The following is a 56082-nucleotide window of genomic DNA, read 5'->3' on the forward strand; positions in this document are numbered from 1 at the left end:
ATCGGTGCGGAGTTCATGCACATCTCCGAGGTCGAGCAGCGCCAGTGGATCTACAAGAAGCTGGAAGCGGCCGGTGGCAACTACCAGCTGGACGCTGACACCCAGCGCCGCACCCTGGAGCGCCTGACTGCGGCCGAGGGCCTGGAGCGCTACCTGCACACCAAGTACGTCGGCCAGAAGCGGTTCTCGCTGGAAGGCGGCGATTCGCTGATCCCGATGATGGACACCATCATCCGCAACGCCGGCAAGGATGGCGTCAAGGACGTGGTGATCGGCATGGCCCACCGTGGCCGCCTGAACGTGCTGGTCAACACCCTGGGCAAGAACCCGCGCAAGCTGTTCGACGAGTTCGAAGGCAAGTTCGAGCACGACGAGCACGCCTCGGCCGGCGACGTGAAGTACCACATGGGCTTCTCCGCCGACGTCGCCACCGATGGCGGCCCGGTGCACCTGGCGCTGGCGTTCAACCCGTCGCACCTGGAAATCGCCGACCCGGTCGTGGCCGGTTCCGTGCGCTCGCGCCAGGAGCGCCGCAAGGACACCGCGCGCAAGCAGGTCATGCCGATCCTGATCCACGGCGACGCGGCCTTCTCCGGCCAGGGCGTGGTCATGGAACTGTTCCAGATGTCGCAGGCCCGCGGCTTCGCCGTCGGCGGCACCGTGCACATCGTGGTCAACAACCAGGTCGGCTTCACCACCTCCAACCCGCTGGATACGCGTTCCACGCGCTATGCCACCGACGTGGCGAAGATGATCGCCGCGCCGGTGCTGCACGTGAACGGCGATGACCCGGAAGCAGTGGTGTTCGCCGCACAGCTGGCCTTCGAGTTCCGCCAGACGTTTGCCAAGGACGTGGTCATCGACCTGATGTGCTACCGCCGCTGGGGCCACAACGAGGCCGACGAACCGGCGATCACCCAGCCGCTGATGTACCAGGTGATCCGCAAGCACCCGACCACCCGCGAGATGTACGCCGAGCAGCTGGAAAAGGCGGGCGTGATCGCCGCCGGCGCCGGCAAGGCGATGGTCGATGCCTACCGCGAGAAGCTGGACGCCGGTGAAGTGACCACCGAGCTGGCCAAGGTCGAGAAGACCCCGCCGAGCAGCCCCCTGTTCGTCGATTGGCCGAAGCTGCTGGAAGGCAAGCTGTCCGACCCGGTCTCGACCAAGGTCGAGAAGAACAAGCTGGTCGAGCTGGCCAAGCTGATCAACACCATTCCCGATGAAGTGCAGCTGCACTCGCGCGTGGCCAAGGTCTATGACGACCGCCGCAAGATGGCCGCCGGCGAGATCCCGGGCGACTGGGGCTTTGCCGAGAACCTGGCCTACGCCACCCTGCTCGATGAAGGCCATGCACTGCGCCTGGTCGGCCAGGACGTGGGCCGCGGTACGTTCACGCATCGCCACGCGATCCTGCACGACCAGAAGACCGACAACTACTACATGCCGCTGCGGCAGCTGGTGGATTCGCCGGAGAAGGCCACCGTCATCGATTCGCTGCTGAGCGAAGAAGCGGTGATGGCCTACGAGTACGGCTTCTCCACCACCGATCCGAACACGCTGTGCATCTGGGAAGGCCAGTTCGGCGACTTCGCCAACGGTGCCCAGGTGGTGATCGACCAGTTCATCGCCGCCGGTGAAGCCAAGTGGGGCCGCATTTCCGGCCTGACCCTGCTGCTGCCGCATGGCTATGAAGGGCAAGGCCCGGAACACAGCTCGGCGCGCCTGGAGCGCTTCCTGCAGCTGTGCGCGCTGGAGAACATGCTGGTGGTCGTGCCGTCGACCCCGGCCCAGGCCTTCCACATGCTGCGTCGCCAGCTGCACATGACCACCCGCAAGCCGCTGGTGGTGATGTCGCCGAAGTCGCTGCTGCGCCACAAGCTGGCCGTGTCGACCCTGGACGAGCTGGCCAACGGCGAGTTCCAGCACCTGATCGGCGACGCCAACGCAGACGCCAAGAAGGTCAAGCGCGTGGTGCTGTGCTCGGGCAAGGTCTATTACGACCTGCTGGAGGACCAGATCAAGCGTGGCCAGGACGACGTGGCGATCATCCGCGTGGAGCAGCTGTATCCGTTCCCGCGTGCGCTGCTGGCGGCCGAACTGAAGAAGTACGGCAAGGCCACCGACGTGGTGTGGACGCAGGAAGAACCGCAGAACCAGGGCGCGTGGTACCAGATCCGCCACCATCTGCAGTTCTGCCTGGCCGATGGCCAGAACCTGCACTACGCCGGTCGCGCACGTTCGGCCTCGCCGGCTGCCGGTCACATGGCTGACCACGTCCGCGAGCAGCAGCAGCTGATCGCCGACGCACTGGTCAACCCGTTCAACGACACGTTCGCTGAATAATCCTCCCCCTATTTAGAAGACAAACCAGGAAGCTCCCGCAATGGCCACCGAAGTCAAAGCCCCGGTACTGCCCGAATCCGTCGCCGACGGCACCATCGCCACCTGGCACAAGAAGGTGGGCGACGCCGTCAAGCGCGACGAAAACCTGCTTGACCTGGAAACCGACAAGGTCGTCCTGGAAGTGCCGTCGCCGGTCGACGGCGTGCTGAAGGAAATCAAGTTCGCCGAAGGCTCGACCGTGACCTCCAGCCAGGTCGTGGCGATCATCGAGGAAGGCGCCGTTGCAGCTGCTCCGGCACCGACCGCCGAGGCCGCTCCGGCCGCTGCTCCGGCCGCCGCCGCTCCGGCTCCGGCTCCGGCCGCTGCCGCTGCCGCTGCGCCGGCCCCGGCCGCCAAGTCGGCCGCCGATGCGCTGCCGCCGGGCGCCCGCTTCACCGCCATCACTGAAGGCGTGAACCCGGCCGATGTCGACGGCACCGGCCGTCGCGGCGCGGTCACCAAGGAAGACATCGTCAACTTCGCCCGCAACGGCGGCGCCGGCAAGGCCGGTGGCGCACGCCCGGAAGAGCGCGTGCCGATGACCCGCATCCGCAAGCGCATCGCCGAGCGCCTGATGGAGTCGAAGAACTCCACCGCGATGCTGACCACCTTCAACGAAGTCGACCTGTCCAAGGTGTCGGCGGCGCGCAAGGAACTGCAGGACGAGTTCGTCAAGGCACACGGCATCAAGCTGGGCTTCATGAGCTTCTTCGTGAAGGCCGCCGCCAACGCGCTGCAGCGCTTCCCGCTGGTCAACGCCTCGATCGACGGCGACGACATCATCTATCACGGCTACTCGGACATCTCGATCGCCGTCTCGACCGAGAAGGGCCTGGTCACGCCGGTGCTGCGCAACGTCGAGCGCATGTCGTTCGCCGACATCGAGAAGACCATCGCCGACTACGCCAAGAAGGCCCGTGACGGCAAGCTGGGCCTGGAAGAACTGCAGGGCGGCACCTTCACCGTGACCAACGGCGGCACCTTCGGTTCGCTGCTGTCGACCCCGATCATCAACCCGCCGCAGAGCGCCATTCTGGGCATGCACGCCATCAAGGAGCGTCCGATCGCCCAGAACGGCCAGGTCGTGATCGCGCCGATGATGTACCTGGCGCTGTCCTACGACCACCGCATCATCGACGGCAAGGACTCGGTGCAGTTCCTGGTGGACATCAAGAACCAGCTGGAAAACCCGGGCCGCATGCTGTTCGGCCTGTAAGACACCTCCCGCCCCTCCGCGCCTGCGCGGAGGGGTTCTGGTAATGCATCAAGGAATAATTCAATGGCTGAACAATTCGACGTCGTCGTCATCGGTGCCGGCCCGGCCGGTTACCACGCTGCCATCCGCGCGGCCCAGCTGGGCCTGAAGACCGCCTGCATCGATGCAGCGCTGGGCAAGGACGGCAAGCCGGCCCTCGGCGGCACCTGCCTGCGCGTGGGCTGCATCCCGTCCAAGGCGCTGCTGGATTCCTCGCGCCAGTTCTGGAACATGGGCCACATCTTTGGCGACCACGGCATCAGCTTCAAGGATGCCAAGATCGACGTCGAGGCGATGGTTGGCCGCAAGGACAAGATCGTCAAGCAGTTCACCGGCGGCATCGGCATGCTGTTCAAGGCCAACAAGGTCGCCGCCTACTACGGCTTCGGTGAACTGCAGCCGGGCAACGTGGTCAAGGTCACCCAGCATGACGGTTCCATCGTCGAGCTGAAGGGCACCAACGTCATCATCGCGGCCGGTTCGGATTCGATCGAACTGCCGTTCGCCAAGTTCGACGGCGAGACCATCGTCGACAACGTTGGCGGCCTGGACTTCACCGAAGTGCCGAACCGCCTGGCCGTGATCGGCGCCGGCGTGATCGGCCTGGAACTGGGCAGCGTGTGGAAGCGCCTGGGCGCTGAAGTCACCATCCTGGAAGCCATGCCGGAGTTCCTGGCGGCTGCCGATGCCGAAGTGGCCAAGGCGGCTGCCAAGGAATTCAAGAAGCAGGGCCTGGACATCAAGCTCAATGCCAAGGTCTCCAAGACCGAGATCACCGGCAAGGGCAAGAAGAAGGAAGTCATCGTCACCTACACCGACGCGGAAGGCGAAAAGACCCTGACCGTGGACAAGCTGCTGGTGGCCGTTGGCCGTCGCGCCGCCACCAAGGGCCTGCTGGCCGAAGGCACCGGCGTCAAGATCAACGAGCGCGGCCAGATCGAAGTCGATGCGCACTGCCACACCGGCGTCAACGGTGTGTGGGCAGTCGGGGACTGCGTGCGCGGCCCGATGCTGGCGCACAAGGGCTTCGAGGAAGGCATCGCGGTGGCTGAGCTGATCGCCGGCCTGCCGGGCCACGTCAACTTCGACACCATCCCGTGGGTCATCTACACCGAACCGGAACTGGCCTGGGTCGGCAAGACCGAAGCGCAGCTGAAGGCCGAAGGCATTCCGTACAAGGCCGGCAGCTTCCCGTTCGCCGCCAACGGCCGTGCCGTGGCGATGATCGAGCCGGCAGGCTTCGTGAAGATCCTGGCCCATGCCGAAACCGATCGCATCCTCGGCATGCACCTGGTCGGCGCCAACGTCTCCGAGCTGGTGCACGAAGGCGTGCTGACCATGGAGTTCAGCGGTTCGGCCGATGACCTGGCCCGCATCTGCCACGCCCACCCGTCGCTGTCGGAAGTGGTCCACGACGCGGCGATGGCGGTCAGCAAGCGCGCCATCCACAAGGCGAACTGATCGGCATCATGGTAGGTGCCGACCGTTGGTCGGCACTCACCTGCAGACGAAAAACCCCGCCCCGGCGGGGTTTTTTGTTGCCCGTTCCCTGTAGCGCCGAGCCCACGCTCGGCTGCCCTGCAAAGGCCGCCGAGCATGGGCCCGGCGCTACACCTTTCCAGCCGGCTTCTTCGGTGGATCCTCACAGACCCTGTGCTGTACCACCGTATCGCCGGCCTTCCATTGCTTGACCACCCGGCAGCGCGCCTCGGCTTTCGGCGCAGGGACCGCCGCTGCATTGGCTTCGTCAGCCGCAGCGCTCTGCTCGCGCTCCAGCCACGCCGACGGGGGTACCGGGGGTGCGGCCAGCACCGGGCCTGGCAACAGGACCAGACCGGCCAGCAGCACCCTCCTCATGCGGGAACCGCCCGGCCGCCAAGCAACCGCGCCGGCAGCATGAACAGCGCGCGCAGGAAGGCGAACAACGCCGAGAAGGTGATGCCGACCAGGCGGAACGGCAGGCTCAGCAGCCACACGAGCGGCCAGGCGATCAGGGCGAGGATCGCCAGCGGCCAGCACAGCACGAACAGCAGGCACCACACACCGAGCGCGAACAGGGTCTTCATCACGGTCTCCTTGGGGCGGCACCCTGCCGCCTGCGGACACCTTGGCGCCCTGCCCTCGCCGCCGGCAAACGGTTTGCGACGAAACCCGGGCTGGGGGCGATGAAATCCGGTGCAGGGCCGTCGTTGTAGAGCCGAGCCCGCGCTCGGCTGCTCTTCGTTGCGATCACAGAAAACCCGCGCTGCGCGCGACAGCCGAGCGTGGGCTCGGCTCTACAGGAGCTGCACCGCGCCCGGGCGGCCATGGGTCACCTGGAATCGCGCCGCGGTACGCACTGCGGCATCCGGGCGCAGCACGCTGTCGGCGAAGCGGAGCTCGGCGTCCACGGTCTGCCGGTTCAGCTGCAGCTCCCACCAGCCGCGGCGGTCGCCGTCGAAATAGCGGATATGCGGGTTCTGCGGAATCGATGGCCCGTAGTACGGCCCGTACGGCGTGTCGTCGCCGCCACTGCTGATCGCCGGGGCGATGAATTCGGTGGCCACGACCGGCGCGCTGGCCGCGTCGAAATCCAGCTTCAGGTCATTGACGAAGGTGGAATGCCAGTCGCCGCCCAGCACGATGGCATTGCCCTGCCCGCCCGCCTGCATCGCCTGCAGCAGACGCCTGCGTGCAGCGGGATAGCCATCCCACGCGTCGTTCCAGAAGCGCTCGCGTGGCGTGCCGCCGTCCAGCCGCAGCTGCGCCATCAGCAGCTGCTGCACCACCACGTTCCAGCGCGTGCCCTGCGCGGCGGCCATCGACTGCGTGAACCACGCTTCCTGCCCCGTGCCGAGCATGCTCATGCGCGGATCCAGCGCCGCTTCGCAGCGCGGTGACTCGCCCACACCGCAGGGATTGGCCGGGCGGAACTGGCGGCAGTCGAGCAGGGTCAGCTGTGCCAGATCGCCGTAACGCAGGCGCCGGTGCACGCGCAGGCCGCCATTGCCCGCAGGCGTGCTGCGCATCGGCAGGTGTTCGTAGAACGCGCGGTAGGCCGCCGCGCGGCGAACGATGAAGTCCTCGATCGACACGCCGGGCTTCTCCGGATGGATGCCCGAGTAGTCGTTCTGCACCTCGTGATCGTCCCAGATCACCGCGAAGCCGTGTGCGGCATGGGCCGCCTGTAGATCCGGGTCGAGCTTGTACAGCGCGTACTGGTCACGGTAGCGCTCCAGGCTCACCGTCTCGCCAGTGAAACGCGCCGCGTCCAGCGTGCTGCCACGCGCGTTCTGCAGCGGGCTGTACTCGTACAGGTAGTCGCCGGCATGCAGCACGAGGTCGACATCGCTCCGTGCGATATCACGCAGCACCGGATAGTAGCCACTGTTCCAGGCCTGGCAGGTGCACAGGGCCAGCCGCAGCTGCTGCAGCTGCGTGTCCGGTAGCGACGCGGTGCGGAAGTGGCCGACCGCGCTTTCCTCATCGCCATCGCAGGCGAAGCGGTAGTAGTAGTCGCGGCCCGGGCGCAGGCCATTGACCTCCACGTGCACCGAATGGGCCAGCTCAGGCACCGCGGCTGCAGTACCCCGCTGCACCAGCCGGCGCATGCCGGCGTCTTCGGCCACGAACCAGCGCACCGGCACCGCCCGCGACGGCATGCCGCCGCCGTTGAGCGGGTCCGGCGCCAGCCGCGTCCACAACACGGCCCCCTGTGGATCCGGATCACCGGCGGCGACACCAAGGGTGAACGGATCACGCCCCAGCCGCGGCCGTGGGCCGGCCGTGGCCAGCCCCGGCATCGCCGCCAGCGCGATCGCCGCCCCCGTGCCCTGCCACGCCATGCGCAGCAGGCGACGACGGCGTTCCGGATCCACAGGCCCGCGCATCAGAAGCGCACGGTGGCGGTGGCCATCACCTGGCGCGGCGCGCCGACCTGCATGGTCGCCAGGCTGCGGGTCGGGTCGGCGGCGTAGGTGCCGTTGGTGTTGATCGAGGACAGGTAGCGCTTGTCGGTCAGGTTGGTCAGGTTCAGCGCCATGGTCAGGTTCTGCGCCGGGCCCAGCGCGCCGAAGTCATAGGCCACGGAGGCATTGACCAGCCAGTAGCTCGGCACCGACTCGTCGTTGGTATAGGTCACGTAGCGCTTGCCGACGTGGTTGGCCGACAGGCGCATGTCCCACGGGCCCGGGGTCCAGGCCAGGGTGCTGGCGAACATCCATTCGGGGGTGTCGACGGTCTTCTTGCCGCGGGTCGGCACCACGCCATTGTTCACGTAGTCGTTGTCGTAGGTGCTGTCATTCCAGGACAGCGCGTTGGACCAGGCCAGGTCCTGCATCGGCTTCAGCTGCAGTGTCGCCTCGGCGCCGCGGCTGGTCACCGAACCGACGTTGGAGAACAGCGCCGGGCAGCCGAGGATGCCCACGCACTGGGCGATCGCCAGCAGGCGGTTGTCGAACTTGACGTCGTACACCGCAACCGAGGCTTCATAGCCCTTCCCGTAGCCGCGCCAGCCCAGTTCCAGGGTGCGTGACTGTTCCGGCTTCAAGTCCTGCGCGCTGGCATCGAACGCCGCCTGCGGCACGTTGAACGGGCTGCCCACGCCCAACGCGTAGGCGGCGATGTTCCTGGCGAACGAACCGAAGATCTCGTTGCCTTCGTTGAGCTTGAAGTTGAAACCCGCCTGAGGCAGCAGGCCCTTCTTCGAAGTCAGGCTGCTGTTGTTGGCATAGCTGCCCAGTGGCGTGCGCACGCGGGTGCGGGTGTGCGGCGACTTCGCACCGATGTCGATGGTCAGCCGGTCATCGAACAGGCGGAAGCGGTCCTGCACGTAGAACTGGCGGGTGATGGTGGTGTAGCGCTGGTGCCACACGCGCTGGTCCGGGTTGCGCAGGAAGAAGTCATCGGTGACCGGGCCGTCGATGTAGTAGAAGTTGCGCTGCACGCTGTGGCCGTTGTCCTCGTACCAGAGGCCGGCTTCCAGGTCGTGGCCGCCGACGTTCCAGGTGAACGCCGAGGTCACGCCGGTACGGTCGATCGCGTACTCGGTGGTGCGGATCGAGATCGGAATCTCGCGACCGGTGCCCGGGTTGGACGGATTGGACGGGCTGAACCAGTGGCCCTGGCCACGGTTGCTGTGGTTGTAGACGTTGACCTTCAGCCGCATCGACTCGTTCAGGCCGAAATCGCCGGCGATGCTGGACAGGTCATCGTTGCGCAGGCCGTGGCCGGAGTAGTACGCATCCCAGGGGCTGTTGACGCCGCCCGTGAACCTGCCGCGCGCGGCGGCGACGGCACGATCCCAGTCCGGCGCGTAGTTGTCCCAGTCCCAGCCAAGGCGATCGATCATCTCCAGCGACAGGTCCTGGTAGTCCGCCTCGACGCGGCGCGAGGCGTTGAACAGCGCGGTGATCCTGCTGTCCGTTCCGAAATTGTAGGTGGCCTTGCCGTTGAACTGTTTCAGCTCCTGCGAGCCCTTGCCCTTCCACTTGTCGCCTTCGGAGTACACGCCGGACAGATAGGCCGCAAAGCCCTGGTGCTCACCGGTCTCCAGGCGCGCATAGCTGCGCCGCGCGCTGTCGCTGCCGAAGCCCTGCGCCAGCACCACGCCGTACTCGGTGGACGGATCGATCGAATAGAACTGGAACACGCCACCGAGGTTGCTGGTGGACGGCGTACCCAGCGCGCCGATGCCGGTGGACACTTCGGCTCCGCCCAGGTTCTCGCTGATCACGGCACGGCTGATGTGCAGGCCGTTGCTGTTGCCATAGGCCATGTTGCCCAGCGGGATGCCATCGAGCGTGTAGCCCAGGCGGCTCTGGTTGAAGCCACGCAGGCTGATGGTGGTGGACCATTCGTAGGCGCCGGTGGCATCGGCCGACTCGAAGTGAACGCCCGGCTTGCTGGCCAGCAGCTTCAGTGGGTTCGCACCGGGCGGCAGGATCTTCATGTCCTCGGCGGTCACGCGCTGCACCTGGCGGGCTTCACCGCGGCCGATCACCGAGATCGAATCGAGGGTGGTCGCCGACGGTGCGTCGGGGGCGGGGGCGGTTTCAGCGGCAGCGAGCGACGGCAGCGAAGCACAGACCAGCAGGGCCAGCAGATTGCGGCGAAGCGGAGCGTGGGACGACATGGAGGCGGATTCCTTGGGCACGCTGGACGCCGAAGGGCGGCGTCGAAGAGCAGCAGCGGCGGAATCGTAGAAGCGGCGCGTTACATGTCATTTACACGCCACATGCGGAATCCTTGCGTTCCGAATGGTCTACCGTCCGGAAGGCGATTGCCGGCCAGCGGCCGGCATGGCCGTTATTCGAACGAGCCGACCGAATCGTGGGCCAGGTTGTCGAAGCGGGTGTACTCGCCGAAGAACTTCAGCTTGCACGAGCCGGTCGGGCCACCACGGTGCTTGCCGATGATGATCTCGGCCAGGCCCTTGTCCGGCGAGTTTTCCTTGTTGTAGTAGTCGTCGCGGTAGATGAACACGATCATGTCCGCGTCCTGCTCGATTGCGCCCGACTCGCGAAGGTCGGCCATCACCGGGCGCTTGTCGGTACGCGTTTCCAGCGAGCGGTTGAGCTGTGACAGCGCGATCACCGGCACATTCAATTCCTTGGCCAGGCCCTTCAACGAACGCGAGATCTCCGAGATTTCGGTCGCGCGGTTTTCGCTGTTGCCGGGCACGCTCATCAGCTGCAGGTAGTCGATCACGATCAGGCCGAGGTCATGCTCGCGCTTGAGGCGGCGGCACTTGGAGCGCAGCACTTCCGGCGACACGCCCGGCGTATCGTCGATGAAGATCTTGGTTTCCTTCAGCATCTTGATCGCGCTGGTGACGCGGCTCCAGTCCTCGTCTTCCAGCTGGCCGGTACGCAGGCGCTGCGCGTTGATGCGGCCATTGGAGGAAATCAGGCGCATCGCCAGCTGCGATGCCGACATTTCCATCGAGAACACCGCCACGCCCTTCTTCGACTTGATCGCCGCGTACTCGGCGATGTTCAGCGCGAAGGTGGTCTTGCCCATGGCCGGGCGCGCGGCGAGGATGATCAGATCGGTCGGCTGCAGGCCGGCGGTCATCGCATCGAAATCGGTGTACCCGGTCGGCAGGCCGGTGATGTTGCCGCCGTTCTCGAAGCGGTTGCGCAGCTCCTCGAATGCATCCTTCAGCGCACCGGGCATGGCCACGAAATCGGTGCGACCACGTGCGCCCTGTTCGGCAATGGCGAACACGCTCTTTTCCGCCGAGGCCAGCAGCTCGCTGCTGTCGCGGCCTTCGGGCTGGAAACCGTCGTTGACGATGTCGGTGCCCACCTGGATCAGCTGGCGCAACACTGCCTTGTCACGCACGATCTCGGCGTAGGCCACGATGTTGGCAGCCGACGGCGTGGTACTGGCCAGTTCGATCAGGTAGGCGCCGTCGCCCACCAGTTCCATCTTGCCCTGCGACTCGAACCACTCGCCCAGGGTCACCGCATCGAACGGACGCTCGCGCTCGGACAGCTCGCGGATCGCCCGATAGATCATCTGGTGGTCGCGACGGTAGAAGTCGCCTTCGGTCAGCTGGTCATTGACCCGGTCATACGCTTCGGGCGCCAGCATCAGCCCCCCCAGCACCGCCTGCTCGGCTTCCACCGAATGCGGCGGTACCCGCAACTGGTCGATGCGCGACTCGTCGCGATCGCGATCGAAGCCATCACCGCGCTCTCTGCGGTTGGAACGGAAGCCGGGACGAGCGGACATGCTGCGGTGTTTCCTGCAAAAGTGGGCCAGACGAGTGTAGGCATGCGCCGACCCCGGCGACCATGGACAAGCCTGTGGATAAGCCGTGGAGAAACGGGGGATATCCGCCGGCGCCTGGCCAGACTGGCGTGGGGGCGTCGCACTGCCTGCGACAGGCGCCATTGCGGCACCCGAGCGGAGCATTATCGCAGATCAGGCGCCACGGGTCGGAGCCCGTCGCTGCGCGTCAGGATCCGACCCCGGGCGTGGTTGGGGTCGGATCCCTCTGCGACGCAGAACTCCGACCCCGCAGGCGTCAATCGCCCTTGACGTGCACCGCGATCAGCGCCAGGAACCGGTCCACGTAGCCCTGCAGGAACTTCTGCGTGCCCTCGTTGTGGATCGTGCCGTCGGCATCGATCAGGCCCTCCTTGAAGTGGATGAACGCCTCGGGCTGCCCAAGCACATGCATGTCCAGGAAGGCCAGGGTGTTGCGCAGGTGCTGCTGGGCCACGGCGGTACCGATCTGGCCGATGGAGGCGCCGATCACCGCCGCCGGCTTGCCGGCAAACGCACTGTCACCGTAGGGACGCGAGCCGATATCGATGGCGTTCTTGAGCACGCCCGGCACCGACCGGTTGTATTCGGGGGTGACGAACAGCACCGCGTCGGCGGCGCGCACCTGGTCCTTCAGCCGGGTACCCTGCGCCGGGTACTGCGCGTCGAAGTCCTGGTCATACAACGGCAGGTCGCCGATCTGCACGTACTGGAAGCGTGCGCGATCACCGGCGATCTTCTCCAGCGCATGGGCCAGCTTGCGGTTGCACGAGTCCTTGCGCAGGCTGCCGACGAACACGGCGATGGTGGGGACGGACATCGGGACATACTCCTCATGGTGCGGGAGGCCCAGCCTAGTCGCCGGGCCCGTGCAGGCCGGTGAAGATCAGCCGCCCACAATGCCTGCGCGCACCTGCCGCCAATGCGCCTGCCAGGCCTGGAACATCAGCACGTTCCACAGATGGGTATGCCACTTGCGCTGCCCTCCCAGGAACTGCTGCCACAGCGGCTGCACCGCCGCCGCCGACAGCACGCCCTCACGCTCCAGCCGCGCCGGCTGCAGCAGGTCCTCGGCCCAGGGCCGCAGGTCGCCTTTCAGCCAGTCACTGACCGGCGCGCCGAAACCGCGCTTGGGACGGTGCACCATCGAATGCGGCACGTAACGGCCCAGCACGCGCTTGAGCAGCACCTTGCTGGTGGTCTCGCTGCGCTTGAAGCCCAGCGGCAGCGACCAGGCGAACTCGGCCACCCGCCAGTCCAGCAGCGGTGCGCGCGCCTCCAGGCTGACCGCCATCGAGGTGCGGTCGACCTTGCACAACAGATCGTCCGGCAGGTAGGTCACGAAATCGGCCAGCATCATCGCGTCGGCCGGCGTACCCGCGCCGTGCAGCGGATCGGCCAGGTCGTAGAAGCTGCCGGCGGCCCGCGCGCCGGTCACCGCCGCGGCCGGGTCGCGCCAGCGCGAGATGCGGTTGCGGTAGACGTCGCCGATGCCACGCGCACCGGTCTCGGCCAGCAGCGCGGCCAGGCCGCCGGTGCGCGAGGCTTCGCCCTGCTGCTGCGCACGCGCGCCCATCAAGCGCCGCAGCGGCCCCGGCACGCGGCCGAGCATCTGCCAGTTGCGCAGCGCGCGTACATACCGGGTATAGCCGAAGAACAGCTCATCGCCACCGTCACCAGACAGCGCCACGGTCACGCCCTGCCGCGCCAGCCGGGCGACCAGCGCGGTCGGCACCTGCGACGCGTCGGCAAAAGGCTCATCGAACATCGCCGGCAACTGCGGCACCACCGCCAGCGCGTCGGCGCCGCTGACGTACAACTCGGTATGGTCACAGCCCAGGTGGGCCGCCAGCTCCCGGGCCAGCGGCGCCTCGTCATGTCCCGAATCGGTGAAGCCGATGCTGAAGCTGTGCACCGGCTGCCCGCTCTGGGCCTGCATCAGCGACGCCACCAGTGAGGAATCGGTGCCACCAGACAGGAATACGCCGACCGGCACGTCGGCCACCATGCGTAGCGCCACCGCGTCGCGCAGCAGCGTGTCCAGCTGTTCCTCGGCGTCCTCGATGCGGCCCTGGAAGGGTGCGGCCAGCGCCGCCTGCATGCGCGCGCGCGCATCCCAGTACGGCCGCTGTGCCTGTTCCGGACGATGCGCGGATGCGCCGGCAGCGACGGCCGCCGCGTCCAGGCGCAACACCCGGCCCGGCATCAGCTTGTAGCAGCGCTGGTGGATGCTGTGCGGCGCCGGGATGTAATCCAGCCGCAGCAGCAAGGTGAGCGCATCGCGGTCGATGTCGTTGTCGAACGCCGGGTGCTGCCAGAGCGCCTTCAGTTCCGAACCGAACACCAGCGTGTCGCCGGCCCAGCCGTAGTACAGCGGCTTCTTGCCGACGCGGTCGCGGGCCAGCCACAGGCAACGCTCCTGGCGGTCCCACAGCGCGATGGCGAACATGCCGTTGCAGCGCTGCAGGGTGTCTTCCACGCCCCATTGCAGGATCGCCGCCAGCAGTACTTCGGTGTCGGAATGGCCGCGGAAGGCATGCCCCAGCGGCTCCAGTTCCTCGCGCAGGGCGGCGAAGTTGTAGACCTCGCCGTTGTAGGCCATCACGTAGCGGCCGTCGGCCGAGGCCATCGGCTGGTGGCCCAGCGGGGACAGGTCGAGGATGCTCAGGCGGCGATGCGCCAGCGCGATGCCCGCCTCGGCATCGACCCAGCTGCCGCCATCATCGGGCCCGCGGTGGTGCAGCGCCTGGCCCATGGACAGGGCCTGCGCCTGCAGCGCCTCGGCCGACGCCAGCGGCGCCGGCAACAACATTCCCGCCAATCCACACATGCATCAGGGTTCCTGCGCCAGGTCGAGGGCGGCGCCAATCACCGCATTGTCGCTTGGAAGCCCGAACATTGCTGCCCCCGCCAGTGGCGTGTAGGTGTCGGCACCACAGACCCGGCGCAACGGCAGATGGCCGAACCCGGCCTCGACCAGCGCGGTGACCACGCCCTCGCCCACCCCGCCGCTGTGGCGGCCTTCATCCAGCACCAGCACCCGCCGTGCGCTGGCGGCCTGGGCAGTGATGAAGCCGGCGTCCAGCGGTACCAGCCAGCGCAGGTCGACCACCCGCACCTGCCAGCCCAGCTGCTGCTCGATCGCCCGCGATGCGCGCAATGCCATCGGCACGCCGTTGCCATAGGTATAGATCACCAGGTCGCCGGCCTCCGGCGCATAGACCCGGCCCTCCCCCGGCACCAGCGACTGGCCCTGTGCGGGGAAGTCGAACAGCCACTGGCCATCGCCGGCTTCGTGCAGGTCCTTGCTCATGTACAACGCGATCGGCTCCAGGAACACCGCCACCCGCCCATCCACCCGCGCCAGTGCGGCCAGCGTGCGCAGCATCATCACCGCATCGTCGCCACGCGACGGGCAGCCCACCACCAGCCCCGGGATGTCGCGCAACGCGGTGATCGAGTTGTCGTTGTGGAAGTGGCCACCGAAGCCCTTCTGGTACCCCAGCCCGGCCACCCGCACCAGCATCGGGTTGCGGTACTGGTCGTTGGAGAAGAACTGCAGCGAACACGCTTCGCCGCGCACCTGGTCGATGGCGTTGTGCAGATAGGCCAGGTACTGGATCTCCGGAATCGGCAGCATGCCCAGGTTGGCCAGGCCCTGAGCCATGCCCAGGATCATGGTCTCGTCCAGCAGGGTGTTGAACACCCGGCGTGGGCCGAAGCGGCGCAGCAGATCCTTGGTGACGGTGTAGACACCGCCCTTCTGTGCGACGTCCTCACCGAACAGCAGGCTCTGCGGATACTTCGCCAGCAGTTCCTGCAGGGCATGGTTGATCTGGATCGCGAGGTGGCGTGGCGCCTGCCGTTCGGGCAACGCCTCCGCACCGCCATACAGCGCTTCACGCGTTCCGGCGGGCACCTCGCGCCGTGCTTCGGCCTGCACCGCAGCCGGCGTATAGGGCGCAAGCGGCTCCATCACTTCCCGCAGCGACTGCAGCTTCGGCCGTCCTTCGGCATCGGCGGCGGCGGCCATGCAGCGCGCGCGCATCGTCTCGTAGGCCACCTCGATGGCGGCCGCATCCATCCAGCCCGATTCCATCGCGATCTGTGCCGAGCGCAGCAGCGGATCCTGCGCCTCGGCCGCGCACAGCTCCGGCAACGCGCGCCATTCCACCTCGAAGTCGGTGCCGGCGTGCCCCATCAGGCGCGTGGTGCGCAGATGCAGGAAGGTCGGCCGCCGCGTACGCCGGCAGTGCTCCACCGCCGCCTGCACCTGCGCATGGCCGGTGGCCAGGTCGAGGCCATCGGCGTAGAAATAGTCCAGCCCGGGCTGACCGCTGAAGCGTTCGGCGATCCAGCCTTCAGGCGTTTTCACCGAGATGCCCAGGCCATTGTCCTCGCAGACGAACAGGACCGGTGCCGGCAGCTTCTGGTAGGCCGACCACATCGCGGTGTTGAACGCGGTCTGCGCGGTGGCATGGTTGGCCGAGGCGTCGCCGAACGAGCACAGTACGATGCTGTCGGCCGGAATCGGCAGTTCGTGGCCCAGCCGCTTGCCGCTTTCGAGGGCCAGCGCGGTGCCCAGCGCTTTCGGCAGATGCGAGGCGATGGTCGAGGTCTGCGGCAGCACCCACAACGGTTTGCTGCCCCACACCTTGTGCCGCCCCCCGCTGGCCGGGTCATCGGCGCTGGCAGCAAAGGACAGCGCGGCATCGCGCAGCGGGTCGATCCCCGGCACCTGGCGTGAGCGCTCGGCCATGAAGGCACCGGAGCGATAGTGCAGGAATGCTGGATCCGTATGCCGGCAGGCCCGCGCCAGCAGCGCATTGCCTTCGTGGCCGGATGAACCGATGGTGTAGAAGACCTTGTTCTGCACGCGCAGCACGCGCGCCATCAAGTCCAGCTGGCGGCTGGCCAGCTGCGAATCGAACAGCTCGCCAAACGCGGCGGCGGTAAGCGTGCTGCCCGGCAGGATCGGCGCATCCGGCGCCGGGCGCGGGCGCGGGGTACCGCGCCAGCCACGCACCGCGTCGAGGAAATTGGCGTCGCACACGTCGGCGCGGTTGAGCACGCGCATGCGTGCGGGAATCGGATCTGGAACCACAGCGAACATCGAACACCCTCCGTGTCGTTGTTGCATTCCGCCCGGGGTTGGCCAGGCGCTACCCTGTGGGGGATCACCTTGGTGAGAGTCATGCGGCCTCGAAGCGGGCGCGCACCTCGGCGGTCACCGCCGGCATCGGCAGGAAGCGCGGCTGCCCGCGCACGCGCTGCAACCAGGCGCGAACTTCCGGGAACGGCTGCAGGCTGATTCCACCCTCGCCTGCGACGTCGGTGTAGGCGAACAGCGCGATGTCGGCGATGCCGTACCCACTGCCGGTGAACCATTGCGCATCACGCAGGTGCTGCTCCATCACCGCCAGTGCAGTGGCGGCGCGCTCGTGCAGGCGTGGCAGTTCGGCGCGGCGCGGCGACCCAGGCGGGGTCCAGCCGCGGATGAAGCGCGCGACCGCTACGCACGGCTCGTGCGTGTACTGCTCGAAGAACATCCAGCTCAGTGCCTGCGCGCGCTCCCAGCCATCGGTGGGCAGGTAGGGCGTGCCTTCGGCCAGCCAGAAAAGGATCGCATTGGACTCGGTCAGCACGCGGCCATCGTCGCGGACGATCAACGGCACCTTGGCATTGGGATTGAGCGCGAGGAACTCGGGGGTGTGGGTCTGGCCGTGGGCACTGTCCACTTCCACCCAGCGGTAGCGGCTGCCGAGCTGCTCCAGCAGCAGGCGGACCTTGTGGCAATTGCCTGACACCGACATGCCGTGCACCGTCAACGGGACGCGCTCTTCCACCATTGCCTGCTCCCTCGGATCCGGCCGGCGGCCGGCTGCGTGCAGTCTGGCAAGCACGCCAGTGAATGCCAAGCGCGGGTGCAGCATGACTACACGGTAGTGCCGGCCGCTGGCCGGCATCCTCGATGCAGCTGGTAGTGCCGGCCGCTGGCCGGCATCCTCGATGCAGCTGGATCCAAGCGATTGCCGGCCAGCGGCCGGCACTACCAAGCCACGCTCAGCGCGCGCGTTGCCGCCACTGTTCGCGCGACTGGCCCCAGATCTGCATGGGCTTGTCGTTGCATGGCGCTGGCAACTCCCCCATGCGCAGCAGGGTGCTTCCCAGCTTGCGTGCCACGGCCCGCGAGTTGTCGTTGTCCTCGGCGATGGTATGGATCACCTCAGCCCAGCCCAGCGTATCGAACGCCCAGTCGATCGCCGCGACCGCCGCCTCCGGCGCATAGCCCCGGCCCCAGCTGGCATGGCGGATGCCCCAACCAACCTCGGTACCCGGCCAGTCCTGCGGCTGCCACGGTCCCATCCGCCCGATCCAGTCGCCGCTGGATTTCTCGATCACGCTGAACATTGAGAAGCCGAACAGCTGCCAGGCGCCAGCCCGGCTGCAGAAACCGCGCCAGGCTACCGAGGGTGGCTGCACGCCGCCCAGGGTACGCATCGTGGCCTCGTCGGCGCAGAACGCCAGGTACGGCTCGTAGTCCTCGCGAAGCAGCGGGCGCAGGATCAGCCGCTCGGTTTCGATGCGCAGGTCGAAGATGCTCATGCCGGCTCCATGTCGAAGGGAGCACCCATGATGGAGGATGGCTTCCCTGCGCGGATGAATATCGCCGGTCGCAATGAAACGGGCCGGCATGAGCCGGCCCGTCAGGTACTGCATGCTGCGCCGGGATTACTGGCGCGTGGCTGCGGCAGTGGCACCGGCGGCAGCGGTCTGCGTGACCAGCTGGCCATCGACCACCGGCAGGCGATCGCTGGCCGGCTTGTTGTCCATGCGCACGGTCTTCTCCGCGCCGTCATAGCGGTAGGTCACGTTGTAACCCTTCACCACGTCGTTGGTACCCATGGCAATGCGGTTGCCCGGCTTGCTGGCCATGCGCATGGTGCCGGTGGTGCCATCCTCATTGCGATAGGTCACGTTGTAGCCGGTGACGCGGCTCGACTCGGAGGTGGCGGTCTCGGTGTGGCACTGGCGCTCGGTGCGGTTGACCACACGGCCACCCACATGGCGCTTGTCGATCTGGTTGCCGATGAAGCCGCCGGCCACGGCACCGGCGGCGGTCGCGGCCTTCTTGCCGTTGCCGCCACCGACCTGGTTGCCGAGCAGGCCACCGACCACAGCGCCGACCACGGTGCCGCCGACGTTGCCATCACGTTCCGGCAGGCGTTCCTGCACCGTCACGTCCTGGCAGACCTCGTGCGGGGTCTGGGTGGTGGAAGTCTCGCGCACTGGATCGGTGCCGATCACGGTGGCGTAGGCCTTCTGCTTCTCGGTGATCGGGTCAACCTTCAGCACATCGGCATATTCAAGCCCGCGCGGCGCGGACGGGTCCAGCTTGTCACCACGTGCGCCGTCGTCAGAAGCGTTACCTTCAACGAGGCGCGATTCACCATTGGGGGTTCCGGCGCTGATGGAATCGGGCGACTTGTCACCACTCTTCATGAAGGCGGCGGTGGCGATGCCACCGACCAGCAGCGCGCCCGCTGCGACCAGGACAGTTGTAGTTGTGCTTTTCATGACCTGCTCCTTGCGGACCATCCGCAACGTTCTCGGGGCAGATTGCAGCATGCGCTGCCTGAACGGAATCTCCACATTTCCTGCTCATTCCGATAACCCATTCAGCATCGGGAAATGCTGGGCCCGTGGTAGCGTTTGCATATTCCCCACGAGGCTTCCCGCCATGGCCAACCCGATGCTGCTGCCGGTACTGCAATGGGCCCGCCGGCTGCGCTACCCCACCCTGTTCAAGCTCACCGCCGGCCTGTTCGTGCTGACCTTGTTCATCCCGGACCCGATCCCGTTCGTCGATGAGCTGGTGCTGGGCTTCGGCACGCTGCTGCTGGCCAACTGGAAGAGCCGCAACGCCGCGACACCTCCGCCGCTGGAACAGCGTTGAGCATCCTGGTTGACAGCCACTGCCATCTGGATGCCAGCGGGTTCGACCGTGACCGCGCTGCGGTGATCGAGCGTGCGCAGGCCGCGGGGGGGCGCCAGCAGGTGGTACCGGCGGTGACCGCGGCCAGCTGGCCGAAGCTGCGTGAGGTCTGCCAGCAGGCGCCGGGGCTGTACCCGGCCTACGGCCTGCATCCGATGTTCCTGGCCGATCACCAGCCCGGGCACCTGCCACTGCTGCGCGAGTGGATCGAGCGCGAACGCCCCTGTGCGATCGGCGAATGCGGCCTGGACTTCTTTGTCGAAGGGCTGGACGCCGACGCCCAGCAGGCGTATTTCATCGGCCAGCTGGAACTGGCCCGCGAATTCGAGTTGCCGGTGATCGTGCACGCGCGACGCGCGGTGGATGCGGTGATCGCCGCCATCCGCCGCGTCGGCGGCCTGCGCGGCGTGGTGCACAGCTTTTCCGGCAGCCCGGAACAGGCCGCGCAACTGCACAGGCAGGGCTTCCTGCTCGGCCTCGGTGGCCCACTGACCTACGATCGCGCGCAACGGCTGCAGCGGCTGGTGCGCGAGATGCCGCTGGAACAGTTGCTGCTGGAAACCGACGCGCCCGACCAGCCCGACGCCGGCATCCGCGGCCAGCGCAACGAGCCAGCGCGGCTGGCGACCATTGCCCGGCACGTGGCCGCACTGCGCGGGATGGAGCTGGAAGCCGTGGCCCAGGCCACGACGGAGAATGCGCGGCGATTGTTCGCGCTGCCGGCAATGTAACGGGTAGGTGCCGGCCGCTGGCCGGCACGATCCATCACACCGCGCTGGCCTCGACCGCATCCACCTTCACCTTCTTCGGCTCCAGCAGCATCTCCAGCGCCTTGCCAACCGCCGCGAAGGCGAACGCGCCGGTGATGTGGGTTGCCGCGCCCAGGCCGGCACCACAGTCCAGCTTCAACGCCGCATCGGCGCCCAGGTTCGGACGGATGCCGCAGACGCTGCCATCGGCCTGCGGGTACTTCACATTCTCCAGCGAATACACCGCCGGTACGCCGAAATAGCGCTTGGCGTTCTTCGGGAAGTTGAATTCGCTGCGCAGCTTCTTGCGGATCAGCGCCAGCATGGCGTCGTGCTCGGTGCGAGAGACATCGCGGATGCGCACCAGGGTCGGATCGGTACGGCCACCGGCGGCACCGACGGTCAGCAACGGCAGCTTGCGGCGGCGGCACCATGCGATCGTCTCGACCTTGACCCGGAAGCTGTCGCAGGCATCGATCACCAGATCGAACCCCCGGTCCAGCAGCTCGGCCATGTTGGACACGGTCAGGAATGCCTGCACCGCGTCGACCCCGATGTCCGGATTGATCGCACGGCAACGCTCGGCCATCGCCTCGGCCTTGTTGCGGCCGTAGTTGCCTTCCATCGCCGGCAGCTGCCGGTTGGTGTTGGACACGCAGATATCGTCGGCATCGATCAGGGTCAGGTGGCCGACGGCCGAACGGGCCAGCGCCTCCACCACCCACGAGCCGACGCCGCCCATGCCGACCACCGCCACGCGGCTGCCCTGCAGGCGCTCGAGTGCACCCACGCCGTACAGCCGTTCGATGCCGGCGAAGCGTTGTTTGACCTGTTCGTTCATCGGGCTATTTTAACGTGCAGGTGCTGGCGCCCGCAGTACGCCGGCGTCGAACCCACCGTTGCACGCCCGGAGTGCCCGCATGAATGCCAGCCCGCCCCGCCGCCTTTCCAGCGCCCATCGCTACCTGTTCGTGCTCTGCCTGGGCCTGCTGATCGGCCTGATCGCCACGGTAATGGTCGGCCGCGCCCTGCAGGCGCGTCGCGATCCGTTCCCGGGCAGCCTGATGCAGGTGATGCAGCGGCAGTCACAGCTGCTGCAGCAGGCCCAGCTGCAGAACCGCTGCAGCCTGGCTGACAGCGTGCCGCGGCTGCAGGTGCTGCGCCTGCTGTCCAATGACCTGGACCAGGCGTTTCCCGGGCTGAAGGACAGTGCGCAGTTCCAGCAGCACGCCAGCCAGCTGCGCGGCAACCTCAACACGGCGCTGGCCTCCCCCCCCGGCGACTGCAGGGCCCTCGCCCAGCTGGTGGAAACACTGCAGGCGGACTGCCGCGCCTGCCACCAGGATTTCCGCTGAGCCGCATTCATCCTGCAGCCGGGCAGCACGCACACGGTTGGCGCGTTGTTCACGTTCGAAAGGAGAGGATTCGTCCACCCTGCTGCACGACGCAGTACCACCCAACCCACCCGCCTTCACGGCCAGGAGACGACCCATGAAGATCCAGCTCATCGCCGCCAGCGCCATCGCTACCCTCGCGCTGGCTGGCTGTGCCACCTCGCCCGGTTACAGCGGCGGTGGTTACAACAACGGCTACAACAACGGCGGCTACGGCAACAATGGCGGCTACAACCAGGGCCGTTGCGCTGACTGTGGCATCGTCACCCGCATCAACACCGTGCCCTCGGGCCGCACCGCGCCCAGCGCGACCGGCGCGATCCTCGGCGGCATCGTCGGCGCCGTGGCCGGCCATGAAATCTCCGACCACACCGGTGGCAGCCGTGGCAACAAGAACATCGCCGCCGCCGCAGGCGCGGTCGGTGGTGCCCTGGCCGGCAACCAGATCCAGAAGAACGTCACCAGCGATACCTATGACATCAGCGTGCGCATGGATGATGGCCGCACCATCGTGGTCAACCAGCGCGATCTCGGCGGCATCCGCGAGAACACCTACGTGCGCGTCGTCAATGGCAAGGTCATCCTGCGCTGACCTGCACCGGGCCAACGGCAAAGAAAAAGGCCCGCTTGCGCGGGCCTTTTTCATGCCGACGGGCGGCGGGTATTACACCGGCTGCACCTTGTCAGCCTGCAGGCCCTTCTGGCCCTGCACGACTTCGAAGCTCACAGTCTGGCCTTCCTTGAGGCTCTTGAAGCCCTGGGTCTCGATGGCGCGGAAGTGCACGAACACGTCCTCGCCATTCTGCCGGCTGATGAAGCCGAAGCCCTTCGCATCATTGAACCACTTTACGGTACCGGTCTCGCGCTCAGCCATCTCACTAACTCCCTTTGACTCTCTCTTGTTGTTGGAAACGCCCGGTGGGCGGCTGACAAGCAAGGGGGAAGCGAGGTGCATCGATGCAGCGGATCGGAAAGATCTTGCTTCATCAGGCCACGATCCACGGTGACCTTGCCAAGCTCAGCGACTGCAACTTAACCCGCCCAAAACGAAAAAGCAACTGGCAAAATCTTTCACTGTCAACCCCAAAACGGCCACCATACGGGACAGCATGGGACTCTCATTCATCTTATATTTGCTAGCGGTCATTTTTGTCCTGATCGGCATCGCCGGCATCATCCTGCCGGCCCTCCCGGGCATCCCGCTGGTGTTCATCGGGCTGCTGCTGGCGGCCTGGGCCGACGGCTTCGCCCACGTCGGCTGGCCCACCCTGGTCGCGCTGGGCGTGCTGACCCTGCTTTCACTGTTGGTGGACGTGCTCGCCACCGTAGTTGGCGCGCAGCGCGTCGGCGCCAGCCGCAAGGCCCTGTGGGGCACCTTCGTCGGCAGCATCGTCGGCCTGTTCTTCATGCCCATCGGCCTGTTTGCCGGACCGCTGGTCGGCGCCCTGCTCGGCGAGTACTGGCACACCCGCGAACTCGGCCGCTCGACCAAGGTGGGCCTGGCGACCTGGCTCGGCATCCTGCTCGGCCTGGCACTGAAACTGGCGGTGGTGATCGCGATGCTGGGCCTGTTCGCGTTCGCCTGGTTCTTCTGAGCCACCTAGCCTTCACGCCACGCGCACGCCGTGGCCGTGCATAAACGGTGGGGCTGGCCGCGATCCGGTGCAGCCGCCACACTGTGCGATTCCCGTATCCATCGAAGGGCCTGCTGCAATGACCCTCCCCACGCTGCTTCCCCGTCTGGCGCCGCTGGCGCTTGCCCTGACCAGTGCACCGTTGGCTGCGCAGGAGTTCGCGCCCAGCGCCGACACCTCGCCGGCCGCCTGCGCGGCGATCACCACCGACGCGGCCCGCCTGGCCTGCTATGACCGCCTCTTCGGGCACACCCCGGAGGCCACCGCCGCCGCCGATGCCGCCGCCGAATCGGCTGCGCAGGCGCGCCGCGAGGAACGACAGACCGCGCGCGTGAGCCAGGGCGAGGAAAAGCTGCGCGAGCGGGTCAGCGACCTGTTCCGTCCGGCGGCACCGGACAGCGCGCTGGCCAATGCTGGCCGCGGTTCGCTGCTGGACAGCCGCTGGGAGCTGGCCGAGGACTCCAAGCTGGGGCCCTTCCAGCTGCGTGCCTACAAGCCGGTGTACCTGCTGCCGGCGTTCTGGACCAGCGACCGCAACACCACGCCGCATTCGCCGAACCCGGCCAACAGCGTGACGACCCCGCAGGTACTCGACAGTACCGAGCTGAAGTTCCAGATCAGCTTCAAGACCAAGATCGCAGAGAACCTGTTCGGCGACAACGGCGACATCTGGGCTGGCTACACCCAGAGTTCGCGCTGGCAGGCCTACAACAGCGAGGATTCGCGCCCGTTCCGCGAAACCAACTACGAACCCGAAGTGATGATGGTGTTCCGCAACGGCTACTCGATCGGTGGCTGGCGCGGGCGCATGACCGGTATCAGCCTCAACCACCAGTCCAACGGACGGGCCGATCCGCTCTCGCGCAGCTGGAACCGGGTCATGCTCAACATCGGCCTGGATCGCGAGAACTGGGCGCTGGTGCTGCGCCCGTGGTACCGCATCCCGGAAAGCCGCAGCGAAGACAATAATCCGGACATCGAGGATTACATGGGCCGGGGTGACGCGACCCTGATCTGGAACCGCAACGGGCATGAGGTCGCGCTGATGGCGCGTCATTCGCTGCGCACCGGCAGCCGCTCCCACGGTGCACTGCAGCTGGATTACGGCTTTCCGATCAGCAATCTGCTGCGTGGCCATGTGCAGGTCTTCGACGGCTATGGCGAGAGCATGATCGACTACAACCACAAGGCCACCTATGTGGGCGTGGGCGTGTCGCTGCTGGAGTGGTTCTGATGGACGTGACGATCTGGCACAACCCGGCCTGCAGCAACTCGCGCGGCGCACTGAAGCTGATCCGCGATGCGGGCTTCGACCCGGTGGTGATCGAGTACCTGGGCACCCCACCCGACGCGGCCACGCTGCGCCAGGTGCTGGCCGAGTCGGCCCTGAGCGCGCGCGACCTGGTGCGCAGCAAGGAGACCCAGTTCGCCGCACTCGGGCTGGAAGATGCCGACGATGCCACCCTGCTGGCTGCGATGGCCGAACACCCGCGCCTGATCAACCGCCCCGTGGTGCGCACGCCCAAGGGCACACGGCTGTGCCGCCCGCCGGAAACGGTGCTGGAGATCCTGTAACGGAAAAGGGGACGGAGGGGATTAAGTCGTTTGTGCACAAACGACTTAATCCCCTCCGTCCCCTTTTCTGGTTACCGCCAGTCGGTGATGCCTTCGCGGCGGTAGGCCTCGGCGAACGCCGGGCGCGCCTTCATCGAGGTGGCATGTGCCTTGAGCGACGGCCAGGTGTCACTGGGCCTGGGCATGTTGCGCGACCAGCGCATCAGCATCACCAGCATGTAGTCGACCACGCAGGGCGTGGCGCCCAGCAGGTAGGGCCCATGCGCCAGCAGGTGCGTGGCCACATGCTGCCAGGCCGCTTCCAGGCGCTGTCGCGCCATCTCGCGACTGGCCTCCACGTTTGCCTCGCCCGCCACCTCGTGCGGATAGAACCAAGCGCGATAGGCCGGCTGCAACGTATTGGCACACCAGAACATCCAGCGGTAGGCATCGGCGCGCTGCGGCGTGCCCAGTGCCGGCAACAAACCGGCGTCCGGATGGCGGTCGGCCAGGTACAGGGCGATCGCCGCCGCTTCAGTCAGTACCAGGCCATCGATCAGCAGCGTCGGCACCACGCCGGCCGGATTCAGTGCCAGGTACTCCGCCGACTTGTGCTCGCGCGCGTCGAAATCCAGCAGCACCAACTCGTGCTCGATGCCGAGCTCGATCAGCAGCCAGTGCACCACCAGCGCGGCGGTGCTTGTCGAACCATACAGCGTGGTGCTCATGCGGCGGATCCTGTGCAGGTGGGCCGGCCGATTATGCGCCCGTGCGGGAGCCGTCGCTCAGCCGCAGCTGCTCATGCAGGTATCGCGGCGCTCGCCACAGGACATCATCGGCGCGCGCAGCGTGCAGTCATGCGTCTTCAGTTCGCAGGCACGGCGCAGGTCCGGGTTGTCCACGTCCTTGCAGCGCTTGTCCGGCGCCGGCACCATCCGCTGCTCGCAATTGCTCTGGCGGCTGCCGAGGGAGTCATTCTGCGCCATGCAGCTGCGGTAGCTGGCCTGGCACTGCATGCGGCATTGCGCCGATGCAGGGAAATCCGCGCCTTCGTACGACGCCGGGGTGCTGCAGCCGGCCAGGGCCAGCAGCACGCCGGCCACGATGAAGCGATGCAGGGCCATGGACACGTCCTGTGCGAGGGTGTGCCGACCGTAGCAGAGCCAGGGCTACAGGCGTGTTAATCCTGCCTCCAGATACAGCAACGGCGCCACAGGGGCGCCGTTGTCCGGACCGAAGCGTGCGGGAATTACTCCACCACCACCGGAATCTTGCCGATGCGGGCCTGCCACTCGCGCGGGCCGGTCTTGTGCACCGATTCGCCGGCGGAGTCGACGGCCACGGTCACTGGCATGTCCTGCACGGTGAACTCGTAGATCGCCTCCATGCCCAGGTCAGCGAAACCGACCACCTTGGCCGCCTTGATCGCCTTGGACACCAGGTAGGCCGAGCCACCGACGGCCATCAGGTAGGCCGACTTGTGCTTCTTGATCGCCTCGATCGCGGCCGGGCCGCGCTCGGCCTTGCCGACCATGCCCAGCAGGCCGGTCTGTGCCAGCACCTGCTCGGTGAACTTGTCCATGCGGGTCGCCGTGGTCGGGCCGGCCGGGCCCACCACTTCGTCACGCACCGGATCGACCGGGCCGACGTAGTAGATGAAGCGGCCCTTCAGATCGACCGGCAGCTGCTCGCCCTTGTTGAGCATGTCGACCATGCGCTTGTGCGCGGCGTCGCGGCCGGTGAGCAGCTTGCCGTTGAGCAGCAGGGTCTGGCCCGGCTTCCAGCTGGCCACGTCTTCCGGGGTAATCGTATCCAGGTCCACCCGGGTGCCCTTGGATGCGTCGTAGGTCAGCTTCGGCCAGTCTTCCAGCGACGGCGGGTCCAGCATCACCGGGCCGCTGCCATCCAGGGTGAAGTGCGCATGGCGGGTGGCCGCGCAGTTCGGGATCATCGCCACCGGCAGGTTGGCCGCGTGGGTCGGGTAGTCGTTGATCTTGATGTCGAGCACGGTGGTCAGGCCACCCAGGCCCTGCGCACCGATGCCCAGCGCGTTGACCTTCTCGTACAGCTCCAGGCGCAGCTCCTCGATGCGGTTGGACGCACCACGGGCCTGCAGCTCGGTGATGTCGATCGGCTCCATCAGCGCTTCCTTGGCCAGCAGCATCGCCTTCTCGGCGGTGCCACCGATGCCGATGCCCAGCATGCCCGGCGGGCACCAGCCGGCGCCCATGGTCGGCACGGTCTTCAGCACCCAGTCGACAATCGAGTCGGACGGATTGAGCATGGCGAACTTGGTCTTCGCTTCCGAACCACCGCCCTTGGCGGCGACGATCACGTCGACTTTGTTGCCCGGCACCACCTTGACGTTGACCACGCCCGGGGTGTTGTCCCTGGTGTTGATGCGCTTGCCTGCCGGATCGGCCAGCACCGAGGCGCGCAGCTTGTTGTCCGGGTGCATGTAGGCGCGGCGCACGCCTTCATTGGCCATGTCTTCCACGCCCATGGTGGCGTCATCCCAACGCACGTCCATGCCGATTTCCAGGAACACGGTGACGATGCCGGTGTCCTGGCAGATCGGGCGGTGGCCCTCGGCGCACATGCGCGAATTGATCAGGATCTGCGCCATCGCTTCCTTCGCGGCCGGCGACTCCTCGCGCTCGTAGGCGGCGGCAAGGTTCTTGATGTAGTCGACCGGGTGGTAGTACGAGATGTACTGCAGCGCGTCGGCGATGGACTGGATGAGGTCTTCCTGCTTGATCGATGTCACGTCTTGCTCGCTTGCTCGAGGCTGGCGGGGGTAATCCACCCATTTTACCCCCTCCCCCGGCCGCAGGTAGAGTCAGGGGTCAGATCCCTTTCCCTGGGAAAGGGATCTGACCCCGCCTCCCCTGTCACGCCACGCGCCACTGCGGCGTCCTTGCCCACATGAACGCCGAAACCGCTTTCCAGACCCACCGCCCGCGCCTGATGGCGCTGGCCTACCGCCTGCTCGGCAGCCGCACCGACGCCGAAGACGTGGTCCAGGACGCCTGGCTGCGCTGGTCCGGCGCCGATCCTGCGGCCGTCCGCGATGCCGAGGCCTGGCTGGTCACCACCACCACCCGGCTCGGCCTGGACCGGCTGCGTGCGGCCAAGCGCGAGCGCGTCCACTACGTCGGCCCATGGCTGGCCGAACCGCTGGCGGTCACCCTGGAGCCGGACCCGGCGCCCGGTCCGGCCCAGCTGCATGCGCTGGCCGACGACGTCTCGGTCGCTTTCCTGACCCTGCTCGAACAGCTCGGCCCGGAGGAACGCGCCGCCTTCCTGCTGAAGGAGGCGTTCGACCACGACTACCGTGAGATCGCCGAGCTGATCGGCCACAGCGAGGCCAACTGCCGGCAGCTGGTGCACCGTGCCCGGCAACGCCTGCAGGCCGGACGACCGCGCTTCAATGCCGATGCCAGCCAGCACCGGCAGCTGCTGGCGCGCTTCATGGAGGCCTCGCAGCGCGGCGACAGCGACGCGATCCAGGCCCTGCTGCACGCCAACGCGGTACTGGTTTCCGACGGCGGTGGCGTGGTCACTGCGGCGGTGCGGCCGCTGCTGGGCGCCGAACGCATCGGCCGCCTGTTCTGGGCCATCGCCCGCCGCGGCGCGGTGCATCCCGCCCAGCTGGGCTACGTCAACGGCGAGCCGGCGATCCTGCGCTTCCAGGGTGAGCGCCTGCATTCGGTCACCACCATCGAAGTGGTCGATGGCTGCATCGCCAACGTGTACAGCGTGTTGAATCCGGAAAAGCTGCCGGGTGTTGTCACGCGCGATGACGGTACGGCGTCCTGGTAGTGAAAGGCGGCCACCGTGGCCGCCGTGGAGCCGAAAATGTCCGACCACGCCTCTCCCCGCGTCCCCTACACCCGCCTGGCCGCCGAGGCCTTCAAGGGCCTGCTGGCCACCAGCCAGGCGGTGCATGACAGCTCGATCGATCCGACCCTGATGGAACTGGTGTTCCTGCGCGTGTCGCAGCTCAACGGCTGCGGCTACTGCATGGACATGCACGGCACCGCGCTGCGCAAGGGCGGCATCGAGCCGCGCAAGCTGGACACCCTGCCCGCCTGGCACGAGAGCCGCTTCTTCGATGCACGCGAGCGCGCGGCACTGGGCTGGGCCGAGGCGCTGACCCGGCTGACCGACGGCGCGCCGTCGCAGGCCGCGTTCGATGCCCTGGCACCGCACTTCGATGAGAAGGGCATCAGTGACCTGAGCATGGGCATCGCGGTGATCAATGCCTGGAACCGCCTCGGTGCGGGGTTGCTGCCGCCGCTGCCGGCCTGACCCACCCCGCCTTCGACAGTTCATCGGTGCTGCTGGTAGGTGTCGACCTTGGTCGGCACGGTGGATCCACGCAATGCGTGGATGCAGGAGGGTCAGATCCCTTCGCTTCGCGAAGGGATCTGACCCCGGTGCCGGCCACACGGCTGCACTGACTCCCCCTGCACGTATCAGGCGCGCACAATACGCGCATGCCTGCCATCCCCACCGCTGGCGCTGCCGCCGCGAAGAAACCCAGCCTGCGCCAGCGCTTCAGGGCGATGCGCAACCTGCCGCCGTTCCTGCGCATGGTCTGGCAGACCAGCCCCGCGCTCACCCTGGCCAGCCTGGGGCTGCGCCTGATCCGTGCGCTGCTGCCGGTGGCGATGCTGTACGTCGGCAAGCTGATCATCGACAGCGCCCTGCACCTGAGCCAGCACGACGCCGGTTTCCCGCCGCTGGGCGAGGCGCTGTCCAGCGGCATGCTCAATCCGCTGCTGGGCCTGCTGGCGCTGGAATTCGGCCTGGCCATCGCCTCGGACCTGCTCGGCCGGCTGGTCAGCTATGCCGACGCGCTGCTGTCGGAACTGTTCGCCAACGTCACCAGCATCCGGCTGATGGAACACGCGGCGACGCTGGATCTGGAGGACTTCGAGGACCCGGACCTGCAGGACAAGCTGGACCGCGCGAGGCGCCAGACCATGGGCCGGATGAACCTGATGAGCCAGCTGTTCGGCCAGGTGCAGGACGCGATCACCGTGGCCAGCCTCGCCGTCGGCCTGCTGGTCTACGCGCCGTGGCTGATCCTGCTGCTTGCGCTGGCACTGGTGCCGGCCTTCATCGGCGAATCGCACTTCAACGCGGCCGGTTACAGCCTCAACTTCCAATGGACGCCCGAGCGCCGCCAGCTCGACTACCTGCGCCAGCTCGGTGCCAGCGTGGAAACGGCCAAGGAAGTGAAGATCTACAACCTGCACCGCTTCCTGGTCGAGCGCTATCGGCGCCTGTCGGTGGCGCTGTTCCAGGCCAACCGTGCCCTGGCACGGCGCCGGGCGTTCTGGGGCACGCTGCTGGCTGCGCTGGGTACGCTGGGCTACTACACCGCCTACGCCTACATCGCCTGGCGCACGGTGCGCGGCGATTTCTCGATCGGCGACCTGACCTTCCTTGCCGGCAGCTTCCTGCGCCTGCGCCAGCTGCTGGAAGGCCTGCTGATCGGCTTCTCGCAGGTGGCCAGCCAGGCGCTGTACCTGGACGACCTGTTCTCGTTCTTCCAGATCGAGCCGGAAATCCACTCGCGCGAAGGCGCCATACGCGTGCCGCAGCCGATCCGCCAGGGCTTCGTGTTCGAGAACGTCGGCTTCCGCTATCCCGATGCCGAACAGTGGGCGGTGCGCCACCTCGATTTCCAGCTGCAGGCCGGCGAAGTGCTGGCCCTGGTCGGCGAGAACGGCGCCGGCAAGACCACCCTGGTGAAGCTGCTGGCACGCCTGTACGAACCGGACGAGGGCCGCATCCTGCTCGATGGCCGCGACCTGCGCGACTACGACCTGGACGACCTGCGCGCCAACCTCGGGGTGATCTTCCAGGACTTCGTGCGCTACAACCTCAGCGCCGGCGAGAACATCGGCGTCGGCCAGGTCGAGGCCATGGACGACCGGGCGCGCATCGCTGACGCCGCGCGCCGCGGCATGGCCGAGGAAGTGATCGAGGAGCTGCCCGGTGGCTACGACCAGCTGATCGGCCGCCGTTTCAAGCAGGGCGTGGACCTGTCCGGTGGCCAGTGGCAGAAGATCGCCATTGCCCGCGCATGGATGCGCAATGCGCAGGTGATGATCCTGGATGAGCCAACGGCAGCACTGGATGCGCGCAGTGAGTTCGAGGTGTTCCAGCGGTTCAGGGAACTGGCGGATAATCGCACCGCCGTATTGATTTCCCACCGTTTTTCCTCGGTCCGCATGGCCGATCGCATCCTGGTGCTGGCCGATGGTCGGATCGAGGCCAGTGGCACCCACGCCCAGCTGATGGCACAGGGCGGCCGCTATGCCGAGCTGTTCGAGCTGCAGGCGGCGGGTTACCGCTGAGAACGCCTCTCGTTCCGCCCAATGAGAACCCGTCTCATTTGAGATAGAATTCCCCCGACGACTTTTGATAGATACGCCCATGTCCTCCGCTTTTGGCGCCGAAACGGTGCTTGAGGTCCGTCACTGGACCGACGCCTACTTCAGTTTCACCACCACCCGCGACAGCGGCTTCCGCTTCGAGAACGGCCAGTTCGTGATGATCGGCCTGGAAACCGAGGCACGGCCGCTGCTGCGTGCGTACTCCATCGCCAGCGCCAACTGGGAAGAGCATCTGGAGTTCTTCAGCATCAAGGTGCAGGACGGCCCGCTGACCTCGCGCCTGCAGCACATCAAGCCGGGCGACAAGGTGCTGGTCGGCAAGAAGCCCACCGGCACCCTGCTGATCAGCGACCTGCACCCGGGCAAGAACCTGTACCTGCTGGGCACGGGTACCGGCATGGCGCCGTGGCTGTCGGTCATCAAGGACCCGGAGACCTACGAGCGCTTCGAGAAGGTGATCCTCTGCCACGGCGTGCGCTACGAAAAGGATCTGGCCTACCGCGATTACTTCGAGAGGGAGCTGCGTGAGCACGAGTTCCTGGGCGAGATGATCGGCGACAAGCTGCGGTACTACCCGGCCGTCACCCGCGAGCCGTTCGCCAACCAGGGCCGCCTGACCTCGCTGATGGAAAGCGGCCAGATGCAGCGCACCCTCGGCCTGCCGGAGCTGAGCCCGGAAAACGACCGCGCGATGATCTGCGGCAGCCCGCAGATGCTGGCCGACCTGCGTGCTGTGCTCGATGCCCGCGGTTTCAAGGTTTCGCCGCGCATCGGCCAGCCGGGCCACTACGTGTTCGAGCGCGCGTTCGTCGAGAAATGATGCTGCAACGGTAGTGCCGGCCGCTGGCCGGCTCTTCCTGGCCCACGGGATTGCCGGCCAGCGGCCGGCACGACCTCACAGCAGCGCTTCGATCTCGCCGCGCAGCTGCTCCGGCCGGGTGGTGGGCGCATGCCGCGACACCACCCGCCCCTGGCGATCGACCAGGAACTTGCTGAAATTCCACTTGATGCGGGCACTGCCGAGCACGCCGCGCTTCTCCCGCGCGAGCCACCTCCAGAGCGGGTCGGCCCCCTCGCCGTTGACCTCGATCTTTTCCGACAGCGGGAAGCTGACCGGATAGTCCAGCGAACAGAACTGGCGGATCTGTGCGGCATCACCGGGCTCCTGCGCGCCAAACTGGTTGCACGGGAAGCCGATCACCACCAGGCCGCGCTCGCGGTAGTCCTGCCACAGCTGCTCCAGCCCGGTGTACTGCGGGGTGAAGCCACAGCGGCTGGCGACGTTCACCAGCAGCAACGGGTGGCCCTGGTACCGGGCCAGCGCCTGCGGCTGGCCGTCGAGGTCGCGGAAGCTGAAATCGTAGGCAGTGGTCATGGCAGCGGGCCGTGGGCGGTGAACGCATGGTACCCGCGCCCGGCCCCGGCAACATGCCTTTTGACACAAGTGCAGTCGCCGCCGGCCGGGTTACCCTCGGGCCCTTGTTTGCCTTACCGGAGCTTCTACCTTGACCACTCGACTTGCCCTTGCCGTGGCCATGTCCCTCGGCCTTGCCCTGCCCGCCTTCTCGGCCGGCGCCGCCACCCCGGCTGCCAGCACCAATGCCCAGCAGGCCAACCCGTTCTTCGCCGAAAGCCCGCTGCCGCTGCACTTCCCGCAGTTCGACAAGATCAAGGACAGCGACTTCGCCCCGGCCTTCGACGCCGGCATGGCGCAGCAGCTGAAGGAAGTGGAGGCGATCGCCAACAACAAGGCCAAGCCGACCTTCGACAACACCATCATCGCGCTGGAAAAGAGCGGTGACATCCTCGACCGTGCGACCACCGTGTTCTTCAGCCTGGTCGGCGCCGATACCAACGACACCCGCAAGAAGCTGCAGGCCGACTACTCGGCGAAGTTTGCCGCGCACAGCGATGCGATCGCGCTGAACGGCAAGCTGTTCGCCCGCATCCAGGCGCTGTACGACACCCGCAGCCAGCTGGGCCTGGACGCCGAAGGCGTGCGCCTGGTCGAGAAGTACTACGACAATTACGTGCGCGCCGGCGCCAAGCTGTCCGAGGCCGACAAGGCCACGCTGAAGGACATGAATGCCGAACTGGCCAATCTGGGCACCAAGTTCAGCCAGAACGTGCAGTCGGAAGTGAACGCTTCGGCAATCACTGTCGACGACGTCAAGGAGCTGGCTGGCCTGTCCAAGGAGCAGATCGCCGCCGCCGCCGAAGCCGCCAAGGCCCGTGGCCTGGAAGGCAAGTACGTGATCACCCTGCTCAACACCACCGGCCAGCCGCCGCTGACCAACCTGGCCAACCGCGCCCTGCGCCAGAAGATCTACGAAGCCTCGACCACCCGCGGCAGCCGCGGCGGTGAGTTCGACAACACCGCGCTGGTCTCGCGCATCATGCAGCTGCGTGCCGACAAGGCCAAGCTGATGGGCTTCCCGAACTTCGCCGCCTACAACCTGACCAACCAGACCGCCAAGACCCCCGAAGCGGTCAACGCGATGCTCGGCAAGCTGGCTCCGGCCGCGGTGGCCAATGCCAAGCGCGAAGCCGCCGACCTGCAGGCGATGATCGACAAGGAGCAGAAGGCCGCGCGCAAGCCGACCTTCCAGCTGGAACCGTGGGACTGGGCCTTCTACAGCGAGAAGGTGCGCCAGGCCAAGTACAACTTCGACGAGTCGCAGCTGAAGCCATACTTCGAACTGAAGAACGTGCTCGAGAACGGCGTCTTCTACGCCGCCGGCCAGGAATTCGGCCTGACCTTCAAGCAGCGCACCGACCTGCCGGTCTACCACGATGACGTCACCGTCTACGACGTGTTCGACGCCGATGGCAGCCAGCTGGCGATCTTCATCTTCGATCCGTATGCGCGCGCCTCCAAGCGCGGCGGTGCGTGGATGAACTCCTACGTCTCGCAGTCCAAGCTGACCGGCTTCAAGCCGGTGGTCGCCAATCACCTGAACATCCCGAAGCCGCCGGCCGGCCAGCCGACCCTGCTGACCTGGGATGAGGTGAACACCACCTTCCACGAGTTCGGCCACGCCCTGCACGGCATGTTCTCCAACGTGAAGTATCCGTACTTCTCGGGCACCTCGGTGCCGCGCGACTTCGTCGAGTTCCCCTCGCAGGTCAACGAGATGTGGGCCGACAACCCGGTCATCCTGAAGAACTACGCCAAGCACTACCAGAATGGTTCGGCGATGCCGCAGGCCCTGCTGGACAAGGTGATTGCCGCATCGAAGTTCAACCAGGGCTTTGCCACCACCGAATACCTGGGGGCGGCGATGCTGGACCAGAACTGGCACCAGATCGGCCCGGACCAGGTGCCGGCGGCCAAGGACGTGATGGCCTTCGAGCGCGCCGCGCTGGAGAAGGACGGCATCTACTACGCGCCGGTTCCGCCGCGCTACAAGACCCCGTACTTCAGCCACATCATGGGCGGCTACTCGGCCGGCTACTACGCCTACATCTGGTCGGAAGTGCTCGACGCCAACACCCAGAAGTGGTTCAAGGACAACGGCGGCCTGAGCCGCAAGAACGGCGACCACTTCCGCGCCACCCTGCTGTCCAAGGGCGGCAGCGTCGACGCGATGCAGCTGTTCCGCGATTTCGCCGGCCACGAGCCGCAGATCGAACCGCTGCTGGAAAAGCGTGGCCTGACCGGCGCCGGCAACTGATCGCCCGCGTACCGGCCTGAAACGGAAACCGCCCGGGAGACCGGGCGGTTTTTTTTGTTGTGATTGGGGTCAGAGCCCTTTTCTGCGAAAAGGGCTCTGACCCCGGGGTCTCCGACCCCGCGCTGGCTTCATCGCGGCGCCACGTACCCACCCGGCACGCCTTCCGGCGACAGCACCAGCTGCCACAGCTGCGCGTGCCGGCAGCGGAAGGTGGCCATCGACCCGGCCAGGTAGAAGCGCCACATGCGCCGGAAGTGCTCGTCGTAGTGCGCATCCAGCCGCGGCCACGCTGCTTCCACGTTGCGCCGCCATGCCTGCAGGGTCAGGTCGTAGTCGGTGCCGAAGTTGTGCCAGTCCTCCAGCACGAAACGGCCTTCGAACGCCTTGGTGATCTGCACCGCCGACGGCAGCATCGAGTTGGGGAAGATGTAGCGTGCAATCCATGGATCGGTGCGATGCCGTGAGACATTGGTGCCGATGGTATGCAACAGCAGCAACCCGCGCGGCGACAGGCAGCGCTTGGCCACTTCGAAGAAACCGGCGTAGTTCTTGTCACCGACGTGCTCGAACATGCCGATCGAGAAGATCGCATCGAACGGTTCGTCCAGTTCACGGTAATCCTGCAGGCGGATTTCGATCGGCAGGCCAGCGCACAACTGCCGCGCGAACTCGGCCTGCTCCTGCGATATGGTCACGCCGACGCCGCTGACACCGTAGCGCTCGGCGGCGAACTTCAGGGCTTCGCCCCAACCGCAGCCAATGTCCAGCACGCGCTGGCCCGGGCGCAGGCCCAGCTTGCGGCAGACCAGGTCGAGCTTGGCCTCCTGTGCGGCGTCGAGGTCGTCGGCGTTGCGCCAATAGCCACAGCTGTAGACCAGGCGCTGGCCGAGCATGGCCTGGTAGAGATCATTGCCGAGGTCGTAATGGCGGCGACCGACTTCGTAACTGCCCTGCCCCGCCTGCAGGTTGAACAGGCGCGCCTTCAGCGCGTCTGCCACTTCGCGCCAGCCGTGCACCCGTTCATCCAGGTGCGCCTGCATCAGGTGGACGAGGAATTCATCCAGGACATTGGCATCCCACCACCCCTCCATGTAGCTCTCGCCCAGGCCGAGCGAGCCGTGGCCCATGACCCGCGCGAAAAAGCGCGGGTCATGCACCTGGATGTCCTGTGGCTGGGTGCCGCCGATGCGGACCCCGGCTTCGTGGAGCAGGCCGGCGACCCGCTCCTGCAACCCTGTATCCACGCCACCTCCTCGACTGCGGTCAACCGCGTGCGAACAGCTCCACGTAGTCCTTGGCCACGTGCGGCAACAGCACCGCTGCCGGTACATCGGCGGTCTGGGTGCCGTCCGAGTATGGACCCACCTGGTACGGCGGGAAAACAAAGCGCAGCGCGGTGATCTGCCCCTTGTCGTCGGTCAGTGGCTGGAACTGGCTGAAATTGTCGGCCTGCGGGCCGGTTCCGTCGGCGATCATGCGCGATGCATTGCGCAGCGATTCCTGCAGCTGGGCCGGGTCCATGTCCTCGCCACTGAGGCGGGTGGCCACGCGTTCGCGCAACTGGTCGGCGACGAAATCGCTGATCGCCTTCCAGCCCTTGGCATCGGCCACAAGCTTTTCGGCGCTGAGCATCTGCTGCTGCTGCGGCAGCCACACGAAGCGCGCCACCAGCGGTTCGCCGTGGGCGCCACCCGTGTAGCGGCTGCCGTCGGCACTGACCACCACCAGCTGCGGGGTTTCAAGCAGCTTCTCGAAGCTCAGCGACAGCTCGTAGGGCATGGTCGGCTTGTCGTTGCCCAGCCCGTCCAGCGCCTGCTGCAGGTCGCTGCGCGCACTCGTGGCATAGCTCTGCAGCGCGCGGGCCAGGCCCGGATAACGGTCGATACCGGCCGGGTAGCTGATGCCCACCACTTCGCGCTCGTTGTTCTCGATCACGTCGCGCAGGTCCAGCGGCGCTTCCGTGGCCGGCGTTTCGCCCGCGGCGGTGGCTTCGGCGGCGGGCGCCGCGTCGGTCGCCGGTGCCGGCTCGCTTTCACGCTGGCAACCGGCCAGCAACAGCGCGCCCACCACGCCGGCCAACACGCTGCCGTGCAATGGCCGGTTGTTTCCAATCTTCATCGGGATCCCCTGTTCATGTTTGTACATCATCGCCTGCCATGGCTGAAGCGAGACCCGCTGGCGTTCAGCCAACGAGCAGGTCGTGGTACTCCTCGTGGCGCTGCAGGAAGGCTTCGGCGTAGGAACATGCCGGCACCACCTTGTATTTCTGCTCGCGGGCAAAACGCAGTGCCACGCGGGTCAGCTCACCGGCGATGCCACGGCCGGCGATCGGCTCGGGCACCTCGGTATGGGTGATGACCATGCGCCTGCGCTTGATCTGGTAATCGAGCACCGCCAGCTGTCCGCGCACACGTGCGGTGAAGCGGTGGTTGGCCAGGTCGTGCTCGACCTCATAGGCCAGACCGGGGGGCGTGACCGAAGCCATGGAACTGTCTCCTGCGGCGACTGCGTGGATGGTGCGCAGCCGGGCGCCATGATCGCGTGAAGCCTGAACAGGGGCAAGTCTAGTCCATTCACGTCAGTTTTCGCCCTCAAGCTGGAGGCGGGCCGGCCGCTATCGCCTATGGAGGGGTACGGCCAGGCTGGCACGACCCTTGCGACCGTTGACCATGCGCACCACCGTGGAGGCTCCCATGCACGCCAGCAATTCCCATTCCGATACCGACCGCGCCCTGCTGGAGGGCCTGCTGCAACTGGCGGTGGAAGGGCAGACCGAGGATCAGGATTTCCAGCGCATCGGCGAGGAAGTGTTCGCCCGCCTGCTGGATACCTACGGCCAGCAGACCGCAGCCTGACCCGGCCGGGGCGGATCGGACCCGATCCGCCCCGCTACCCGCATCAACCGCCGCCGAGGCGGAAGGTCGGGTTGGAGAGTTCGCGCAGGAAGTGGGTGAAGATGCTCGGCTGCATGGCCAGCATGAAGATCACGCCAAACGCCGCACCTGCCAGGTGCGCGCTGTGGTTGATGCGGTCGCCACCGCGCCTGTCCATCCAGATGCTGTAGCCGACGTAGAACGCGGCATAGATGATCGCCGGTGCCGGGATGAAGAACACCAGGATGATCGACCACGGCTTGATCAGGATGAAGGCGAACAGCACCGCCGATACCGCCCCGGACGCCCCGAGGCTGAGGTAGTTCGGGTTCTTCTGGTTCTTCAGGTAGCTGGGCAGGATCGAGACCAGCAGCGCGCCGATGTAGAACGCCGGGTAGGTCAGGTAGCTGCCGGTCAGCTGCACCATCACGCTCTCGATGAATCCCCCGAAGAAGAACAGGGTGATCATGTTGAAGATCAGGTGCGACCAGTCGGCGTGGATGAAGCCATAGGTCACCAGCCGGTCGTACTGGCGGTGACGGTCGATGGCCGGCGGCCACAGGATCAGGCGGTCGGCCAGCTTGCGGTTGTTGAACGCCATCCACGACAGGATGGCGGTGATGGCGATCAACAGCAGATTGACGGGGGTCATGTCAGGCTCAGGCGCTACGGTAGTTGTCGACCATACGATAGCGTTTCGCGTACCAACCGAAGGCCAACGCCGCGACGAAGGCGAAGCCGGCGAAGAAGAACATCAGGAACGCCGCCTCGCTCAGGCCCGTGCCCGCGATCTGGTGGGTGACCGTGTCGTTGCGCACCGCCGCGTTGGACAGCAGCACCCACAGGTTGCCAATGGTGGTGGTCAGGTTCCAGAAGCTCATCACCACGCCCTTCATCGCCTGCGGTGCCTGGCTGTAGGCGAACTCCAGGCCGGTGGCCGAGACCAGCACCTCACCGAAGGTCAGCAGCGCGTACGGCAGCATCTGCCAGAAGATCGACATGGCGTTGCCGCCGTCCATCACCACTTGGATGCCACCCACCACGATCCAGGCCAGGCCACTGAAGGCGATGCCGGCGGTCATGCGGCGCAGCGCGGTCGGTTCGAAGCCGAAGCGGCGCAGGGCCGGATACAGCACCAGGTTGTTGAACGGAATCAGGATCATCACCAGCAGCGGGTTCAGCGCCTGCATCTGCGAGGCGGTGAACCAGCTTGGCATCTGCATCTGCTGGCCCTGCAGGACCCAGGTCGAGGCCTTCTGGTCGAACAGCGAGAAGAACGGCGTGGTCAGCGCGAAGATCACCAGCACGCGCAGTACCGAGCGCACGCCTTCCACGGCTTCGGCCGGATGCTGGCCACGGGCGCGGTCCAGCTGCAGCCAGGTGCCGCCACCGATGCCGGCAAGGATGGCCACCAGCGCCAGGCACAGGCAGATCACGATGCCCAGCGAACCGACCAGGCCGAACGAGGCCACCGCCAGCGCCAGGCCAAGCACGGCGATCACCAGGCCCGGACGGCCCTGGCCAGCCACGCGCGTGGTCAGCGCGGTACGCACCACGTTGGCGAACGAATGCGGGTCCTTCGGCGGCAGCGGCACCAGCACGTAGCGCCTGCGGCCCAGCCAGAACACGAAGGTAGCGATGAACATCAGGATGCCCGGGATGCCGAACGCCCACTGCGGGCCCCAGTTCTTCAGCACCAGCGGGATCAGCAGCGAGGCGAACAGCGAGCCGAAGTTGATGATCCAGTAGAAGGCGTCGAAGACGATCTTGGCCAGGTGCTTGTTGCTCTGGTCGAACTGGTCGCCCATGAACGAGGCCACCAGCGGCTTGATGCCGCCGGCACCGAGCGCGATCAGGCCCAGGCCGAGGAAGAAGCCCTCGCGGCTGTTCTCGAACAGCGCCAGGCACAGGTGGCCGGCGCAGTAGACCAGGCTGAACCAGAGGATGGTGTGGTACTTGCCGAAGAACCGGTCGGCCAGCCAGCCACCGAGCAGCGGGAAGAAATACACGCCGATCATGAAGCTGTGCATGATGTCCTTGGCTTCACCGGCACGGCCTTCGGCAGTGATTTCCTGCAGCAGCAGCGAGGTGATCAGGAACTGCACCAGGATATTGCGCATCCCGTAGAAACTGAACCGCTCGCAGGCCTCATTGCCGATGATGTACGGAATCTGGCGCGGCATCTTTCCCTGGCCGGCGATGGGGGCGACTGCGTCGTGGCTCATCCTGTAAGGCATTCCTGCAAAGCGAAAGGCGCAAGGTTACCGGAACCGGGGCTTGCGAAGCACGCTGCAGGGCTGCATGACAACGGTGCCAATCCATGGCAGGCAGTGCAGGCCCTGCCGGAAGTCACGGCACCTGCACGACAAAAGCGTAAACTTATCGTTATGCGCCCCCTCGCCCACGCCCGCCTCCTGCTCAGCTGCCTTGCGCTGTTGCTGGCGTTGCAGGCGCAGGCACGACCACAGGCGCCGGCCGCCGTTGCCAGCGAGAGCGACCCCAGGCAGCTGACGGTCGCCGCGCTGGAGCTGCCCAGCCGCGATGACGCGCAATGGAAGCAGCGCCGCGAGCAGGTCGCACAGCTGCTGACCGAGCTGCAGCCGGACGTGATCTCGGTGCAGCAGGTGCTGCAGCAGCAGGGCCGCAACCCGGCCTGCTGGCTGGCCAGCCGGCTGCGCTACAGCTGCGACTTCGTTACCGCCGATCCGCCCAGCCAGCCGCTGCGGCATGGCAACGCCATGCTGACCCGGCTGCCGGTCAGCGAGGACGGCGTGACCCTGCTGCATCCTCCCGGCACCTTCAGCGCGGCCGGCATGATGCGGCTGAGGCTGGGCGAGGCGCTGGTCAACATCTATGTGGCGCGGCTGCGCCCGGACCCGGACGAGGCCAGCGCCCGCCAGCACCAGACCAGCGACCTGATGACCTGGATCGGCGCCACCGCCGAAGGCATGCCGAGCCTGATTGCCGGCGATTTCTCGGCCAGCACGGTGGAACTGGTGCGCAGCACGCCGGGGTTCCAGCCGGCCCGGCGCAATCCCGGCGGCCGTGCCGAGGCGCCGGCGGCCAGTGGGGGCGGCAGCAGCGGCCACGGCCTGGATGTGCTGTTCCAGGTCAAGCATTTCGGCGGCATCCGCCAGCAGCCGATCCTGCTGCCGGCCGACGGCGACCTGCCCGGCCTGCGTCTGGGTGTGATGGCGACCCTGCGCCTGCAGGGCGATACGGCCACTGCGGAATAGGTAGTGCCGGCCGCTGGCCGGCTCCCCCGGTACTGCACGGTTGCCGGCCTGCGGCCGGCACTATCGAACGACTGCTGCAACAGAAAAGGCCGGGGTCTCCCCCGGCCTTCTCATGTCATCCCGTCACGCGATCAGGCGATCGCTTCCTGGTAACGGCGCTCGACTTCGTTCCAGTCGATGACGTTGAAGAACGCGCCGATGTATTCCGGGCGGCGGTTCTGGTACTTCAGGTAGTACGCGTGTTCCCACACGTCCAGGCCGAGGATGGGGGTGTTGCCTTCCATCAGCGGGCTGTCCTGGTTGCCGGTGCTCTCGACCACGACCTTCTTGTCCGGGGTCACGCTCAGCCACGCCCAGCCACTGCCGAAACGGGTCAGCGCGGCCTTGGTGAAGGCATCCTTGAACTTGTCGAAACCGCCCAGGTCCTTGTCGATGGCCTTGGCCACGTCGCCCACCGGGTTGCCGCCGGCATTGGGGGCCATCACGGTCCAGAACAGCGAGTGGTTGGCATGGCCACCACCGTTGTTGCGCACCGGGCCCTGCAGGTTCTCCGGCAGCGACTTGAGCTTCTTCACCAGCTCTTCGACCGGCAGGTCAGCGTACTCGGTGCCTTCCAGCGCCGCGTTGACGTTGTTGATGTAGGTCTGGTGATGCTTGGTGTGATGGATTTCCATCGTCGCCGCATCGATATGCGGTTCCAGCGCGTCGTAGGCGTAGGACAGCTTGGGCAGGGTGTAGGCCATGATGCATCTCCTGATTGCGAGGGCACCCGACGATGTCGGGCGGTGCGCGGTGAATGATGGGGACAGACCGCCAGATTACCAAGGGGGATGTAAAGGAAATTGCGTCCTGCCAGTGAGCACGACGGCAATTGTTACGCAGCAGTGACGCAGCGCGCTCCTCATGCACCGTGCAGCGCACAGGCGCTACAGTGCGTGTACTACCCTCGCCCGCCCCTGCCCATGCGCAACCCCCGGCTGCTGATCACCGCCATCGCCCTGCTGCTGCTCGGCCTGGTCGCCAACCATTTCCTGCAAAGGCCGCCAGCGCCGCAGTTCGCGCCCGACCTGCAGGGCACGCCTGTCGCGCGCGCGCCGGCCACCGCCTCGCCCGGCAAGGACAGCGGACTTCCCGCGTTCCTGCCCGCCGAAGCGCGCGCGACCATCGCCCTGATCCAGCGTGGCGGTCCATTCCCGCACCGCCAGGACGGCAGTACCTTCGGCAACCGCGAGCAGCAGCTGCCGCAGCGCGCGCGCGGCTACTACCGCGAATACACCGTCGACACCCCTGGCGCGCGTACGCGTGGCACGCGTCGCATCGTCACCGGCGGCGATCCGCCGGAAGCGTGGTACTACACCGACGACCATTACGCGTCATTCCGCAGCTTCACCGTACCGGCCCAGGGAGCGCAGTGATGAGCCACGATGATTTCGGCCTTGGCCTGCATGACATCAACAACGCCGGCGTCTACGCCATCGACAGCGACGACATCGGCGCACTGGCCGCGGCGATGCGCGATGCCGGCCTGAAAGTGATCCGCATCGATCTGGAGGGCGTCGCGGACAAGCGCACCCTGCTCGCCCGTTTGGCCGCACAGCTGGATTTCCCGGCCGGTTTCGGCGGCAACTGGGATGCGCTGTCGGACAACCTGCGCGACCTGCAATGGCTGCCGGCCAATGGCTACGCGCTGTTCCTGGCCGACGTGGACGCGCTGCGCGCCGGTGCGCAGAAGGACTTCGACACCCTGCTGGACGTGATGGACGAGACCAGCCGTGACTGGGTCGGCCGCGACGTACCGTTCTGGGTGTTCCTGTCGCAGAGCGCGTAAGGTCACTGCCTTGGCCGGCATGCACTGACGCCTTGGCAGAGGCCAAAGCGCGGGCCGGCCAGCACGTCGGCGCGGCCCCCTGCCTAGCGGCTCCCGTTGTCTTCCTGCAGTTCCTTCTTGAACGGGATGTCCGGCGGCGGTCGTGCCACGGCCGGCTGGTCCTGCATGTTGGGGTTGGTCAGGCCACAGCCGCCACCGGCCTGCAGGATCGAAATGACGCAGGAGATCCTTGTGTTGGTGCCCGGCAATGGAATCTCCATCGCCTTGACGCCCTTGCGCACCCATTCGGCCAGCAGCGATTCCTGCGGCACCCAGTATTTGTCGAACGAGGTCGGCGTGTAGTCGTACGGCGGGCGCTTCAGCCAGGTGCCGGACTGCGCAATGCGCTCCTTGCTCCAGCCGTCGTTGGCACCGCCGGGCGCACCGCGCGCGGCATGGCCATCGCCCTCCTGGCCAGGCACGCGCACGCTGCCATCGGCATTGAACAGGCCGCTGCCCTTGCCGGCGGTACTGGCCTGGCGGATACCGTTGCTGCTGCCGTCGCGGTTGCGGCTGGAAGACCCCCAGTCATCGCCCTTGGCAGGCGTCGCCCAGTTGCCTGGATCAGGCGCCGGGCGCGCTCCCGCGTTTGCGGGTGTGCTGCTGGATGCTGACGGACGCGCGCTGCTGCTCGCCTGCGTCGCGCTGCCCTGGGCCGCAGTCGCAGGCGTCGCCGTGGCACTGCCACTGGAGGATGCCGGCGCTGCCACCGGTGCCGAGGCCACTTCACGTTCCCGCACCTGCACGTCGCGGCCAGTGGGCGCGCGTACGGCGGGCTCACGCCCGGCCACCGCCGCCATCCGCACCTGCGGATCGGCCACGGCCTGCACTTCACGTTCGCGCACCTGCACGTCCTGCTGCGGCACGCGCACCTGCACTTCCGCGCTGCGCAGCAGGCGGGGAGCGACCGGCGCGTCGACCGTACTGACTTCGCGTTCGCGCACCTGGATGTCACGCACCTGCGGCGTGCGCACGGCCAGTTCCGGGGTACGCACCGGGCTCGGTGTCGGCGGCGCCTGCACCGGCTGCACGCTGCGCTCGCGCACGGCGGGTGTGCTGTCACGCGGCACGACGCTGACTTCGGTGCGCGGCACACTGACCGGCGGCACCACGAAATCCGTGCTGGCCTGCGCCACTTCGGTGGCCTGGACGGGCGAAGGCGGCGGCGCGGCCACCGGCGCTGGCTCGGCGTCGGCCGGCGGTGGTGGAACGCTGGCGGTCGGCGCGGATGCCGGGGATGAGGCGGTGGTTTCGGCAGCCACCGGACGTGGCGCAGGGGCCGAGGCAGCGCCCGCCTCCTGGCCCGGCGCAACCCGACCTGCCGCCGCAGCCGCAGCCGCTTCGGCGCCCGGCTGATCGCCACCGCCTTCCTGCGACGCGCGGCCGACGAACTCCACCTGCACGCGCTCGCCCTCGGTGCCCTCTTCGTCCGGCGCGCTGGTACGGATCACCGCCACCCACAGCAACAGCACGAAGAACAGCAGATGCAGCAGTGCACTGACCAGTGCCGAGGTCCAGCGCATCCAGCGCTGGTCGCGCGGCGCGGCGTCCCAGTCCTGCCAGAACAATCGGCGCAGCGCCTGCCACGGCGACAGCCGCGGCGACTGGCCTGGCGGGCCCGGCAGCGGGCGCGGCAGGAAAACTGCGATCACCTCGCGGGCATGGAACGGCCGCGGCAGTGGCCCCAGCGAGCGCAGCCACAGCGCCCAGCCATAGGGCAGGCGCGTGGACTTCTCGAGGACGGCGCGGGGCTGCTGGCGCGCCAGCAGCAGATCAATGAGTTGCTCGGCCCGGGTCAGAGGCACGCGTCAGCGATCAGGCGACGTTGCCGCGCGGAATGTAAGGCGCGTGGCCGCTGTCATGATCGGTCGCGTCACGCACGGCGGTCACGCCCGGCACGCGGCCCATCAGGGTTTTTTCGATGCCCTGCTTGAGCGTCACATCGGCCATGCCGCAGCCCTGGCAGCCACCACCGAAGCGCAGCAGCACCACGCCGTCGGACGAGACTTCCTGCACGGCCACCTTGCCGCCATGCGAGGCCAGCTGCGGATTGACTTCGTTCTCCACCACCCAGTGCACGCGTTCGACCAGCGAGGCCGCATCACCCGGCGCTTCGCCCTTGATGCGCGGCGCCTTGATGGTCAGCTGCTGGGCACCGGCGGTGCCGGCGACGATGTCGATCTCGGCGCCATCGAGCCAGCCAACGCTGCCGGCGTCGACATAGAGGGTGAAACCATCGCAGTCCACCGCCCACTCGTCACCGAGCAGGTCGGTCGGTTCGGCGAATTCCAGCCGGGCGTCGGCGCGCGGCGTACCGGGGTCGACCGCGCTCAGGCGCACGCCCATGCCGGGCACGCCCTCGCGTTCGATCAACTTGCGGAAATGGGTCTGGGCAGTGTCGGAGATCTGGATCATCAGGCTATTCTAGCCAAGTAAGCGTCAGCCGCTCATTCGGTTTATACACCGTCCGGCGCATTGTTCAGTCAACACGAGGTGGAGATTCCCATGGCCGACCTGATTCCACTGGCCCAGGCCCGTTGCGTGCCGCGCAAAGGCAGCGACCACAAGCTCGGCGAGGCCCGCCTGGCCGAACTGCTGCCGCAGGTTCCCGGCTGGGAGCTGAGCGAGGGTGACCAGGCCCTGTCGCGTACCTTCCGCTTCAAGGATTACTACGCCACCATGGCCTTCGTGAACGCGCTGGCCTGGATCGCCCACCGCGAGGACCACCACCCGGACCTGGGCGTGCACTACGACCGCGCGGTCGTGCGCTTCTCCACCCACGATGTGGGCGGGCTGAGCGAGAACGACTTCATCTGCGCGGCCAAGACTTCGGCCCTGACGGAGCAACTGCCATGAACGTACGTTTGCTGAGCCTGTCCCTGATCGCTGCGACCGGCCTGGCCGGCTGTGGCGCGTCCGAACCGCCGTCACCGCCACCGCCGCCGCCGACCGAAGTGGCCGCGGTGAAGACGCCGCCGCCGCAGTACCCGCTGGAACTGGCCTGCATGGGCGTGGGTGGCACCAGCACCTTCAAGGTGACCATCGGCACCGACGGCAAGCCGAGCGAGGTTGCGCTGTTGACCGGGGCCGGCAACCCGCAGCTGGACGAACTGGCCAAGACCGCCGTGCAGGGCTGGCAGTTCAAGGCCGCCACCCGTAACGGCCAACCGGTGCCGGCCACCATCCAGGTTCCTGTCAGCTTCAACCCGCCACAGCCGAAGCCGGACCAGTGCTTCGCTATCGAAGAACGCCTGCGCCGCGGCGGCTGATCGCGCGCACCCCGACGGGGCCTGCCGACGCCCGCCTCGCCCTCGCCGCCCCGGCCCTGCCCGGGGCGGCTGTCTGTTGACCAGGATCGCGTGGGTTGATGCTGCAGATTCCCCCTGAAAACATCTGGATCGCACTGGCGGTCACGCTTGCCGCAGGCCTGGCCACCGCGATCGGCAGCCTGCTGGTGCTGTTCTCGCGCCGCCCCAGCCCGCGCCTGCTGGCGTTCGGCCTGGCCTTTGCCGGTGGCGCGATGGTCTATGTGTCGCTGTCGGAGATCCTCAACAAGTCCATTGCGTCGTTTGCACTGGCGTATGGCGAGCGCACCGGCTTCACCTACGGCACCCTGGCCTTCCTGCTGGGCGTGATCGTGATCGTACTGATCGACCACTTCATTCCCAATCCGCATGACAGCCTGGACAAACAGGACCCTGCGTTCCGCGAGAACAGCCGCGAGTACCTGAAGCGGGTCGCGCTGCTGACCTCGGTTGCGATCACCGCACACAATTTCCCGGAAGGGCTGGCGACCTTCTTTGCCACGCTGGAAAGCCCATCGGTGGGCATGCCACTGGCCTTCGCCATCGCCATCCACAACATTCCCGAGGGCATCGCGATCGCGGTGCCGGTGTACTTCGCCACCCAGAACAAGTTCTACGCGTTCAGTGCCAGCCTGCTGTCCGGCCTGGCCGAGCCCGTGGGCGCGGCGCTTGGCTACTGGCTGCTGTCAGGATCGCTGTCGCACGCCACGTTCGGCTGGGTGTTCGGCCTGATCGCCGGCGTGATGGTGTTCCTGGCGCTGGATGAGCTGCTGCCGGCGGCCAAGCGCTATGCCAAGGGCCACGAGACGGTTTATGGACTGGTGGCCGGCATGGGCACGCTGGCGATCAGCCTGGTGCTGTTCAAGTGGTGAGGGGTTCCCGGCTCGCCCTGTAGAGTCCAGCCATGCTCGACTGGCTTTCCGCGCGGCCCGACCGAGGCGCAGTCGAGCGTGACTCGACGCTACAGGAGATCCTTACTTCAGCCGGTCCAGCGCCTCGACCAGCTCATCCGCCAGCGGCGCGTTCAATACGTATGGGCTCTTGCCGTCATCCAGCGCGAACTCCAGCGAGGCCGCATGCAGGAACAGGCGCTTCAGCCCGATCTGCTCACGAAGCCGCTTGTTGACCGCTGGATCGCCGTATTTGTCGTCACCGGCCACCGGATGCCCCAGATGCTGGGCGTGCACGCGGATCTGGTGGGTACGGCCGGTCTCGATGCGGACTTCGCAGTACGAATGGCCACCGCGGCGTTCCAGCACCCGGAAGTGGCTGATCGATTCCTTGCCGATCGCATTGACCTGCACATGGCGCTCGCCGCCCTGGCGCAGGCCCACGTGCAGCGGTGCGTCGACCGTCATCACGCCGTCGGGCATGCGCCCGGCCAGCAGGGTCAGGTAGCGCTTGCGGATGCCGGCGCCGTGGTCTTCACGCAGCAAGGCCTGCAGTTCGCTCAGCGCCGAGCGCTTCTTGGCCACGATCAGCAGGCCCGAGGTGTCGCGATCCAACCGGTGGACCAGCTCCAGGGTCTGCCCCGGGCGCAGCGCGCGCAGGGTCTCGATGGCGCCGAAGCTGATGCCGCTGCCGCCGTGGCTGGCCACGCCGGTCGGCTTGTTCAGGGCCAGCAGGCGGGCGTCCTCGAAAACGATGGCCTGCTCCAGGCGGCGCATGAACGCCTCCGGCGGACCGGCCTTGTCTCCTTCCTCAGTGAGACGGACCGGCGGCACGCGCACCTCGTCACCGGCCTCGAGCTTGCGTTCGGCCTTGGCGCGGCCACCGTTCACCCGAACCTGGCCACTGCGCACCAGCTTGTAGACCAGGCTGCGCGGGGCGCCCTTCAGCTGGCCGAGCAGGAAGTTGTCCAGGCGCTGGCCGGCGCGGTCGGCGGGAACGGTGATCATGCGCACGGAAGGCTTGTCGCCAGCGGGTTTGGTGGGGTCTTGGACGGTCATCAGGCTGTTTATTCTGTTACACTCGGGGGGCGAGATAAGGGATTGATTTCGTTGGAAGTTACTCAGGGCCAGAAGCCCAGCTTCCGACGAATCCGGCACAGTGCGCGACCACCGCCCGCGGGGCGGCCATGTTAGCGGCTCACCGGCCTTCCCGGCCATCGCCGGATGCCTGACACGCAACCGTGCTGAACATGTCCCGCGTGGCGCTCCAGCCTGGCTGACAGCTGCCTGCGGCCTGTAACACCCCAAAACCCATAAGAGTGAAGCGCTCCCGCGGCCTGCCGTGGTGTCGTAGCGCTGGAAACCCAAGCCGCCCTCCCCGCGCTTGCGCGAATGGGCGGCGAACCGTGTCCAGAGGCGAAACCCCATGGCGTTCCGCGCGGTAGCCGCTTGCGAGGAACGCAACAATGAAGCGAATGCTGATCAACGCCACGCAGGCTGAAGAGCTGCGTGTTGCCATCGTGGATGGCCAGTCGTTGTATGACATCGACATCGAACAGCCGTCGAAGGAACAGAAGAAGTCCAACATCTACAAGGGCCGGATCTTCCGCATCGAGCCCTCGCTGGAAGCCGCCTTCGTCGAGTACGGCGGTGGCCGCCATGGCTTCCTGCCGCTGAAGGAAATCTCCCGCGACTACTTCCAGGCTGGTGTCGACCACAACAAGGCCGGCATCCGCGAGCTGCTGAAGGAAGGACAGGAGATCGTCGTCCAGGTCGACAAGGAAGAGCGTGGCAACAAGGGCGCCGCCCTGACCACGTTCATCTCGCTGGCCGGCCGCTACATGGTGCTGATGCCGAACTCGCCCAGCGCCGGCGGCGTTTCCCGTCGCATCGAGGGCGAAGACCGGGCCGCGCTGAAGGACGCCCTGGACAAGCTGAACATTCCCGACGACATGGGCGTGATCATCCGTACCGCCGGCGTCGGCCGCGATGCGGAAGAGCTGCAGTGGGACCTGGACTACCTGCTCAATGTCTGGCGCGCCATCGCCGAAGCCGCACTGAGCAAGCCGGCTCCGTTCCTGATCTACCAGGAATCGCGCCTGATCGTGCGCGCCCTGCGTGACTACCTGCGCGCCGACATCGGCGAGATCCTGGTGGACACCGAGGAGATGTACGAGCACGCCCGCGAGTTCATGCAGCAGGTGATGCCGCAGACCCTGCGCAAGCTCAAGCATTACAAGGACGACATCCCGCTGTTCAACCGCTTCCAGATCGAGTCGCAGATCGAGGGCGCCTACGAGCGCAACGTGCGCCTGCCGTCGGGGGGCTCGATCGTGGTCGACCAGACCGAAGCGCTGACCGCGGTCGACGTCAATTCCTCGCGCGCCACCAAGGGCAGCGACATCGAGGACACCGCGTTCCAGACCAACCTGGAAGCGGCCGAGGAAGTGGCCCGCCAGCTGCGCCTGCGCGACCTGGGCGGCCTGGTGGTGATCGACTTCATCGACATGGCCTCCAACAAGCACCAGCGCGAGGTCGAGAACCGCCTGGCCAACGCGCTGAAGTACGACCGTGCGCGCGTCCAGGTTGGCCGCATCTCGCGCTTCGGCCTGCTGGAAATGAGCCGCCAGCGCCTGCGCCCGAGCCTGGGTGAATCCAGCCAGATCGTCTGCCCGCGTTGCGACGGCCACGGCCGCATGCGCAGCGTCGAGTCGCTGTCGCTGTCGATCATCCGCGTTGCCGAAGAGCATGCGATGAAGGAAAACACCGGGCAGGTGCTGGTCCAGGCGCCGGTGGAGATCGCCAATTACCTGCTGAACGAAAAGCGCAGTGCCCTGCGCGAGATCGAGCAGCGCCACGAGGCGCCGATCGTGATCGTCGCCGACGAGCAGCTGCACACCCCGCACTACACCGTCACCCGCCTGCGCGAGAACGAGCTGGGTGAAGAGAGCAACAAGCCCAGTTACCAGCGCGGTACCCCGCGCAAGCTGCCGGTGCATGCCCTGACCAAGGGCCAGCTGAACATCCCGCCGCCGGCGGTGACCCAGGTCAAGCACACCTCCCCTGCCCCGGTGCGCGAGGAAGTGGAGCCGGCCGCAGCGGCACCGGCCCCGGTCGTGGCAGCGCCGGTTGCAGCGGCCCCGAGCGGCGGCGTGATCGGTTGGCTCAAGCGCGTGTTCGGTGGCGAACCGGCGCCGGCGCCGGCACCGGCGGCTCCTGTTGCCCGCCAGCAGCAGGACGGCGGCCGCAAGGACCGCAACAAGGATCGCAACAAGGACCGCAAGGATCGCCGCGACGACAACCGTGGCAATGGCAACGCTCAGCAGCAGAAGGATGGCGGCAACCGCAAGGAGCGCGGTGAGCAGCGCAAGGACGGCCGCAACGGCAACAACGGCAATGCCCAGCAGCAGCCGCAGCAGGGCAGGCAGAAGGAGCCGCAGCAGAAGGACGGCCAGCAGCCGCAGCAGCAGAACAAGCCGCGCAACGAGCAGCAGGGCCAGAACCAGAACCAGCAGCAGCCGAAGCTGAAGCAGCCCAAGCAGCCGCGCCAGCCGCAGGACGGTGACAAGCCGGCCGAGAAGCCGCAGCGCAGCACCGCCGAGGCACCGACCGAGGCCGTGACCGCGGCTGCCGCCGTGGCCGCCACGGCGGTCGCCGCCAATGGGGTGACCGCTCAGGAAGCCACTGCGCCGGTGGCGCCGGTTGCGCCGGCCGCCTCCGCTCCGGCGGAAGCCACTGCACCGGCCGACACCACTGCCAACGCCGGCAACGAGGCCGAGGCGATTGCCGTGACCGGTGAAGAGGCTGCTGTCGACGCCAACGGCGAGCAGGCCGGTGAAGGCGCGACCCGCCGCCGCCGTGGCCGTCGTGGTGGCCGTCGCCGCCGTCGTGGTGGTGCCGAGAACGCTGCCGGCAGCGATGGCCTGGGCGATGATCAGGACGACGCGGACGACAGTGATGACACCGATGCCGCTGATGTCGCCGAGCAGAGCAACGACAGCGGTGCCGGGACCACTCCGGTCGCGGCTGCGCAGCCGGCCCGTCCGCAACCGGAATTCGATTTCGATGACGAAGTCGAACCGACCGCTGCCGAATCCGAAAAGCCGGTCCGTGCCGCCGCCGCTGTTGTCGCCGCGCCGGTCGCGGTGGTGAGCAGCGCCGTGGTCGATGCCGCTGCACCGGTGGTGGCCGAGGTACAGGCCCCGATCAATACCGTGGCCAAAGCCGAACCGGCATCTTCGCCGGTGCAGACCAGCATGCTCGATGCCATCGACGCGGCGACCCCGGCCCAGCCGGTGGTGGCTGCAGCACCGGCGGTCGAAGCCAAGCCGGTCGTGGTTGAGGCTGCCCCGGCCGTTGAAGCCACTCCGGTAGTCGAAGTGAAGCCGGTCGTGGAATCGAAGCCAGAGATCGCTGAAGCCGCTCCGGCGGTCGAAGCCGAGCCGCTGGCCGTTGAGGCCGCCCCGGTGGTGGAGGCCGCTCCCGCGGTTGAAGCCAAGCCGGTTGTCGAGACCGCACCGGTCGCCGAACAGCCAGTCGCTCCGGTGGCAGTTGAAGCCGCACCGGTGGAAGCTGCGGCCCCGGTCGCCGATGCGGTGGTGACGCCGTCGATCGATCCGGCCGCCGATGGTCACACCGATGCCGCCGCCCAGGCGGCCGAAGCCAAGGCCGACGAAGAAGACGAAGACGCCGCCAAGCGCACGCCGCCGGCGAACTGATCGCGATCTGGTCGCGTGAAAAAGAACGGCGGGGATCGATGATCCCCGCCGTTTCTGTTTGTGCGCCGGGCGCGTGCAGCGCTCTGGTAGAGGCCAACCTTGGTTGGCGCCGTTGTTCGAGCGAACGCGGACACGTCCGTGCCAACCAAGGTTGGCACCTACCAGGACATCAGCGCGTCGGCGCGAACTGCAACCGGGTCCACACGCCGTAGTGGTCCGAGGCCCAGCGACCGCTGTCATCTGGCTGGTCGAACAGGAGCTTCGCTTCGCGCGCGACCATCCGGTCCTGCTGGAAGAAGATGTGGTCGATACGCGAAGGTGCCTGGTAATAGTGCCGGTTCAAGGTGCTGACCCCGGCCAGGTCGGTGTTGACGTGCACGCTGCCATAGCTGTCGCCGTAATGGCTGCGCAGCTCGCTCAGGTCACCTGCGTCCACCAGCGCATTGAAGTCGCCCGCGATCACCACCGGCGCGCCGGCCGAGGTAGCGGTGATGAAGCGCAGCAGGTCCTCGACCTGGGTACGGCGGATGCGCTGACCACTCTCGTCGTTGCGCTCGTTGAGATGCGTGGCGTAGACGTTCACCGGCGTGCCGTCGACGTCGATGCGCAGGTGGGCCACCGTGCGGTAGTCGTCCAATGGCAGCAGCAGATGGTCCCCCTGGGCGAGGATCGGCCGCCTGGTCAGCAACGCATTGCCGTAACGCTTCGGCGCACCCACCGGATCGGTGGACACGAATACGTACTTGTAGCCGAGTTGGCTGGCCAGCCACTGCGCCTGGTTGCGCACGTTGCGGCGCTGGATCACCTCCTGCAGCGCGATGGCATCGGGCTGCAGGCGCTTGAGTTCGGCCAGGATGGTACGGCGGCGGCTTGGCCAGTCTTCGCGGTCATGATGGAGGTTAAAGGTGACCATGCTCATGCCTGGCGCGCTGGCGATGTCCACCGCTGGCGATGCGACCTGCGGCACCGCCGCCAGCGTCAGCCCTGGCAATGCCAATGCAATGGCCAGCCCCAGGGCGCGCACCGTCGCACGCGCTCCCTCCCCTTGTTGCTTCATCGTTACTGCCCCTTGCGCTCGGCGCGGCGCACCGCGCCCGGTACATCGATCTCGACCCGTGCCGGCAGCTGGTGCACGTGCAGTTCCTTGTTGATCCATTCGGCCGCTTCGCCGTTGATGGTCGCCTCGCCCGGATCACCGGCGTACGGCCACGGCAACACCACGCCACCGACCGGTGGCACCAGGCCCGGCTGCACCTCCAGCACCAGCTGCTTGTCGCTGCGCTGCAGGCGGTAATTGAGCTGGCCCTGCGGCGTGCGAAGGCCCTGCACGGCGATGCCCTCGCCCTGCAGCCAGGCCGTCGGGATGCCGGCGGCCAACACCAGCGCATCGTCCATGTCACGACTGTAGGCGAACATGTCCAGGGCCGAGCGCACGAAGTCCGAGGCGACCCAGGCATGCGGCAGGTCACCGACGAAGAACGGCTTGCGCGGCGTGCGCGAGACCACTTCGGCCCACTGGTTCCAGGCCTGCGGCGCACCGTCCTTGAAGAAGAACTCGGTCGCCTGCCAGGCGCGATCGCGCCAGCCCAGGCGAACGAAGGCGGCCACGTTGCGCCATTCGTACGGCGTGTAGTCCTTCCACTCGCGCTTGCCATCGCGGCGGGCCACGAATTCCTTCCAGTAGCGCTCGAAGGTCGCCTCCAACGCCTGCTGCGGCAGCCGGCCCTGCTCGCCGCCCGGCGCCAGCGCGATGGTGGTCGAGGTCGCGTCGAAATCGCCCAGCTCGGCCGAGCCCGGCAGGTAGTCGATGTTGTGCTGCTGCATCGCCGACAGCAGTGACGCCTGCAGGTCATCACGGAACTGGTCACGCGACTCGGCGATCTGCATCGCTTCGACCTTGCCCAGCTGGGCCGCCAGCGATGCTGCGTCCTTGTAGCCGCGCAACGCCCAGAAATTATCCCAGTACGAATGCATCGGCTTGGCCGAATAGCCTTCGTGGCTGATCGAGGCCGGCATCATCCCGTAGAACGCCGGATTGCGCGCACGGTTCTCTTCGGTACGCTCGCTGGCACGCAGCTGCTCCATGTAGCTGTAGGCGCCCTGCACGTGCGGCCACATCAGCTCGGCGAAGGTGCTGTCGCCGGTATAGCGCCCATATTCGGCGATGCTGTAGATCAGCTCACCGTGGCTGTCGTTCTCCGGTACCGGGTCGCTGCCGCGCGCATCGACACAGCACGGCACCTTGCCGTTCTCGAACTGGTAAGGCGCATACCAGTTGATGTAGTCACGCACGGCATCGCTGCGCCCCATGCGCAGCAGGCCTTCGGAAATCATCGCGCCGTCGCGGATCCAGCTGCGCGCGTACGAGCGCGTGCCCGGCTGCAGGCGCGGGCCGACCCGGGAGATCAGCATGTGCGCCACGGCGGTGCGCAGGGTGTCGACCAGGGCCTGGCCTGCCGCCGGCACCTGCAGCGAGACCACGCCCAGCGCGTGCCGCCACTGTTCGGCCACCTGCGCCTGCGCCTTGGCCACGTCCAGCGCCTGCGGCGCCCAGCTCCCGGTCTGCGGCAGCACCACTGCCACTTCGCGGCTCTGCCCGGGTTCCAGCTTGATCGTATACAGCAGCGCACCGGACGCCATGCCGGTACTGTCCTTCACTGCCGTAGTGGCCGGATACTTTCCGGACGCAAGATGCATCGCATCGAGCTTGCCATCGAACGTGCTGGCGAAACGGGCATCGGGCACCTGCAGTGGATAGATGCGCGGCTCGCCGTTGATGCGTACCAGCTGTTCGCCCACGTCCAGCGCATCGATGCGGCTGAAGCCGCCGACGGTGTTGAGGAACTGGGTCGGCGGGTTGACCTGCCAGGGGCGGATCGCCAGCGCCAGGGTGTACTCGTGCGCCACCTTGTCCGGATTGCTCAGCCGATAGCGGCCGATCAACTGCGCGCGCTCCGGCGTGCCCTGCACGAAGCTGGTCACCGCCAGGCCGGCCTTCTCGTGCACCCAGTCGACGTTGGCGATCGGAAGATAGTGGTCCTGCAGCGACTGGGTAGTGGCCACCTTCGACCAGTCCAGCAGCTTGCCGTCGAGGCGGATGAACGGCTCGATGCTGAAGCTGCCCTTGGCCGGCTCCAGCGCACCGTCCTCGCTGATCAGCGCCTGTTCCTGGCCGCCATCGAGGCCGAGCAGGGTCCAGTACGGCTGTTCGCCCACATACGCACGCGGCAGCGAACCGCGCGGCAGGTCGGCCGCCACCGAGGACAGGAAGGCGTTCGGCGTGGCGGCGAACGCCAGCGGCTTGAGCGTGATGTCACGGATGCCATAGCGCCAGTTCGGGCCATCGAGCAGATCGAAACGCACGTAGCGTGCGTCGGTGTCCGGCAGCGCCAGCCAGTCGCGGCCACCCGCACCGCCGGTCACCTCGCGCACAGTGCGCCAGTCCCGGCCATCTTCGGACGTCCGCACGGTGTAACGATTGGCTTCCAGGTTCGGCAGCCAGTCGATCACCGCACCGCCGATCTCGCGGCTCTTGTGCAGGTCCAGGCTGATGGTCTGCTGCTTGACCCCGCCGCTGATCCAGAACGTATCGCCCTTGCCATCGATCATGCGGTCCTGCAGCGCGGTGGCGGTATCGGCGATGACAGATGGCACCAGTGCCGAATCATCCTGCGGTGGCAGGCCCTGCAGGGTCAGCTTGTCGAAGCACACCGTGCCGCGGCCACCGACCTTGCTGTAGATCGTGAACTCGACCGCGGCGCTGCGCGCCATCTCCTTCTCGGGCGACGGCCCCCACGCCTTGTCGATCTGGCGACGCCGGTATTCGACCGGTGTCCACGCCTTGGGGAAGCTGTAGCCCGGGCGGTTGACCCACCAGACGTTGTCGCCGCTGGCATCGATCAGCTTGAACTGCAGGTCGTTGGCCGGCGAATCACCACGCAGCTGGAAGCCGAAACGGTAGTTGACCGGGTAGTCGATGTTCAGCGCGCGGCGGATGCCGACGTAGCCGGAGACCTTGTGGAAATCATAGTCCAGGCACAGGGCACGGCCGCCGCCGGCGCCGCTGACCGGCCGCAGCGAACCACTGACCTGGTCGGACAGCACCAGTTTCCAGGCGCCGATATCGTCGAAGTCGTCCAGCACCTTCGGCGCCGGCAGTGCCGGTGGTGCGGCGATCGCCAGGGAGGTCCACAACAGTCCCAGTCCAACGGCGATCGCTCGCTTCATCCCTTGACGCTCCCCAGCAACAGACCTTGGATGTAGTACCGCTGCAGCACCAGGAACAGCGCCAGCACCGGAACCACGGTGACCACCGCGCCAGCCATCATCATTTCCACGTCCATGATGTGTTCGCGCGAGAGGGTGGCCAGCGCCACCGGCAAAGTGTAGT

Annotated in this window: 52 protein-coding genes (2 of these 52 running past the window's edge); 23 read left to right on the forward strand and 29 right to left on the reverse strand. The window is 67.0% G+C overall.

The genetic code is table 11. The features are described from left to right. From AC5P7F_RS01140 to lpdA, 3 genes are all read left to right on the forward strand, one after another. Window positions 1-2346 carry the 3' portion of a 2-oxoglutarate dehydrogenase E1 component gene (locus tag AC5P7F_RS01140; protein WP_014647701.1) on the forward strand. The gene continues 486 nt to the left of window position 1, outside the view, so only the last 2346 of its 2832 coding nucleotides appear in the window; its start codon lies beyond the left edge, outside the window; it ends in the stop codon at window positions 2344-2346. A 40-nt stretch (window positions 2347-2386) separates the two neighbouring features. Beyond that, on the forward strand, window positions 2387-3601 hold the full coding sequence (gene sucB / locus AC5P7F_RS01145) for a dihydrolipoyllysine-residue succinyltransferase (protein WP_126411156.1): 1215 nt from the start codon (window positions 2387-2389) through the stop codon (window positions 3599-3601). Between the two features lie 63 nt (window positions 3602-3664). Then, the gene (gene lpdA, locus AC5P7F_RS01150; protein WP_014647703.1) at window positions 3665-5101 is read left to right on the forward strand and encodes a dihydrolipoyl dehydrogenase; all 1437 of its coding nucleotides are present in this window, start codon (window positions 3665-3667) and stop codon (window positions 5099-5101) included. Window positions 5102-5248: 147 nt separating this feature from the next. Here the strand turns inward: lpdA and AC5P7F_RS01155 are convergent, their stop codons facing one another. The 11 genes from AC5P7F_RS01155 to AC5P7F_RS01205 form a co-directional block, all read right to left on the reverse strand. Next, a complete protein-coding gene (locus AC5P7F_RS01155) occupies window positions 5249-5497 on the reverse strand; it encodes a hypothetical protein (RefSeq protein WP_053495588.1) in 249 nt (82 codons plus the stop codon). Next, window positions 5494-5706, reverse strand: coding sequence for a hypothetical protein (locus AC5P7F_RS01160; RefSeq protein ID WP_032958903.1), 213 nt, complete (start codon window positions 5704-5706; stop codon window positions 5494-5496). The genes AC5P7F_RS01155 and AC5P7F_RS01160 overlap by 4 nt, the downstream gene beginning before the upstream one ends. Window positions 5707-5916: 210 nt before the next feature. After that, a complete protein-coding gene (locus AC5P7F_RS01165) occupies window positions 5917-7509 on the reverse strand; it encodes an alkaline phosphatase D family protein (RefSeq protein ID WP_197602847.1) in 1593 nt (530 codons plus the stop codon). Beyond that, on the reverse strand, window positions 7509-9752 hold the full coding sequence (locus tag AC5P7F_RS01170; RefSeq protein WP_053495590.1) for a TonB-dependent receptor family protein: 2244 nt from the start codon (window positions 9750-9752) through the stop codon (window positions 7509-7511). Before AC5P7F_RS01170 ends, AC5P7F_RS01165 begins: the two co-directional genes overlap by 1 nt. 173 nt (window positions 9753-9925) lie before the next feature. Continuing rightward, complete coding sequence (locus AC5P7F_RS01175) at window positions 9926-11356, reverse strand: replicative DNA helicase (protein WP_014647708.1); 1431 nt, start codon at window positions 11354-11356, stop codon at window positions 9926-9928. Window positions 11357-11651: 295 nt separating this feature from the next. Then, complete coding sequence (locus tag AC5P7F_RS01180; RefSeq protein ID WP_014647710.1) at window positions 11652-12212, reverse strand: NADPH-dependent FMN reductase; 561 nt, start codon at window positions 12210-12212, stop codon at window positions 11652-11654. A 66-nt stretch (window positions 12213-12278) separates the two neighbouring features. After that, on the reverse strand, window positions 12279-14222 hold the full coding sequence (asnB, locus tag AC5P7F_RS01185; protein WP_164077324.1) for an asparagine synthase (glutamine-hydrolyzing): 1944 nt from the start codon (window positions 14220-14222) through the stop codon (window positions 12279-12281). Window positions 14223-14225: 3 nt separating this feature from the next. Then, window positions 14226-16505, reverse strand: a complete 2280-nt coding sequence (locus AC5P7F_RS01190; RefSeq protein WP_075076672.1) for a thiamine pyrophosphate-dependent enzyme — start codon at window positions 16503-16505, stop codon at window positions 14226-14228. A gap of 79 nt (window positions 16506-16584) precedes the next feature. After that, window positions 16585-17241 (reverse strand): glutathione S-transferase family protein, encoded by a 657-nt coding sequence (locus tag AC5P7F_RS01195; RefSeq protein ID WP_111206015.1) that lies wholly within the window; start codon window positions 17239-17241, stop codon window positions 16585-16587. 214 nt (window positions 17242-17455) lie between these two features. Beyond that, window positions 17456-17998 carry a GNAT family N-acetyltransferase gene (locus AC5P7F_RS01200; protein WP_495204124.1) on the reverse strand — a complete coding sequence of 181 codons (543 nt, stop codon included), beginning with the start codon at window positions 17996-17998 and terminating at the stop codon, window positions 17456-17458. Between the two features lie 126 nt (window positions 17999-18124). Beyond that, on the reverse strand, window positions 18125-18970 hold the full coding sequence (locus tag AC5P7F_RS01205) for a glycine zipper 2TM domain-containing protein (RefSeq protein WP_046431690.1): 846 nt from the start codon (window positions 18968-18970) through the stop codon (window positions 18125-18127). 163 nt (window positions 18971-19133) lie between these two features. On the opposite strand from AC5P7F_RS01205, the gene AC5P7F_RS01210 reads away from it, so the two are divergent. Continuing rightward, the gene (locus AC5P7F_RS01210; RefSeq protein WP_014647716.1) at window positions 19134-19349 is read left to right on the forward strand and encodes a DUF6116 family protein; all 216 of its coding nucleotides are present in this window, start codon (window positions 19134-19136) and stop codon (window positions 19347-19349) included. Continuing rightward, entirely contained in the window at window positions 19346-20119 is a 774-nt protein-coding gene (locus AC5P7F_RS01215; RefSeq protein ID WP_495204125.1) for a TatD family hydrolase, read from the forward strand. The genes AC5P7F_RS01210 and AC5P7F_RS01215 overlap by 4 nt, the downstream gene beginning before the upstream one ends. Window positions 20120-20153: 34 nt before the next feature. On the opposite strand, the gene AC5P7F_RS01220 is transcribed toward AC5P7F_RS01215, so the two are convergent. Further along, window positions 20154-20978 (reverse strand): tRNA threonylcarbamoyladenosine dehydratase, encoded by an 825-nt coding sequence (locus AC5P7F_RS01220; RefSeq protein WP_049442438.1) that lies wholly within the window; start codon window positions 20976-20978, stop codon window positions 20154-20156. 79 nt (window positions 20979-21057) lie between these two features. Between AC5P7F_RS01220 and AC5P7F_RS01225 the strand changes: the two genes are divergently transcribed. Both AC5P7F_RS01225 and AC5P7F_RS01230 read left to right on the forward strand, forming a co-directional pair. Continuing rightward, window positions 21058-21492: a cytochrome c gene (locus AC5P7F_RS01225; RefSeq protein WP_014647719.1), complete on the forward strand. Its 435-nt coding sequence runs from the start codon at window positions 21058-21060 to the stop codon at window positions 21490-21492. Between the two features lie 136 nt (window positions 21493-21628). Continuing rightward, on the forward strand, window positions 21629-22123 hold the full coding sequence (locus AC5P7F_RS01230; RefSeq protein WP_005417545.1) for a glycine zipper 2TM domain-containing protein: 495 nt from the start codon (window positions 21629-21631) through the stop codon (window positions 22121-22123). Between the two features lie 72 nt (window positions 22124-22195). Here the strand turns inward: AC5P7F_RS01230 and AC5P7F_RS01235 are convergent, their stop codons facing one another. Then, window positions 22196-22405 (reverse strand): cold-shock protein, encoded by a 210-nt coding sequence (locus tag AC5P7F_RS01235; protein WP_014647720.1) that lies wholly within the window; start codon window positions 22403-22405, stop codon window positions 22196-22198. A gap of 235 nt (window positions 22406-22640) precedes the next feature. On the opposite strand from AC5P7F_RS01235, the gene AC5P7F_RS01240 reads away from it, so the two are divergent. The 3 genes from AC5P7F_RS01240 to arsC all read left to right on the forward strand — a co-directional run bounded on the left by AC5P7F_RS01240 (window position 22641) and on the right by arsC (window position 24740). Then, window positions 22641-23126 (forward strand): DUF456 domain-containing protein, encoded by a 486-nt coding sequence (locus AC5P7F_RS01240; protein WP_032958895.1) that lies wholly within the window; start codon window positions 22641-22643, stop codon window positions 23124-23126. A gap of 118 nt (window positions 23127-23244) precedes the next feature. Beyond that, window positions 23245-24399, forward strand: coding sequence for a phospholipase A (locus tag AC5P7F_RS01245; protein WP_164077322.1), 1155 nt, complete (start codon window positions 23245-23247; stop codon window positions 24397-24399). Further along, complete coding sequence (gene arsC / locus AC5P7F_RS01250) at window positions 24399-24740, forward strand: arsenate reductase (glutaredoxin) (RefSeq protein ID WP_049406119.1); 342 nt, start codon at window positions 24399-24401, stop codon at window positions 24738-24740. Before AC5P7F_RS01245 ends, arsC begins: the two co-directional genes overlap by 1 nt. 71 nt (window positions 24741-24811) lie before the next feature. Here the strand turns inward: arsC and AC5P7F_RS01255 are convergent, their stop codons facing one another. The 3 genes from AC5P7F_RS01255 to AC5P7F_RS01265 form a co-directional block, all read right to left on the reverse strand. Continuing rightward, window positions 24812-25447 (reverse strand): glutathione S-transferase family protein, encoded by a 636-nt coding sequence (locus AC5P7F_RS01255; protein WP_014647724.1) that lies wholly within the window; start codon window positions 25445-25447, stop codon window positions 24812-24814. 57 nt (window positions 25448-25504) lie between these two features. After that, window positions 25505-25843, reverse strand: coding sequence for a hypothetical protein (locus AC5P7F_RS01260; RefSeq protein WP_014647725.1), 339 nt, complete (start codon window positions 25841-25843; stop codon window positions 25505-25507). Window positions 25844-25968: 125 nt separating this feature from the next. Further along, window positions 25969-27486, reverse strand: a complete 1518-nt coding sequence (locus tag AC5P7F_RS01265) for a fumarate hydratase (RefSeq protein WP_014647726.1) — start codon at window positions 27484-27486, stop codon at window positions 25969-25971. Window positions 27487-27644: 158 nt separating this feature from the next. On the opposite strand from AC5P7F_RS01265, the gene AC5P7F_RS01270 reads away from it, so the two are divergent. The 4 genes from AC5P7F_RS01270 to AC5P7F_RS01285 all read left to right on the forward strand — a co-directional run bounded on the left by AC5P7F_RS01270 (window position 27645) and on the right by AC5P7F_RS01285 (window position 31949). Beyond that, window positions 27645-28541, forward strand: a complete 897-nt coding sequence (locus AC5P7F_RS01270) for an RNA polymerase sigma-70 factor (RefSeq protein WP_134809082.1) — start codon at window positions 27645-27647, stop codon at window positions 28539-28541. A 36-nt stretch (window positions 28542-28577) separates the two neighbouring features. Continuing rightward, window positions 28578-29030: a carboxymuconolactone decarboxylase family protein gene (locus AC5P7F_RS01275; RefSeq protein WP_046431628.1), complete on the forward strand. Its 453-nt coding sequence runs from the start codon at window positions 28578-28580 to the stop codon at window positions 29028-29030. A gap of 188 nt (window positions 29031-29218) precedes the next feature. Continuing rightward, window positions 29219-31090: an ABC transporter ATP-binding protein gene (locus AC5P7F_RS01280; RefSeq protein WP_100450323.1), complete on the forward strand. Its 1872-nt coding sequence runs from the start codon at window positions 29219-29221 to the stop codon at window positions 31088-31090. Between the two features lie 79 nt (window positions 31091-31169). Next, window positions 31170-31949 carry an FAD-binding oxidoreductase gene (locus tag AC5P7F_RS01285; RefSeq protein WP_164077320.1) on the forward strand — a complete coding sequence of 260 codons (780 nt, stop codon included), beginning with the start codon at window positions 31170-31172 and terminating at the stop codon, window positions 31947-31949. Between the two features lie 75 nt (window positions 31950-32024). Here the strand turns inward: AC5P7F_RS01285 and AC5P7F_RS01290 are convergent, their stop codons facing one another. Continuing rightward, window positions 32025-32504, reverse strand: coding sequence for a glutathione peroxidase (locus AC5P7F_RS01290; RefSeq protein WP_014647731.1), 480 nt, complete (start codon window positions 32502-32504; stop codon window positions 32025-32027). 130 nt (window positions 32505-32634) lie between these two features. On the opposite strand from AC5P7F_RS01290, the gene AC5P7F_RS01295 reads away from it, so the two are divergent. Further along, on the forward strand, window positions 32635-34803 hold the full coding sequence (locus tag AC5P7F_RS01295; protein WP_014647732.1) for a M3 family metallopeptidase: 2169 nt from the start codon (window positions 32635-32637) through the stop codon (window positions 34801-34803). Window positions 34804-34931: 128 nt separating this feature from the next. On the opposite strand, the gene cfa is transcribed toward AC5P7F_RS01295, so the two are convergent. From cfa to AC5P7F_RS01310, 3 genes are read right to left on the reverse strand one after another with little or no spacing between them, the layout of a single operon-like run. Beyond that, a complete protein-coding gene (gene cfa / locus AC5P7F_RS01300; protein WP_126411165.1) occupies window positions 34932-36047 on the reverse strand; it encodes a cyclopropane fatty acyl phospholipid synthase in 1116 nt (371 codons plus the stop codon). A 19-nt stretch (window positions 36048-36066) separates the two neighbouring features. Next, window positions 36067-36948: a DUF3298 domain-containing protein gene (locus AC5P7F_RS01305; protein ID WP_164077319.1), complete on the reverse strand. Its 882-nt coding sequence runs from the start codon at window positions 36946-36948 to the stop codon at window positions 36067-36069. A gap of 37 nt (window positions 36949-36985) precedes the next feature. Beyond that, entirely contained in the window at window positions 36986-37288 is a 303-nt protein-coding gene (locus tag AC5P7F_RS01310; protein ID WP_006455911.1) for a GNAT family N-acetyltransferase, read from the reverse strand. 208 nt (window positions 37289-37496) lie between these two features. Here AC5P7F_RS01310 and AC5P7F_RS01315 point away from each other — a divergent pair, with 208 nt between their 5' ends. Further along, window positions 37497-37658: a hypothetical protein gene (locus tag AC5P7F_RS01315; protein ID WP_014037806.1), complete on the forward strand. Its 162-nt coding sequence runs from the start codon at window positions 37497-37499 to the stop codon at window positions 37656-37658. Between the two features lie 43 nt (window positions 37659-37701). Here the strand turns inward: AC5P7F_RS01315 and AC5P7F_RS01320 are convergent, their stop codons facing one another. Then, the gene (locus AC5P7F_RS01320) at window positions 37702-38328 is read right to left on the reverse strand and encodes a rhomboid family intramembrane serine protease (protein WP_014647735.1); all 627 of its coding nucleotides are present in this window, start codon (window positions 38326-38328) and stop codon (window positions 37702-37704) included. A gap of 7 nt (window positions 38329-38335) precedes the next feature. Further along, entirely contained in the window at window positions 38336-39901 is a 1566-nt protein-coding gene (locus AC5P7F_RS01325; protein WP_014647736.1) for a POT-type proton-dependent oligopeptide transporter, read from the reverse strand. A 162-nt stretch (window positions 39902-40063) separates the two neighbouring features. On the opposite strand from AC5P7F_RS01325, the gene AC5P7F_RS01330 reads away from it, so the two are divergent. Then, window positions 40064-40912, forward strand: a complete 849-nt coding sequence (locus tag AC5P7F_RS01330) for an endonuclease/exonuclease/phosphatase family protein (protein ID WP_049405898.1) — start codon at window positions 40064-40066, stop codon at window positions 40910-40912. A 131-nt stretch (window positions 40913-41043) separates the two neighbouring features. Here AC5P7F_RS01330 and AC5P7F_RS01335 read toward each other — a convergent pair whose 3' ends face one another. Further along, window positions 41044-41655 carry a superoxide dismutase gene (locus tag AC5P7F_RS01335; protein ID WP_005410310.1) on the reverse strand — a complete coding sequence of 204 codons (612 nt, stop codon included), beginning with the start codon at window positions 41653-41655 and terminating at the stop codon, window positions 41044-41046. A 219-nt stretch (window positions 41656-41874) separates the two neighbouring features. Between AC5P7F_RS01335 and AC5P7F_RS01340 the strand changes: the two genes are divergently transcribed. Continuing rightward, window positions 41875-42327 carry a guanyl-specific ribonuclease gene (locus tag AC5P7F_RS01340; protein ID WP_041863621.1) on the forward strand — a complete coding sequence of 151 codons (453 nt, stop codon included), beginning with the start codon at window positions 41875-41877 and terminating at the stop codon, window positions 42325-42327. Then, the gene (locus AC5P7F_RS01345) at window positions 42327-42740 is read left to right on the forward strand and encodes a barstar family protein (protein ID WP_053495370.1); all 414 of its coding nucleotides are present in this window, start codon (window positions 42327-42329) and stop codon (window positions 42738-42740) included. The genes AC5P7F_RS01340 and AC5P7F_RS01345 overlap by 1 nt, the downstream gene beginning before the upstream one ends. Window positions 42741-42823: 83 nt before the next feature. On the opposite strand, the gene AC5P7F_RS01350 is transcribed toward AC5P7F_RS01345, so the two are convergent. Continuing rightward, window positions 42824-44584, reverse strand: a complete 1761-nt coding sequence (locus AC5P7F_RS01350) for a hypothetical protein (protein WP_164077318.1) — start codon at window positions 44582-44584, stop codon at window positions 42824-42826. 10 nt (window positions 44585-44594) lie between these two features. Continuing rightward, a complete protein-coding gene (locus AC5P7F_RS01355; RefSeq protein ID WP_014037813.1) occupies window positions 44595-45194 on the reverse strand; it encodes an NfuA family Fe-S biogenesis protein in 600 nt (199 codons plus the stop codon). A 90-nt stretch (window positions 45195-45284) separates the two neighbouring features. On the opposite strand from AC5P7F_RS01355, the gene AC5P7F_RS01360 reads away from it, so the two are divergent. The 3 genes from AC5P7F_RS01360 to zupT all read left to right on the forward strand — a co-directional run bounded on the left by AC5P7F_RS01360 (window position 45285) and on the right by zupT (window position 46956). Continuing rightward, the gene (locus AC5P7F_RS01360) at window positions 45285-45635 is read left to right on the forward strand and encodes a 4a-hydroxytetrahydrobiopterin dehydratase (protein ID WP_014647741.1); all 351 of its coding nucleotides are present in this window, start codon (window positions 45285-45287) and stop codon (window positions 45633-45635) included. Further along, window positions 45632-46048: an energy transducer TonB gene (locus tag AC5P7F_RS01365; protein ID WP_014647742.1), complete on the forward strand. Its 417-nt coding sequence runs from the start codon at window positions 45632-45634 to the stop codon at window positions 46046-46048. Before AC5P7F_RS01360 ends, AC5P7F_RS01365 begins: the two co-directional genes overlap by 4 nt. Window positions 46049-46146: 98 nt before the next feature. Continuing rightward, entirely contained in the window at window positions 46147-46956 is an 810-nt protein-coding gene (zupT, locus tag AC5P7F_RS01370; protein ID WP_014647743.1) for a zinc transporter ZupT, read from the forward strand. Window positions 46957-47058: 102 nt separating this feature from the next. Here the strand turns inward: zupT and AC5P7F_RS01375 are convergent, their stop codons facing one another. After that, window positions 47059-48033 carry an RluA family pseudouridine synthase gene (locus tag AC5P7F_RS01375; protein ID WP_041863625.1) on the reverse strand — a complete coding sequence of 325 codons (975 nt, stop codon included), beginning with the start codon at window positions 48031-48033 and terminating at the stop codon, window positions 47059-47061. A gap of 407 nt (window positions 48034-48440) precedes the next feature. Here AC5P7F_RS01375 and rne point away from each other — a divergent pair, with 407 nt between their 5' ends. Next, complete coding sequence (gene rne / locus AC5P7F_RS01380; RefSeq protein ID WP_164077317.1) at window positions 48441-51692, forward strand: ribonuclease E; 3252 nt, start codon at window positions 48441-48443, stop codon at window positions 51690-51692. 169 nt (window positions 51693-51861) lie between these two features. Here the strand turns inward: rne and AC5P7F_RS01385 are convergent, their stop codons facing one another. The 3 genes in view from AC5P7F_RS01385 to AC5P7F_RS01395 are tightly spaced (at most 2 nt apart) and all read right to left on the reverse strand, a layout consistent with a single transcriptional unit that may run on beyond the window. Further along, window positions 51862-52749, reverse strand: coding sequence for an endonuclease/exonuclease/phosphatase family protein (locus AC5P7F_RS01385; RefSeq protein WP_032960121.1), 888 nt, complete (start codon window positions 52747-52749; stop codon window positions 51862-51864). 2 nt (window positions 52750-52751) lie between these two features. Beyond that, a complete protein-coding gene (locus AC5P7F_RS01390) occupies window positions 52752-55919 on the reverse strand; it encodes a discoidin domain-containing protein (RefSeq protein ID WP_164077316.1) in 3168 nt (1055 codons plus the stop codon). Beyond that, window positions 55916-56082: the final stretch of a carbohydrate ABC transporter permease gene (locus AC5P7F_RS01395; RefSeq protein ID WP_006456347.1), read on the reverse strand. The gene runs 670 nt beyond the window's last position; the window shows 167 of its 837 coding nt (coding positions 671-837); the start codon falls outside the window, past its right edge; the stop codon is at window positions 55916-55918. Before AC5P7F_RS01395 ends, AC5P7F_RS01390 begins: the two co-directional genes overlap by 4 nt.

The organism is Stenotrophomonas sp. YJH_SMC_105-26, from assembly GCF_059368915.1.

Bases quoted from the DNA above. Each gene is read 5' to 3' on its own strand.
- sucB (WP_126411156.1), top strand. From the start codon at position 2,387: ATGGCCACCGAAGTCAAAGCCCCGGTACTGCCCGAATCCGTCGCCGAC.
- lpdA (WP_014647703.1), top strand. From the start codon at position 3,665: ATGGCTGAACAATTCGACGTCGTCGTCATCGGTGCCGGCCCGGCCGGT.
- AC5P7F_RS01155 (WP_053495588.1), bottom strand. From the start codon at position 5,497: ATGAGGAGGGTGCTGCTGGCCGGTCTGGTCCTGTTGCCAGGCCCGGTG.
- AC5P7F_RS01160 (WP_032958903.1), bottom strand. From the start codon at position 5,706: ATGAAGACCCTGTTCGCGCTCGGTGTGTGGTGCCTGCTGTTCGTGCTG.
- AC5P7F_RS01165 (WP_197602847.1), bottom strand. From the start codon at position 7,509: ATGCGCGGGCCTGTGGATCCGGAACGCCGTCGTCGCCTGCTGCGCATG.
- AC5P7F_RS01170 (WP_053495590.1), bottom strand. From the start codon at position 9,752: ATGTCGTCCCACGCTCCGCTTCGCCGCAATCTGCTGGCCCTGCTGGTC.
- AC5P7F_RS01175 (WP_014647708.1), bottom strand. From the start codon at position 11,356: ATGTCCGCTCGTCCCGGCTTCCGTTCCAACCGCAGAGAGCGCGGTGAT.
- AC5P7F_RS01180 (WP_014647710.1), bottom strand. From the start codon at position 12,212: ATGTCCGTCCCCACCATCGCCGTGTTCGTCGGCAGCCTGCGCAAGGAC.
- asnB (WP_164077324.1), bottom strand. From the start codon at position 14,222: ATGTGTGGATTGGCGGGAATGTTGTTGCCGGCGCCGCTGGCGTCGGCC.
- AC5P7F_RS01190 (WP_075076672.1), bottom strand. From the start codon at position 16,505: ATGTTCGCTGTGGTTCCAGATCCGATTCCCGCACGCATGCGCGTGCTC.
- AC5P7F_RS01195 (WP_111206015.1), bottom strand. From the start codon at position 17,241: ATGGTGGAAGAGCGCGTCCCGTTGACGGTGCACGGCATGTCGGTGTCA.
- AC5P7F_RS01200 (WP_495204124.1), bottom strand. From the start codon at position 17,998: ATGAGCATCTTCGACCTGCGCATCGAAACCGAGCGGCTGATCCTGCGC.
- AC5P7F_RS01205 (WP_046431690.1), bottom strand. From the start codon at position 18,970: ATGAAAAGCACAACTACAACTGTCCTGGTCGCAGCGGGCGCGCTGCTG.
- AC5P7F_RS01210 (WP_014647716.1), top strand. From the start codon at position 19,134: ATGGCCAACCCGATGCTGCTGCCGGTACTGCAATGGGCCCGCCGGCTG.
- AC5P7F_RS01220 (WP_049442438.1), bottom strand. From the start codon at position 20,978: ATGAACGAACAGGTCAAACAACGCTTCGCCGGCATCGAACGGCTGTAC.
- AC5P7F_RS01225 (WP_014647719.1), top strand. From the start codon at position 21,058: ATGAATGCCAGCCCGCCCCGCCGCCTTTCCAGCGCCCATCGCTACCTG.
- AC5P7F_RS01230 (WP_005417545.1), top strand. From the start codon at position 21,629: ATGAAGATCCAGCTCATCGCCGCCAGCGCCATCGCTACCCTCGCGCTG.
- AC5P7F_RS01235 (WP_014647720.1), bottom strand. From the start codon at position 22,405: ATGGCTGAGCGCGAGACCGGTACCGTAAAGTGGTTCAATGATGCGAAG.
- AC5P7F_RS01240 (WP_032958895.1), top strand. From the start codon at position 22,641: ATGGGACTCTCATTCATCTTATATTTGCTAGCGGTCATTTTTGTCCTG.
- AC5P7F_RS01245 (WP_164077322.1), top strand. From the start codon at position 23,245: ATGACCCTCCCCACGCTGCTTCCCCGTCTGGCGCCGCTGGCGCTTGCC.
- arsC (WP_049406119.1), top strand. From the start codon at position 24,399: ATGGACGTGACGATCTGGCACAACCCGGCCTGCAGCAACTCGCGCGGC.
- AC5P7F_RS01255 (WP_014647724.1), bottom strand. From the start codon at position 25,447: ATGAGCACCACGCTGTATGGTTCGACAAGCACCGCCGCGCTGGTGGTG.
- AC5P7F_RS01260 (WP_014647725.1), bottom strand. From the start codon at position 25,843: ATGGCCCTGCATCGCTTCATCGTGGCCGGCGTGCTGCTGGCCCTGGCC.
- AC5P7F_RS01270 (WP_134809082.1), top strand. From the start codon at position 27,645: ATGAACGCCGAAACCGCTTTCCAGACCCACCGCCCGCGCCTGATGGCG.
- AC5P7F_RS01275 (WP_046431628.1), top strand. From the start codon at position 28,578: ATGTCCGACCACGCCTCTCCCCGCGTCCCCTACACCCGCCTGGCCGCC.
- AC5P7F_RS01280 (WP_100450323.1), top strand. From the start codon at position 29,219: ATGCCTGCCATCCCCACCGCTGGCGCTGCCGCCGCGAAGAAACCCAGC.
- AC5P7F_RS01285 (WP_164077320.1), top strand. From the start codon at position 31,170: ATGTCCTCCGCTTTTGGCGCCGAAACGGTGCTTGAGGTCCGTCACTGG.
- AC5P7F_RS01290 (WP_014647731.1), bottom strand. From the start codon at position 32,504: ATGACCACTGCCTACGATTTCAGCTTCCGCGACCTCGACGGCCAGCCG.
- AC5P7F_RS01305 (WP_164077319.1), bottom strand. From the start codon at position 36,948: ATGTACAAACATGAACAGGGGATCCCGATGAAGATTGGAAACAACCGG.
- AC5P7F_RS01310 (WP_006455911.1), bottom strand. From the start codon at position 37,288: ATGGCTTCGGTCACGCCCCCCGGTCTGGCCTATGAGGTCGAGCACGAC.
- AC5P7F_RS01315 (WP_014037806.1), top strand. From the start codon at position 37,497: ATGCACGCCAGCAATTCCCATTCCGATACCGACCGCGCCCTGCTGGAG.
- AC5P7F_RS01320 (WP_014647735.1), bottom strand. From the start codon at position 38,328: ATGACCCCCGTCAATCTGCTGTTGATCGCCATCACCGCCATCCTGTCG.
- AC5P7F_RS01325 (WP_014647736.1), bottom strand. From the start codon at position 39,901: ATGAGCCACGACGCAGTCGCCCCCATCGCCGGCCAGGGAAAGATGCCG.
- AC5P7F_RS01330 (WP_049405898.1), top strand. From the start codon at position 40,064: ATGCGCCCCCTCGCCCACGCCCGCCTCCTGCTCAGCTGCCTTGCGCTG.
- AC5P7F_RS01335 (WP_005410310.1), bottom strand. From the start codon at position 41,655: ATGGCCTACACCCTGCCCAAGCTGTCCTACGCCTACGACGCGCTGGAA.
- AC5P7F_RS01340 (WP_041863621.1), top strand. From the start codon at position 41,875: ATGCGCAACCCCCGGCTGCTGATCACCGCCATCGCCCTGCTGCTGCTC.
- AC5P7F_RS01345 (WP_053495370.1), top strand. From the start codon at position 42,327: ATGAGCCACGATGATTTCGGCCTTGGCCTGCATGACATCAACAACGCC.
- AC5P7F_RS01355 (WP_014037813.1), bottom strand. From the start codon at position 45,194: ATGATCCAGATCTCCGACACTGCCCAGACCCATTTCCGCAAGTTGATC.
- AC5P7F_RS01360 (WP_014647741.1), top strand. From the start codon at position 45,285: ATGGCCGACCTGATTCCACTGGCCCAGGCCCGTTGCGTGCCGCGCAAA.
- AC5P7F_RS01365 (WP_014647742.1), top strand. From the start codon at position 45,632: ATGAACGTACGTTTGCTGAGCCTGTCCCTGATCGCTGCGACCGGCCTG.
- zupT (WP_014647743.1), top strand. From the start codon at position 46,147: ATGCTGCAGATTCCCCCTGAAAACATCTGGATCGCACTGGCGGTCACG.
- AC5P7F_RS01375 (WP_041863625.1), bottom strand. From the start codon at position 48,033: ATGACCGTCCAAGACCCCACCAAACCCGCTGGCGACAAGCCTTCCGTG.
- rne (WP_164077317.1), top strand. From the start codon at position 48,441: ATGAAGCGAATGCTGATCAACGCCACGCAGGCTGAAGAGCTGCGTGTT.
- AC5P7F_RS01385 (WP_032960121.1), bottom strand. From the start codon at position 52,749: ATGAAGCAACAAGGGGAGGGAGCGCGTGCGACGGTGCGCGCCCTGGGG.
- AC5P7F_RS01390 (WP_164077316.1), bottom strand. From the start codon at position 55,919: ATGAAGCGAGCGATCGCCGTTGGACTGGGACTGTTGTGGACCTCCCTG.